Source organism: Pseudomonas oryzihabitans, assembly GCF_032027545.1.
Classification (GTDB): domain Bacteria; phylum Pseudomonadota; class Gammaproteobacteria; order Pseudomonadales; family Pseudomonadaceae; genus Chryseomonas; species Chryseomonas oryzihabitans_F.
Genome location: NZ_JAVSJB010000005.1, coordinates 54,894 through 111,756, shown reverse-complemented (window position 1 = coordinate 111,756; position 56,863 = coordinate 54,894). Strand labels below are relative to the sequence as shown.

General features: G+C 64.4%; 49 protein-coding genes, 1 tRNA gene, 1 other RNA gene and 3 pseudogenes (2 of these 54 only partly in view). 45 read left to right on the top strand and 9 right to left on the bottom strand.

Going from position 1 to position 56,863, the window contains the following annotated elements; genetic code table 11:
• The 6 genes and pseudogenes from fliD to RND78_RS10020 form a co-directional block, all read left to right on the top strand.
• Positions 1-1,052 carry the 3' portion of a flagellar filament capping protein FliD gene (gene fliD, locus RND78_RS10045; protein ID WP_312728314.1) on the top strand. 445 nt of this gene lie to the left of the window's left edge, so 1,052 of the gene's 1,497 nt are visible here — the last part of the coding sequence; its start codon lies beyond the left edge, outside the window; it ends in the stop codon at positions 1,050-1,052.
• A 96-nt stretch (positions 1,053-1,148) separates the two neighbouring features.
• Positions 1,149-1,532, top strand: coding sequence for a flagellar export chaperone FliS (gene fliS / locus RND78_RS10040; RefSeq protein WP_312728311.1), 384 nt, complete (start codon positions 1,149-1,151; stop codon positions 1,530-1,532).
• A gap of 17 nt (positions 1,533-1,549) precedes the next feature.
• Positions 1,550-1,846, top strand: a complete 297-nt coding sequence (locus RND78_RS10035) for a flagellar protein FliT (protein ID WP_312728310.1) — start codon at positions 1,550-1,552, stop codon at positions 1,844-1,846.
• Positions 1,847-2,009: 163 nt separating this feature from the next.
• Positions 2,010-3,488: a sigma-54 dependent transcriptional regulator gene (locus RND78_RS10030; RefSeq protein ID WP_312728309.1), complete on the top strand. Its 1,479-nt coding sequence runs from the start codon at positions 2,010-2,012 to the stop codon at positions 3,486-3,488.
• Positions 3,489-3,583: 95 nt separating this feature from the next.
• A pseudogene (locus RND78_RS10025) lies at positions 3,584-4,394 on the top strand (IS5 family transposase).
• A 153-nt stretch (positions 4,395-4,547) separates the two neighbouring features.
• A non-coding RNA gene (locus RND78_RS10020) (sX9 sRNA) lies at positions 4,548-4,639 on the top strand.
• A 10-nt stretch (positions 4,640-4,649) separates the two neighbouring features.
• Here the strand turns inward: RND78_RS10020 and RND78_RS10015 are convergent.
• A complete protein-coding gene (locus RND78_RS10015; RefSeq protein ID WP_312728308.1) occupies positions 4,650-5,402 on the bottom strand; it encodes a YkgJ family cysteine cluster protein in 753 nt (250 codons plus the stop codon).
• Positions 5,403-5,908: 506 nt separating this feature from the next.
• Here RND78_RS10015 and RND78_RS10010 point away from each other — a divergent pair.
• From RND78_RS10010 to RND78_RS09980, 7 genes are all read left to right on the top strand, one after another.
• Positions 5,909-7,108, top strand: a complete 1,200-nt coding sequence (locus RND78_RS10010; protein WP_409457036.1) for a sensor histidine kinase — start codon at positions 5,909-5,911, stop codon at positions 7,106-7,108.
• Positions 7,105-8,496, top strand: a complete 1,392-nt coding sequence (locus RND78_RS10005) for a sigma-54 dependent transcriptional regulator (protein WP_312728306.1) — start codon at positions 7,105-7,107, stop codon at positions 8,494-8,496. The genes RND78_RS10010 and RND78_RS10005 overlap by 4 nt, the downstream gene beginning before the upstream one ends.
• A gap of 244 nt (positions 8,497-8,740) precedes the next feature.
• Positions 8,741-10,825 carry a transketolase gene (tkt, locus tag RND78_RS10000; protein ID WP_312728305.1) on the top strand — a complete coding sequence of 695 codons (2,085 nt, stop codon included), beginning with the start codon at positions 8,741-8,743 and terminating at the stop codon, positions 10,823-10,825.
• Positions 10,822-13,641: a bifunctional transaldolase/phosoglucose isomerase gene (locus RND78_RS09995; protein WP_312728304.1), complete on the top strand. Its 2,820-nt coding sequence runs from the start codon at positions 10,822-10,824 to the stop codon at positions 13,639-13,641. The genes tkt and RND78_RS09995 overlap by 4 nt, the downstream gene beginning before the upstream one ends.
• Before the next feature lie 18 nt (positions 13,642-13,659).
• Complete coding sequence (gene gnd / locus RND78_RS09990; protein ID WP_312728303.1) at positions 13,660-14,637, top strand: phosphogluconate dehydrogenase (NAD(+)-dependent, decarboxylating); 978 nt, start codon at positions 13,660-13,662, stop codon at positions 14,635-14,637.
• Positions 14,638-14,720: 83 nt separating this feature from the next.
• The gene (gene zwf, locus RND78_RS09985; RefSeq protein ID WP_312728300.1) at positions 14,721-16,277 is read left to right on the top strand and encodes a glucose-6-phosphate dehydrogenase; all 1,557 of its coding nucleotides are present in this window, start codon (positions 14,721-14,723) and stop codon (positions 16,275-16,277) included.
• Complete coding sequence (locus RND78_RS09980; RefSeq protein ID WP_312728299.1) at positions 16,259-17,077, top strand: HAD family hydrolase; 819 nt, start codon at positions 16,259-16,261, stop codon at positions 17,075-17,077. The genes zwf and RND78_RS09980 overlap by 19 nt, the downstream gene beginning before the upstream one ends.
• Before the next feature lie 211 nt (positions 17,078-17,288).
• On the opposite strand, the gene RND78_RS09975 is transcribed toward RND78_RS09980, so the two are convergent.
• Entirely contained in the window at positions 17,289-18,191 is a 903-nt protein-coding gene (locus RND78_RS09975; protein ID WP_312728296.1) for a LysR family transcriptional regulator, read from the bottom strand.
• Between the two features lie 105 nt (positions 18,192-18,296).
• On the opposite strand from RND78_RS09975, the gene RND78_RS09970 reads away from it, so the two are divergent.
• Together RND78_RS09970 and RND78_RS09965 are read left to right on the top strand one after the other, a co-directional pair.
• Positions 18,297-19,049, top strand: a complete 753-nt coding sequence (locus RND78_RS09970; protein WP_312728293.1) for an SDR family NAD(P)-dependent oxidoreductase — start codon at positions 18,297-18,299, stop codon at positions 19,047-19,049.
• A 26-nt stretch (positions 19,050-19,075) separates the two neighbouring features.
• Complete coding sequence (locus tag RND78_RS09965) at positions 19,076-19,804, top strand: SDR family oxidoreductase (RefSeq protein WP_312728291.1); 729 nt, start codon at positions 19,076-19,078, stop codon at positions 19,802-19,804.
• Here RND78_RS09965 and RND78_RS09960 read toward each other — a convergent pair.
• Positions 19,801-20,721: a LysR family transcriptional regulator gene (locus RND78_RS09960; RefSeq protein ID WP_312728289.1), complete on the bottom strand. Its 921-nt coding sequence runs from the start codon at positions 20,719-20,721 to the stop codon at positions 19,801-19,803. The genes RND78_RS09965 and RND78_RS09960 overlap by 4 nt on opposite strands.
• A 62-nt stretch (positions 20,722-20,783) precedes the next feature.
• On the bottom strand, positions 20,784-21,782 hold the full coding sequence (locus RND78_RS09955; protein ID WP_312728287.1) for an acyltransferase: 999 nt from the start codon (positions 21,780-21,782) through the stop codon (positions 20,784-20,786).
• A 555-nt stretch (positions 21,783-22,337) separates the two neighbouring features.
• On the opposite strand from RND78_RS09955, the gene RND78_RS09950 reads away from it, so the two are divergent.
• The 4 genes from RND78_RS09950 (at position 22,338) to RND78_RS09935 (ending at position 27,301) form a co-directional block, all read left to right on the top strand.
• On the top strand, positions 22,338-23,684 hold the full coding sequence (locus RND78_RS09950) for an aspartate aminotransferase family protein (protein ID WP_312728286.1): 1,347 nt from the start codon (positions 22,338-22,340) through the stop codon (positions 23,682-23,684).
• 55 nt (positions 23,685-23,739) lie between these two features.
• Complete coding sequence (locus RND78_RS09945) at positions 23,740-25,233, top strand: CoA-acylating methylmalonate-semialdehyde dehydrogenase (RefSeq protein ID WP_312728283.1); 1,494 nt, start codon at positions 23,740-23,742, stop codon at positions 25,231-25,233.
• A gap of 225 nt (positions 25,234-25,458) precedes the next feature.
• Entirely contained in the window at positions 25,459-26,196 is a 738-nt protein-coding gene (locus RND78_RS09940) for a hypothetical protein (RefSeq protein WP_312728280.1), read from the top strand.
• Positions 26,197-26,260: 64 nt separating this feature from the next.
• Positions 26,261-27,301: a Gfo/Idh/MocA family oxidoreductase gene (locus tag RND78_RS09935; RefSeq protein WP_312728278.1), complete on the top strand. Its 1,041-nt coding sequence runs from the start codon at positions 26,261-26,263 to the stop codon at positions 27,299-27,301.
• Positions 27,302-27,324: 23 nt separating this feature from the next.
• Here RND78_RS09935 and RND78_RS09930 read toward each other — a convergent pair whose 3' ends face one another.
• The 3 genes from RND78_RS09930 to RND78_RS09920 all read right to left on the bottom strand — a co-directional run bounded on the left by RND78_RS09930 (position 27,325) and on the right by RND78_RS09920 (position 29,292).
• Positions 27,325-27,867, bottom strand: a complete 543-nt coding sequence (locus RND78_RS09930; RefSeq protein ID WP_312728277.1) for an invasion associated locus B family protein — start codon at positions 27,865-27,867, stop codon at positions 27,325-27,327.
• 74 nt (positions 27,868-27,941) lie between these two features.
• A complete protein-coding gene (locus RND78_RS09925; RefSeq protein WP_312728274.1) occupies positions 27,942-28,280 on the bottom strand; it encodes a zinc ribbon domain-containing protein YjdM in 339 nt (112 codons plus the stop codon).
• A gap of 76 nt (positions 28,281-28,356) precedes the next feature.
• On the bottom strand, positions 28,357-29,292 hold the full coding sequence (locus RND78_RS09920; RefSeq protein ID WP_312728272.1) for a histidine kinase dimerization/phosphoacceptor domain -containing protein: 936 nt from the start codon (positions 29,290-29,292) through the stop codon (positions 28,357-28,359).
• Between the two features lie 339 nt (positions 29,293-29,631).
• On the opposite strand from RND78_RS09920, the gene RND78_RS09915 reads away from it, so the two are divergent.
• Complete coding sequence (locus tag RND78_RS09915) at positions 29,632-30,006, top strand: response regulator (RefSeq protein ID WP_312728271.1); 375 nt, start codon at positions 29,632-29,634, stop codon at positions 30,004-30,006.
• An 86-nt stretch (positions 30,007-30,092) separates the two neighbouring features.
• Here the strand turns inward: RND78_RS09915 and RND78_RS09910 are convergent.
• Positions 30,093-30,168 (bottom strand) — tRNA-Asn (locus tag RND78_RS09910).
• 83 nt (positions 30,169-30,251) lie between these two features.
• Positions 30,252-31,454, bottom strand: a complete 1,203-nt coding sequence (locus tag RND78_RS09905) for an amino acid aminotransferase (protein ID WP_312728270.1) — start codon at positions 31,452-31,454, stop codon at positions 30,252-30,254.
• Between the two features lie 247 nt (positions 31,455-31,701).
• Between RND78_RS09905 and uvrB the strand changes: the two genes are divergently transcribed.
• From uvrB to RND78_RS09780, 25 genes and pseudogenes are all read left to right on the top strand, one after another.
• A complete protein-coding gene (uvrB, locus tag RND78_RS09900) occupies positions 31,702-33,711 on the top strand; it encodes an excinuclease ABC subunit UvrB (protein ID WP_312728268.1) in 2,010 nt (669 codons plus the stop codon).
• A 237-nt stretch (positions 33,712-33,948) separates the two neighbouring features.
• Entirely contained in the window at positions 33,949-35,430 is a 1,482-nt protein-coding gene (gene gltX, locus RND78_RS09895) for a glutamate--tRNA ligase (RefSeq protein WP_312728267.1), read from the top strand.
• Between the two features lie 63 nt (positions 35,431-35,493).
• A complete protein-coding gene (locus tag RND78_RS09890; protein ID WP_312728265.1) occupies positions 35,494-36,105 on the top strand; it encodes a YitT family protein in 612 nt (203 codons plus the stop codon).
• 114 nt (positions 36,106-36,219) lie between these two features.
• The gene (hisC, locus tag RND78_RS09885) at positions 36,220-37,332 is read left to right on the top strand and encodes a histidinol-phosphate transaminase (protein ID WP_312728263.1); all 1,113 of its coding nucleotides are present in this window, start codon (positions 36,220-36,222) and stop codon (positions 37,330-37,332) included.
• A pseudogene (locus tag RND78_RS09880) lies at positions 37,325-38,242 on the top strand (prephenate dehydrogenase/arogenate dehydrogenase family protein); the annotation flags it as partial. The gene hisC and the pseudogene RND78_RS09880, both read left to right, overlap by 8 nt.
• A gap of 26 nt (positions 38,243-38,268) precedes the next feature.
• Positions 38,269-38,955, top strand: coding sequence for a (d)CMP kinase (gene cmk, locus RND78_RS09875; RefSeq protein ID WP_312728261.1), 687 nt, complete (start codon positions 38,269-38,271; stop codon positions 38,953-38,955).
• A gap of 140 nt (positions 38,956-39,095) precedes the next feature.
• Entirely contained in the window at positions 39,096-40,775 is a 1,680-nt protein-coding gene (rpsA, locus tag RND78_RS09870) for a 30S ribosomal protein S1 (protein WP_058761299.1), read from the top strand.
• Positions 40,776-40,961: 186 nt separating this feature from the next.
• A complete protein-coding gene (gene ihfB, locus RND78_RS09865; RefSeq protein ID WP_059226840.1) occupies positions 40,962-41,249 on the top strand; it encodes an integration host factor subunit beta in 288 nt (95 codons plus the stop codon).
• Between the two features lie 244 nt (positions 41,250-41,493).
• Positions 41,494-41,700: a hypothetical protein gene (locus RND78_RS09860; protein ID WP_059226841.1), complete on the top strand. Its 207-nt coding sequence runs from the start codon at positions 41,494-41,496 to the stop codon at positions 41,698-41,700.
• 137 nt (positions 41,701-41,837) lie between these two features.
• On the top strand, positions 41,838-42,809 hold the full coding sequence (locus RND78_RS09855) for an NAD-dependent epimerase/dehydratase family protein (protein ID WP_312728251.1): 972 nt from the start codon (positions 41,838-41,840) through the stop codon (positions 42,807-42,809).
• Positions 42,803-43,852, top strand: a complete 1,050-nt coding sequence (locus RND78_RS09850; protein WP_312728249.1) for a glycosyltransferase family 4 protein — start codon at positions 42,803-42,805, stop codon at positions 43,850-43,852. The genes RND78_RS09855 and RND78_RS09850 overlap by 7 nt, the downstream gene beginning before the upstream one ends.
• A 10-nt stretch (positions 43,853-43,862) precedes the next feature.
• Positions 43,863-45,850, top strand: a pseudogene (locus RND78_RS09845) (polysaccharide biosynthesis protein).
• A 219-nt stretch (positions 45,851-46,069) separates the two neighbouring features.
• Positions 46,070-47,134, top strand: a complete 1,065-nt coding sequence (rfbB, locus tag RND78_RS09840) for a dTDP-glucose 4,6-dehydratase (RefSeq protein ID WP_312728246.1) — start codon at positions 46,070-46,072, stop codon at positions 47,132-47,134.
• Between the two features lie 72 nt (positions 47,135-47,206).
• Positions 47,207-48,088: a glucose-1-phosphate thymidylyltransferase RfbA gene (rfbA, locus tag RND78_RS09835; RefSeq protein WP_007160390.1), complete on the top strand. Its 882-nt coding sequence runs from the start codon at positions 47,207-47,209 to the stop codon at positions 48,086-48,088.
• The gene (gene rfbC, locus RND78_RS09830; RefSeq protein ID WP_312728244.1) at positions 48,088-48,624 is read left to right on the top strand and encodes a dTDP-4-dehydrorhamnose 3,5-epimerase; all 537 of its coding nucleotides are present in this window, start codon (positions 48,088-48,090) and stop codon (positions 48,622-48,624) included. The genes rfbA and rfbC overlap by 1 nt, the downstream gene beginning before the upstream one ends.
• Positions 48,621-49,535, top strand: a complete 915-nt coding sequence (gene rfbD, locus RND78_RS09825; protein WP_312728241.1) for a dTDP-4-dehydrorhamnose reductase — start codon at positions 48,621-48,623, stop codon at positions 49,533-49,535. Before rfbC ends, rfbD begins: the two co-directional genes overlap by 4 nt.
• Positions 49,536-49,594: 59 nt before the next feature.
• Positions 49,595-49,897 carry a ComEA family DNA-binding protein gene (locus RND78_RS09820; RefSeq protein WP_312728239.1) on the top strand — a complete coding sequence of 101 codons (303 nt, stop codon included), beginning with the start codon at positions 49,595-49,597 and terminating at the stop codon, positions 49,895-49,897.
• Positions 49,898-50,041: 144 nt separating this feature from the next.
• Positions 50,042-50,380, top strand: coding sequence for a flagellar hook-basal body complex protein FliE (gene fliE / locus RND78_RS09815; protein WP_312728237.1), 339 nt, complete (start codon positions 50,042-50,044; stop codon positions 50,378-50,380).
• Positions 50,381-50,394: 14 nt separating this feature from the next.
• Complete coding sequence (gene fliF / locus RND78_RS09810) at positions 50,395-52,206, top strand: flagellar basal-body MS-ring/collar protein FliF (RefSeq protein WP_312728234.1); 1,812 nt, start codon at positions 50,395-50,397, stop codon at positions 52,204-52,206.
• The gene (gene fliG / locus RND78_RS09805) at positions 52,193-53,203 is read left to right on the top strand and encodes a flagellar motor switch protein FliG (RefSeq protein ID WP_312728233.1); all 1,011 of its coding nucleotides are present in this window, start codon (positions 52,193-52,195) and stop codon (positions 53,201-53,203) included. Before fliF ends, fliG begins: the two co-directional genes overlap by 14 nt.
• A gap of 271 nt (positions 53,204-53,474) precedes the next feature.
• A complete protein-coding gene (gene fliH / locus RND78_RS09800) occupies positions 53,475-54,251 on the top strand; it encodes a flagellar assembly protein FliH (RefSeq protein ID WP_312728232.1) in 777 nt (258 codons plus the stop codon).
• Positions 54,241-55,587: a flagellar protein export ATPase FliI gene (gene fliI, locus RND78_RS09795; protein ID WP_312728231.1), complete on the top strand. Its 1,347-nt coding sequence runs from the start codon at positions 54,241-54,243 to the stop codon at positions 55,585-55,587. The genes fliH and fliI overlap by 11 nt, the downstream gene beginning before the upstream one ends.
• Before the next feature lie 6 nt (positions 55,588-55,593).
• Positions 55,594-56,037 (top strand): flagellar export protein FliJ, encoded by a 444-nt coding sequence (gene fliJ, locus RND78_RS09790; protein WP_295460623.1) that lies wholly within the window; start codon positions 55,594-55,596, stop codon positions 56,035-56,037.
• Positions 56,038-56,081: 44 nt separating this feature from the next.
• Entirely contained in the window at positions 56,082-56,438 is a 357-nt protein-coding gene (locus RND78_RS09785) for an Hpt domain-containing protein (RefSeq protein WP_312728230.1), read from the top strand.
• Positions 56,439-56,515: 77 nt separating this feature from the next.
• Positions 56,516-56,863 carry the start of a flagellar hook-length control protein FliK gene (locus RND78_RS09780; RefSeq protein WP_312728229.1) on the top strand. Its footprint extends 1,062 nt past the window's final position, so 348 of the gene's 1,410 nt are visible here — the first part of the coding sequence; it begins with the start codon at positions 56,516-56,518; its stop codon lies beyond the right edge, outside the window.

Here is a 56,863-nt window from a genome sequence, read left to right as displayed (position 1 = left end):
TTTCATCTGGCACCACCTTCGGCTCCGGTAGCCTGACGCTGAGCCAGAATGGCAAGAGCTACAACATCAGTGTGAGCGATGGCGCCAGCCTGTCCAACATCCGCGACAGCATCAACAAGCAAAGCTCCACCTCTGGCATCTCGGCCAACGTCGTCACCGATTCGACGGGCTCGCGTTTGGTTTTGAGCTCCACCACCACGGGGGCCAACTCGACGATCAGTGTTTCCTCCACCGGCAGCAGTTCCCTGTCGTCTTTAGCTATCGATGGCACCAAGGCCTATTCGACTTCCGGTGGCGGCTATCTGGTGCAGGGTGCTGACGCCCAGTACACCCTGGATGGTCTGAGCATGACCAGCTCCAGCAATACCCTGGATACCGCGGTCACCGGCGTGACCTTCACGCTAGCCGCGACGGGGCAGACCAATGTCACCGTGGGTGCCAATACCACCGGACTGCAGACCAACATCCAGACGTTCGTCGACGCCTATAATACCCTGGTCAACACCATTGGCACCCTGACCAAGGTCAGTACCACGACGGGAGAGGATGGATCGTCCAGTACCACCTCCGGAGCCTTGACCAGTGATGCCATGACCCGCACGCTGACGAGAAGCCTGCAGAGTGCGGTGTTCGGCACGTCCACCAGCAGCGGCAACCTGAAGAACCTGACCCAGCTGGGTATTTCCATGAACAACTCGGGAAACCTAACGCTGAATACCTCGACCTTGTCCACCGCCCTCGCGACCAATGCCGGCGATGTGCAGAACTTCTTCTCCGCCAAGTCTGGCCTGCTGAACAACATGAACAAGCTGGTCAATACCTATACCCAGAGTGGTACAGGCCTGATTGCCCAGGAAAAGTCGACGATCCAGTCCAGCCTGACGGATCTGAAGACTCAACAGAGTACGCTCACCGCACGCCAAGCCAAGCTCACCGATATCCTCACCGCCAAATACAACGCCATGGACAGCCTGGTAGCCAAGTTGAACAGCACCAGCAGCAGTGTGCTGACCACCCTGAACGTACTGAACAAGAACTCGTCGTCGAGTTGATCCTGGCCGTTGATTACGGCTAAAGATTGTAGGGCGCGCGCCGATAGCTTGGATATCCAACACAGCATCACCTGTTGAATTCAAGGTAGCGAAATCATGTACGCACAATCTGCAGCGCTGCGCCAATATCAGAATATTGGTGTTCAATCCGGGGTCTTCGAAGCGTCGCCGCATCGCCTGATCCAGATGTTGCTGGAGGGTGGCTTGAGCCGCATCGCCCAGGCCAAGGGTGCGATGCAGAATCAGAAATACCTGTTGAAAGGCCAACTGATCGGCAAGGCACTGGGTATCATCGCCGGACTGCGCGACGCCCTGAACTTCGAAGCGGGCGAACTGGCCTATCGGCTCGATGCCCTGTACGGTTACATGGCTACCCGTTTGGCCGAGGCCAACCGGACCAACGATACGCGCATTCTCGACGAGGTCGCTCAGCTGCTGCGTAATATCAAAGAAGGCTGGGATGGCATAACGGCTGCCTGACCTGGAGGACGATAGCCATGGCTACCATCGTTGTTCGTATCAATCAGCTGCGCGGTCAGCTGGAGCAGGCCCTCGTCGAGCAGGACTGGGAGGCCATCGGCCGTCTCGATCTGGATTGCCGCCTGGCGGTCGATGTCGCCATGCAAGAAGCGCCGGTTGGCGAGACCGAGCTGACGTTCGCCTTGCAGAATCTGCTCAAGACCTACAAGACCCTGATCGCCGCCACCACGGCCGAGCGCTCTGCCATTGCGGTCGAGCTGACCCAGGCGCAACGCGCCGACAAGGCCGCCAAGGTCTACCAGCTGTTCGGTTGATCGTCGTCCGCCAGACGGTAGTTCAAAGTTTCTACAATCCACCGCCATAAAATTGACCCCGCGTCGCATTTTGTCTTAACTTGCGCAAGATGCCGACCAGTTGGCACTTGGATGCAGGCGACACCTGCGCGTAGCGAACCGACTAGCCGGATGGGGCAGGGACATGTGGCGTGAAACCAAGATCCTTCTGATCGACGATGAAACCGAGCGGTGCAAGGCCGTCTCCATCATCCTCGATTTTCTCGGCGAAACTCATCTCGCCTGTAGCAGTGCCACCTGGCAAGCCTCCCTCGAAGCTCTCGATAGCAGCCGGCAGATCAGCTGCGTGCTGGTCGGGCGCGTCGATAGCCGCGGCAACAGCGTCGAGCTGCTCAAGCAGGTCGTGGCCTGGGACGAGATGGTGCCCTTGTTGTTGCTGGGCGAGACGGCCCAGCCGGAGTGGCCGGACGATGTACGTCGTCGCGTGCTGGTCTCCCTTGAATACCCGCTGGCCTATAACAAGCTGTTGGATTCCCTACATCGGGCCCAGGTCTATCGCGAGATGTACGACCAGGCTCGAGATCGGGGTCGCCAGCGCGAACCCGAGCTGTTCCGCAGCCTGGTCGGTACCAGCCGGGCCATCCAGGGCGTGCGCAAGATGATGCAGCAGGTGGCCGATACCGAGGCCACGGTGCTCATCCTCGGCGAGTCCGGGACCGGCAAGGAAGTGGTGGCGCGTAACCTGCACTTTCACTCCAAGCGGCGCGAAGCGCCCTTCGTACCGGTCAATTGCGGTGCCATCCCGGCCGAGCTGCTGGAGAGCGAGCTGTTCGGCCACGAGAAAGGTGCCTTCACCGGTGCCATCACCAGTCGCGCCGGGCGTTTCGAGCTGGCCAACACCGGCACCCTGTTCCTCGACGAGATCGGCGACATGCCGCTGCCCATGCAGGTCAAGCTGCTGCGGGTGCTGCAGGAGCGGACCTACGAGCGGGTGGGTAGCAACAAGACCCAGAGCGTGGACGTACGCATCATCGCCGCGACCCACAAGAACCTCGAGCAGATGATCGCCGCGGGCACCTTCCGCGAGGATCTCTACTACCGCCTCAACGTCTTCCCCATCGACATGGCGCCTTTGCGCGAGCGGGGCGAAGACATCCCGCTGCTGATCAACGAACTGATCGCCCGGATGGAACACGAGAAGCGTGGCTCCATTCGCTTCAACTCGGCGGCCATCATGTCGCTATGTCGCCACGAATGGCCGGGCAACGTGCGGGAGCTGGCCAACCTGGTGGAGCGCATGGCGATCATGCATCCCTATGGCGTCATCGGCGTAGCCGAGTTGCCGCTCAAGTTCCGCTATGTGGAAGACGAAGCCGATCCCATGGTGGAGTCCCTGCGCGAGGAGTTGCAGGAGCGCGAAGCCATGGCCGGGATCGGAACCGTTGAGGTCTCGTCCTCGGCTTTACTGCCCAGCGAAGGCCTGGATCTCAAGGACTATCTGGCCAATCTGGAAAAGAGCTTTATCCAGCAGGCACTGGACGATGCCGGTGGCGTCGTGGCGCGTGCTGCCGAGCGGTTGCGCATCCGCCGGACCACCTTGGTCGAGAAGATGCGCAAGTACGGCATGGGCCGTCGCGACGACGAGTTCGACGAAGAGATCTAGAGTCTGTCTGAAAGTCGTACTTGTTAGTCTGAGTCTGTGATAACCGCGGAGGCAAGCATGGCGGGCGTTACGACCTTTCGAATAAGTGCTGGGCGTTGATCGAAGAGATCGTTTCCTCACCCAGGAGAGGGGACGCCTATGCCGTGAGGGTCGGCAGATGCTCCATAGCATCTTCTGGATCCTATGCCTGGGCGCCAGATGGCGTGGTCTACTCGAGCGCGATGGCCTTTGGATGGCGGTACCGCCGGTACTTCGAGCAATGGCGCGATGACGGTACCTTCGAGCGCCTCCTGGCGCATCTGCATCTGAAGCTACGTCAGGATTGCTATCTGGATCTGGGCACCTGGATGATTCCAGTACGATACGTGCCACACGGGCTGCCTCGGGGGCAAAAAAAGAGACCCGGACGAACCGCGAGATCATGCGTTGGGCTGTAGCCGTTACGGACTAGGTACCAAGCTCCATCTGCTCTGTGTGATGTCCAATGGTGTCCGCTGACCTTCAGGTTATTGCCGGGCAGCAGGCGCTGGCTCGCAGCGCTTCATTCCCCTGCTCGAACAGGTGCGGCCGCGAGGTGCCAAAGGTAGGCCACCCAAACGCTGCCAGCGTATTGTGGCCGATAAGGGATATGACAGCGAAGTGTTCCGGCATCATTGCGACCGCGTCGGTATTCAACCTGTCATTGCCCGACGCAGGATGCGTCGTAATCCGCGTCCAGGCTCGCCTCGGCTTTTCGATCAATCCACGTACTACCAGCGCAATGCGCTCGAACGCCTATTCAACTGGCTTGAGGAAAAACGCCGCCTCTGAACTCGGTTTGACAAGCGGGCCAGCAGCTTCGAGGCAATGGTCACTCTGGTCGGTATGGACCGCTGTTCGCGCGTCGACTTTTCAAACAAAGCCTAGGCGCTTTGAATCAAGCATCAACTTAACGTGGTACCTGACAAGAGCTAGTTCAGAATCGAAGTCTCACCTACTCCGGGGATCGGCGAGACTCAGAGCGGCTAACAAAACTACTGCGCGTCCGCCATGCGGGCGCGTGCAGTGCTCGGAATCCTCGTGTACCGCTCGTACACTCGCGCGCGAGCCCGGTGCCGTTCCTGCGCGCCGCGCGCGCCCATCTGACAATCGCTCGCTACGTTTTGCCAGCCCCTCTTAGGCTCATGCCGCGCTCAACGCGATGAATCCATAGTCCGTTTGCGTCAAGGCCGAAGCGATCAGCGCGCCGGTCGCCTCGAGCTGCTCCGCTAATTCGCGGTGCGATACGTGAAGCGCCCAGCCTGTGGCCGCATCCATCGGCGGGCTGGTCATCACCTGCTCAGTCGCCGCCAAGAAGTCTGGACCGGAAGGTCGGTAGGCGGTGAAGCCATCGCCTTTGAGTGCCGATGTGCGAATGCCCAAGGCCGTGCAGATCGCCGCCTTTCGACCTATTTCATCGCGATCCGCCTGTCGTGACCGCTCGATGAGCGCGATCAGCTCCTGGTCCTGCAAACGCCCACCATGAATCAACTCCGGCCCCTGTTCCCAGGCGTGCGGCGGGCAATCTTTCATATGGGGTCGTAGGGGAAGATGCGGATTGATCTCCATGGGATAGATACGGCAGACCAAGGGCCGCTCGTCATAGATCGAGCAGCGGTTGTCGGCATCCAGTCGCATACAACGCCCGACGTTATAGGCGGCGAAGGTAATGGCGACATAGGCACGCGTCTCCCCGCACCACACCGGCAAGGAGCGCTGCTCGGCATGCTCGCGCTGCACCTGCGAGATGCCTTGACCGTCCTCGAGAAAGGCTTCGACCAGGACGATCAACTCACCCTGCTGTTGAACCCAGTGGATCGCCTCGCTCAACGTTAGCGGGATATGGTGCGAGGTACAGCATTTGCCGCATCCTACGCAGGAAAAATGAGTGGACATGGGCATAGCCTCTAGTCTGCAGGGAAACTAACGAACGGCTGAAAAATGTCGCCATCGGTCTGGAATAAGATCCATAGCAAGTCTTGCGCCAGCTATGCCCGGCGCGAAGGTAACGTGTGGGTTTGCTGACTAACACATACTACTTTTCAGACAAATCCTAGTGCGGTGTTTCAGAAGTTCGCGCAAGAATTGGCGAGTGATTTTTGGGCGGTTCGGCGTTCCGACTGGCTAGGCGCCGCGACGAGCCATAGCAGAGCTATGGCGAAGAGTGGCAACGTTACCAGCGCCGACTTTTTCTGTCGGGCTTCGATGATAGAAGGCTCTCAGCCCAAGCTGCGCCTGGCAACTCCCTACCGGACCGATGACGGCACAACCCGTCCGCTTCTATTTTTGTGGCGCTCCAAAAAAGGCTGTACCGATTCCAGGCTCCGGTGCCTTAGTGCCAGGCCGGCATGGGTCTTGCTCCACCTCGGATAATGTCAATTGTCCGTCGCGAGCCGAAGCCTATGCCTGCTCAAGCACTAGCCCCCTCCGTTGCCGCCGAAGCGCCTGCGGACGCCTCCGCCTCGGCGCAGGCCCGTGAGGCCCTGGGGCAGATGTCGCGCCAGCTGAGCGAATCCTTCCAGTTGCTGGAAGCACGGATGAATTCGCTACAGGGCGAGCTGGAGTGGGTGTCTGCCCAACGTCTGCAGGAGCTGGCCGAAAAGGAGCGCCTGGCCAGTCGGCTGCAGAATCTCCTGGACGTGATGCCGGCCGGCATCGTGGTGGTGGATGGCGGCGGCCGGGTACGGGATGTCAATCCAGTGGCTAGCGCCTTGCTGGGCGGGCCGCTGGTGGGAGAGCTGTGGCGTACGGTGATTGCCCGGGCTTTCGCCCCACGCCATGACGATGGCCACGAGGTATCCCTGCGCGATGGCCGCCGGGTCTCTATCGCTACCCGCTCGCTCGACGGCGAGCCGGGTCAACTGGTGCTGCTCAACGACCTCACCGAAACCCGTCATTTGCAGGGCGAGCTGGCACGGCATGAGCGGCTGTCCGCGCTGGGGCGCACCATGGCGTCCCTGGCCCACCAGATCCGCACGCCGCTGACCGCTGCCTTGCTCTATGCCAGTCATCTGGAGGAGGGCGGTCTGGCGGTGGAGCAGCAACAGCGCTTCGCCGGTCGGCTGAAGGAACGGCTGCACGAACTGGAGAACCAGGTCCGTGACATGCTGGTGTTCGCCCGTGGCGAGCTGCCGTTGCAGGACCGCCTGACGCCGGCGGCGCTGTTCGCGGCCTTGCGCGAGGCGGCGGCGCCCCATCTGGGGAGTTGCCTGGTGCGCTGGCAGGACGATGCCGCTGCCGGTCTGCTCGCCTGCAACCGCGACATGCTGGTGGGCGCGGTGCTCAACCTGATCCACAACGCCCTGCAGGCCCTGGCCGGCAGTGGTCGTCCGGGACGGCTCAAGGTGCATCTCTATCGCCGCGACGCCGAGTTGCGCCTGAGCATCAGCGATACCGGCCCCGGTATTCCCCCGGCCGTGCAGCAGCGCCTGGGCGAACCCTTCCTCAGTACCAAGACCACCGGCACCGGCCTCGGACTACCCGTTGCCCTGGCGATGGCCAAGGCCCATGGCGGTCGGCTGGTGGTGCGCTCCCGGCTGGGTCGCGGCACGGTGGTGACCTTCAGCCTGCCGCTGTTATCGACCCTGGAGACCCCGGCATGACCCTGCCCATCCTCTTGGTGGAAGACGATCGCGCCCTGCGCGAGGCCTTGGCCGATACCCTCGAGATCGGCGGCTATGCCTATCGTGCCGTGGACAGCGGTGAAGCCGCCTTGCTGGCCCTGGCAGAGCAGCCCTTCGCCCTGGTGGTCAGCGACGTCAACATGCCGGGCATCGACGGTCATCAGTTGCTGGCCAGCATTCGCCTGCGCGATCCGAGCTTACCGGTATTGTTGATGACCGCCTTCGGCAGCATCGAGCGCGCCGTGGCGGCCATGCGTGGCGGCGCGGCGGACTACCTGGTCAAGCCCTTCGAACCGCGGCTGCTGTTGGAGGCGCTGGCGCGCTTCGCCCCCCAGGGGCGGCGGCAGCCCGATGCCCGCCAGCCGGTCGCCGTCGATCCCCAGAGCCGCCAACTGCTGGAGCTGGCCCGCCGCGTGGCCCAGAGCGAGGCCACGGTGCTGATCACCGGCGAGTCCGGTACCGGCAAGGAGGTACTGGCGCGCTTCATCCACGACGAGTCGGCGCGGGCGGACGGCCCCTTCGTGGCGGTCAATTGCGCGGCCATTCCCGATCACCTGCTCGAAGCCATCCTCTTCGGTCACGAGAAGGGTGCCTTCACCGGTGCCATCGCCGCCCAGCCCGGCAAGTTCGAGCTGGCCCAGGGCGGCACGCTGCTCTTGGACGAGATTTCCGAGATGCCGCTGGGCCTGCAGGCCAAGCTGCTGCGGGTATTGCAGGAGCGCGAGGTGGAGCGGGTCGGCGCGCGCAAGCCGCTGGCCTTGGACATCCGCGTGGTGGCTACCAGCAACCGCAAGCTGGCGGAGGAAGTGGCCGCCGGGCGTTTCCGCGAAGACCTCTTCTATCGGCTGTCGGTGTTTCCCCTGGCCTGGCTCCCGCTGCGCGACCGGCCGGCCGACATCGCGCCCCTCGCCGAGCGCCTGCTGGCGGTACAGGCCGCGCGGATGAATCGACCCGTGCCGACCCTGAGCGCCGCCGCGCGCCAGGCCCTGGCCGAGCACCCCTGGCCGGGCAACGTGCGGGAATTGGACAATGCCGTGCAGCGGGCGCTGATCCTGCAAGCGGGGCACGAGGTGCAGCCCGAGGATTTCGGCCTGCAATGGCTGGCGATGGGCCTTTCGCTTGCGCCTGCTGCAACCACTACGGCGTCCACCCTGGCGCAGCCGACGAACCTCGAAGCGCCGCGCCCCTTGGACGCCGATCTGCGTGACCGGGAGTTCCAGGTGATCCTCGACACCCTGAAGGCCGAGCGCGGTCGCCGCAAGGAGACCGCCGAACGCCTGGGCATCAGCGCCCGCACCCTGAGATACAAGCTGGCGCAGATGCGTGATGCCGGGCTGGACGTGGAGCAGGAATTGCTCGCCGGTTGATGAGTGCGCAAGTCGATAGCCGGCTATCTACCCAGAGGGAACCAACCGTCTAAGGCGCTGTTCTAGAGAAAGGATCGCGACTGCTGCGTGGGGTCGCAGAGGAAGCTCGCCCCCGCCGCCCCGGACTCGCTCCGGCCGCTTTGCCTTCTTCTCTTGGGCGTTGCCTCAGTTGAAAACGGTTTCACGGACGGTGCATTCCGTTTTCGTCGCGGGTGGCGCTCCTGCCAGCACGAGGATGCTTGCCATGGGTTCCACCGCACCTTCCAGCTCCAACGCCGATCAACTGACCATCGATACCATCCGCACCCTGTCCATGGACGCGGTGCAGAAGGCCAATTCGGGCCATCCCGGCACCCCGATGGCCCTGGCTCCGGTCGGCCATACGCTGTGGAGCCGCTTCCTGCGCTATCACCCGGAGCACCCGGACTGGCCCAACCGCGACCGCTTCGTGCTGTCGGTCGGCCACGCCTCCATGCTGCTCTATTCGCTGCTGCACCTGGCGGGGGTGAAGGAAATCGACGAGCACGGCACCGCCACCGGCAAGGAGGCGGTCAGCCTCGAGGACATCAAGCAGTTCCGCCAGCTGGATTCCAAGACCCCCGGTCACCCCGAGTACCGCATGACCACCGGCGTCGAGACCACCACTGGGCCCCTGGGGCAGGGCTGCGGCAACAGCGTGGGCATGGCGCTGGCGCAGAAGTGGCTGGCGGCGCGCTTCAATCGCCCCGACGTGACCCTGTTCGACTATGACGTCTACGTCCTCTGCGGCGATGGCGACATGATGGAGGGCGTGTCCGGTGAGGCCGCTTCCGTGGCCGGTCACCTGGGCCTGGACAACCTCTGCTGGATCTACGACAACAACACCATCAGCATCGAGGGCCACACCGAGCTGGCCTTCAGCGAAGACGTGGCCGAGCGCTTCCGTGGCTATGGCTGGCACACCCTGCACGTCAAGGATGCCAACGATGCCGAGGCGCTGGCCGCGGCCCTGCATCGCTTCAAGGGCAACACCGGCAAGCCGACGCTGATCGTGGTCGACAGCCTCATCGGCTATGGTGCGCCCAACAAGCAGAACACCGCCGCCGCCCATGGCGAGCCCCTGGGCGCCGACGAGATCAAGCTGGCGAAGAAGGCCTATGGCTGGTCCGAGGACGCCGACTTCCTGGTGCCGGACGCAGCCCGTCATCACCTGCGCGATGCCCTGCTGGAACGCGCGAGCGGTCTCTACGAAAGCTGGAATCGCGCCTTCGAGCGCCTGCGCCAAGACGATCCGACCCGTGCCGACGAACTCCAGCGCATGCGCGCCGGCGAGATGCCGGATGGTTGGGACGCCAAGCTGCCGAGCTTCGAGCCCGACGCCAAGGGCGTGGCCTCCCGTGAATCCGGGGGCAAGGCGCTCAATGCCTTCGCCCAGCAGATTCCCTGGCTGATCGGCGGTGCGGCGGACCTGGCGCCGTCCACCAAGACCAATCTCAAGTTCGACGGCGCGGGCAGCTTCTCGGCGCGTGAGCCATCCGGGCGCAATATGCACTTCGGCATTCGCGAGCACGCCATGGGCTCCATCGCCAACGGCATGGCGCTCTGCTACCTACGCAGCTTCACCGCCACCTTCCTGGTGTTCAGCGACTACATGAAGCCGCCGATCCGCCTGGCCTCGATCATGGAGCTGCCGGTGGTGTTCGTCTTCACCCACGACTCCATCGGTGTCGGCGAGGACGGCCCCACCCACCAGCCCATCGAGCACCTGGCGCAACTGCGCGCTACGCCGGGTCTGCTGACCCTAAGGCCGGGCGATGCCAATGAAGCCGTGCAGGCCTGGAAGATCGCCCTGCAGCAGACCAACAGACCCTCCTGCATGGTGCTGTCCCGGCAGCCGTTGCCGACCCTGGATCGCTCGAAGTACGGGAGTGCCGAAGGGGTCGCCCAGGGTGCCTACGTGGTGGCCGACGCCGAAGGTGGCAAGCCCCAGGTTATCCTCATGGCCACCGGCAGCGAGCTGGGCCTGGCGATGCAGGCCTATGAGCAGCTGCAGGGCGAAGGGGTGAAGGCGCGGGTCGTCTCCATGCCGTGCTGGGAGCTGTTCGAGGAGCAGGACGAGGCCTACAAGCAGTCCGTGCTGCCCGACGAGGTCCTGGGCCGCGTTGCCATCGAGCAGGCCGGTCCCCTGGGCTGGGAACGCTACATAGGTCGCAAGGGCGCCTCGGTGACCATGAGTACCTTTGGCGCCTCCGCTCCCATCGGCAAGCTGCAGGCCAAATACGGCTACACCGTGGAGAACGTCGTCAAACTGGCCAAGGAGCAGGCACAACGCTCCGGGAGCGCCGCATGAGCAATCCCCTCAAACAGCTGACGGAACAGGGCCAGGCGGTCTGGCTCGACTTCGTCAGCCGTGAATTCCTCGCCAAGGGCGAATTGCAGACGCTGATCGAGCGTGATGGCCTGACCGGCGTTACCTCCAACCCCTCGATCTTCGAGAAGGCCATGGGCCACGGCAGTGACTACGATGCCAGCCTCGAGGCCTTTCTCGAAAAAGCCGATGCCGAGCCCGTGGACGTCTATGAATACCTGGCTATCGAGGACATCCAGCAGGCGGCCGACATCCTGCGACCGGTCTATGACCGCCTCGAAGGGCGTGACGGCTACGTGAGCCTGGAAGTCTCGCCCTATCTGGCCCTGGATACCCGTGCCACCCTGGAGGAGGCGCGCCGCCTCTGGCAGGCGGTGGATCGGCCCAACCTGATGGTCAAGGTACCCGGTACGCCCGAAGGCGCCGCGGCCATCCGCACGCTGATCGAGGAGGGGATCAACGTCAACGTGACCCTGCTGTTCGATCGCGACGCCTACATGGCGGTGGCGGAGGCCTATATCTCCGGTCTGGAGGCGCGGTTGCACCAGGGCCAGGACATCGGCCGCCTGGCCAGCGTGGCCAGCTTCTTCATCAGCCGGGTCGACGGCGTGCTGGACAAGCGCATCGACGAGCGTAAGGGTAGCGACAGCGCGCTGGCCCAGCTGCGCGGCAAGATCGCCATCGCCAATGCCAAGCTGGCCTATCAGGACTATCGGCGGCTGATCGAGTCGCCGCGCTGGAAGGTGCTGGAAGCCAAGGGTGCCCGTCCGCAGCGGCTGCTGTGGGCATCGACTGGCTCCAAGGACCCGGCCTATCCCGATACCCTCTATGTGGATCAATTGATCGGGGCTGAGACCGTCAACACCATGCCGCCCAAGACGATGGACGCCTTCCGTGAACATGGCACCGTGGCGTCTTCGTTGGACATGGGGATCGAGGCGGCGCAGCAGGTGATCGATCAGGCCGCGCGGTTCGGTCTGGATCTGGCGGGCGTGGCCAAGCAACTGGTCAAGGATGGCGCCCGGCAGTTCGAGGATGCCGCCGATGCCTTGCTGGGCGCGGTGGGACAGAAGCGTCTCGATTTCCTCGGGGAGCGGCTGAATACCGCTGAGTATCGTTTGCCCGCGGCGTTGAGCGAGGCGGTGGAGACACGCCTCGACGAAGCCCGTCGTGAAGGCTGGTCACGCCGCCTGTGGCAGGGCGACGCCTCGCTCTGGACCGGTCGTGACGAAGACCAGTGGGTCGGTTGGCTGGCCGCGGCTCAGGGGCGCCAGGCCGATCCCGCGGCGCTCGAAGCCCTGGCCGAAGCCGTTCGCCAGGAAGGCTTGGATACCGTGGTGCTGCTGGGCATGGGCGGTTCGAGTCTGGGGCCGGAGGTGCTGGCCAATACCCTGGGGACTACCGCCACCGGCCTGACCCTCAAGGTACTCGATTCCACCGATCCGGCACAGATCGCCGCGTTGGCAGACCAGTTGGACCTCGCCAAGACGCTGTTCCTGGTCTCCAGCAAATCCGGCTCCACCCTGGAGCCAGAGATCCTGCGCGCCTATTTCCACCAGGCCGCGGAGCGGGCGCTGGGCGCAGACGAGGCGCAGCGGCGCTTCGTCGCCATCACCGACCCCGGCTCCAAGCTCGAGGCCAGTGCCACCACCGAGGGCTACCGTGCGATTTTCCAGGGCGACCCCCATATCGGCGGGCGCTACTCGGTACTGTCGGTGTTCGGCATGGTGCCCCTGGCGCTGCTCGGCCATTCGGTGGCCGACTTCTTCAAGCTGACCCAGCCCATGGTGCTGGCCTGCAGCTCCAGTGCACCGCCGGCCATCAACCCTGGCATTCGACTAGGCGTAGTGCTCGGCGAGGCGGTTCGCGCAGGGCGTGACAAGGTCACCCTGATCGCCTCGCCGGGGGTGGCGAGCCTCGGTGCCTGGCTGGAACAGCTGCTGGCGGAGAGCACCGGCAAGCAGGGCAAGGGCATCATCCCGGTGGACCTGGAGCCGCTTGGCGACCCTGCTGTCTATGGCGCGGATCGTGTCTTTGTCAGCCTGGTACTGGCCGGCGAGGAAGATGCCGAGCGCGACGCTCGCCTGCAGGCCCTGGCCGCGGCCGGACACCCAGTGGTGGGCATCCGCCTCGCCCGTGCCGAGCTGATCGGCCAGGAATTCTTCCGTTGGGAGGTGGCCACCGAGGTGGCCGGCGCCGTCATCGGCATCAACCCCTTCGACCAGCCGGATGTGGAGGCCAGCAAGGTCAAGACCCGCGCCCTCACCGATGGCTACGAGCGCGAAGGCCGGCTGGCCGGGGACGAGCCGCTGCTGGAGGAGGGTGATCTCGCCCTGTTCGGCGATGCCGACCTGCAGGGGCAGGACACCGCCCGCGCGGCGCTCAAGGCGCACCTGGCGCGGTTGCAGCCCGGCGATTACCTGGCGGTGCTGGCCTATCTCGAGCGCAATGCCGTGCACGAGGAGGCCTTGGGCGCCATGCGTGATAGCATTCGCGACAGCAAGCGCGTAGCGACCGTCGGCGGCTTCGGCCCCCGCTTTCTGCACTCCACCGGGCAGGCCTACAAGGGCGGCCCCAACTCGGGTGTGTTCATTCAGATTACCGCCGATGCCCAGAACGACCTGGAGATTCCAGGGCGCAGCCTGAGCTTTGGTGTCGTCGAGGCCGCCCAGGCCAAGGGCGACCTCGAGGTGCTGGCCGAACGGGGACGGCGCTACCTGCGCGTGCATATCAAGGGCGGCGACATCGATGCCGGCCTGCAACAAATCGTCGAACTGGTCGAGGCGGCGGTCGCCTGACCTCAAGGAGTCATCAGCATGCAATTGGGAATCATCGGACTGGGCCGCATGGGCGGCAACATCGCACGGCGTTTGATGAAGCATGGGCATGAAGTCGCGGTCTACGACCGCAGTGCCGAAACCGTGGCCGGCCTCGGCCAGGAAGGCGCCATCGCCACCGACGGCCTGGACGGCGTCATCGCCGCCCTGGCGCAGCCCCGTGCCATCTGGGTCATGCTGCCCGCGGGCGAGCCGACCGAGCAGACCATCGCCGAGCTGGCCGACCGCCTGGCTCCGGGCGACGTCATCATCGATGGCGGCAACAGCTACTACAAGGACGACATCCGGCGCGCCAAGACCCTGGCCGAAAAGGGCATCGACTATGTCGACGTCGGAACCTCCGGCGGTGTCTGGGGCCTGGAGCGCGGCTACTGCATGATGATCGGTGGCAAGTCCGCCGCCGTCGAACGCCTGGAGCCCATCTTCGAAGCCCTGGCTCCCGGCTATGGCAGCATCGAGCGCACCAAGGGTCGCAACGCCCCGGACGAGCGGGCCGAGCGGGGCTACATCTTCACCGGCCCGGCCGGTTCCGGTCACTTCGTCAAGATGGTGCACAACGGCATCGAGTACGGGCTGATGCAGGCCTATGCCGAAGGCTTCGACATCCTCAAGATGAAGAACAGCGACAAGCTGCCGGAAGACGAGCGCTTCGACCTGGACCTCGCCGACATCGCCGAGGTGTGGCGTCGTGGCAGCGTGGTGTCCTCCTGGCTGCTGGACCTGACCGCCCAGGCCCTGGCCGGCGACGTCGCCCTGGAGAAATTCTCCGGCTCGGTGGCCGACAGCGGCGAAGGTCGCTGGACCATCGAAGCGGCCATCGAGGAGGCGGTGCCGGTCAATGTCCTGTCCGCCGCCCTCTATGCGCGCTTCCGTTCCCGCCAGCAAGCCACCTATGCCGACAAGCTCTTGTCGGCCATGAGATTCGGCTTTGGCGGTCACGTCGAAATCCCGCAATAAACCCCCGGCCGTTCCCCTGTGGAGCGGCCACGGGCCGCGTCTCGGGGGACGGTATCAGCCGCCCTCGTGGCTAAGGCCCTGTCATGACCGACTCTCCTGCCGTCACTCCCAGTACCGCTCCCCAGGAACGACGTTCCTGCACGAAAGCCCCCACCGCACCGCCGGCCACGCTCTTCCTGTTCGGGGCCAATGGCGATCTGGTGAAGCGGTTGCTGATCCCCTCGCTATACAACCTCCTGCGCGATGGGCTGCTCGACGATCGCACCCAGATCATCGGCGTCGACCATAATCCCAACACCGACGAAGGCTTCGCCGACCGGTTGGAGACCTTCATCCGCGACCAGGCCGAGGCCAAGGGCAAGTCCCGCGACGAGGCCCTGGATGCCGATCTCTGGGGACAACTACGCAGCCGTATCCACTACCTGCAGGGTGACTTCCTCGAAGACGCCACCTACCAGGCGGTAGGCGAGCGCATCGCCCGGGCGGGGACCGACAATGCCGTCTTCTACCTGGCCACCGCCGCGCGCTTCTTCGGTGACGTAGCCGAGCGCCTCGGCCGGGCCGGGTTGCTCGAGGAAGGCGAGGACGCCTATCGCCGGCTGGTGGTGGAAAAGCCCTTCGGCGCCGACCTGGCCAGTGCCCAGGCGCTCAACCAGCGGCTGCTGGCGAACATGGAGGAAAAGCAGATCTATCGGATCGACCACTACCTGGGCAAGGAGACGGTCCAGAACATCCTGGTCAGCCGGTTCTCCAACGCCCTGTTCGAGTCGTTCTGGAACAACCACTACATCGATCACGTGCAGATCACCGCGGCCGAGACCGTGGGCGTGGAGTCGCGGGGCGACTTCTACGAGAAGACCGGCACCCTGAGGGACATGGTGCCCAACCACCTGTTCCAGCTCTTGGCCATGGTCGCCATGGAGCCGCCGGCTTCCTTCAACGCCACCTCGGTGCGCGATGAAAAGGCCAAGGTGGTCGGCGCCATCCGCCCCCAGACCACCGAGGAAGCCCTGGCCAACTCGGTACGCGGCCAATACGCCGCCGGCACCCTGAACGGCAAGCCGGTGCCGGGCTATCGCGAGGAGGAGCGGGTCGATCCCGAGAGCCAGACCGAAACCTACGTGGCGCTCAAGCTGTTCGTCGACAACTGGCGCTGGGCCGGCGTGCCCTTCTACCTGCGCACCGGCAAGCGCCTGACCGCGCGCGACACCGAGATCGCCATCTGCTTCAAGCACGCGCCCTATGCCCAGTTCCGCGACACCAAGATCGACCGGATGAGACCCAACTACCTGATCATCCAGATCCAGCCCGACGAAGGCATGTGGTTCGACTTCCACGCCAAGCGCCCCGGGCCGCTGGTGGAACTGGAGAACATCCGCATGGGCTTCGCCTACGGCGATTTCTTCGAGATGCAGCCGTCCACTGGCTACGAAACCCTGATCTATGATTCCCTGATCGGCGACCAGACCCTGTTCCAGCGTGCCGACAACATCGAGAACGGCTGGCGCGCCGTGCAACCCTTCCTCGACGCCTGGAAACAGGGTGGCGCGGTGGAAAGCTACGCCGCGGGCAGCGCTGGTCCTGCCGGTGCCGATGAACTGCTGCAGAAGGACGGCCGCTCATGGCATCCGCTGACCTGATCCCCATCGACCTGCTGGTGTCGGACATCGACGGCACCCTGGTGCGTGACGACAAGAGCCTGAGCGAGGCGGTGATCGCTGCCGTTGGCCGCCTGCAGGCAGCCGGCAAGGCCATCACCCTGGTCAGCAGCCGCCCGCCGCGGGCGCTGCTGCCGCTGGTGCAACGGCTCGGTATCCGCCAGCCGGTGGCCGGCTTCAACGGTGGCAACCTGGTGGAGGCGGACGGGACGCTGATCCGCGCCCACCGCCTGGCCGAGCAGGTGACGCGCCAGGTGCTGGAAAGACTGGAGCGCGAAGCCTTCGAGGTCTGGCTGTTCGCCGATGACCTCTGGCTGACCCGCGATCCCCAGGGACCCTATGTGCCACGGGAAACCCGGGCGCTGGGTTATGGGCCGACGGTGGTGGAATCCTTCGACCCCTACCTGGATCGGGTCGACAAGATCGTCGCCGCTGGCAGCGACCACGCGGGCCTCGAAGCCCTGGAAGGCGAGCTGGCCGAGCGACTGGGGGAGGGCGCCACGGTGCTGCGTTCGCAGCTCTACTACCTGGACATCACCCATCCCAAGGCCAACAAGGGCGACGCCCTGCTCGAGCTGGCCCAGGCCGCGGGCGTACCCGTAGCCCGCACGGCGGCCATCGGTGATGGCAGCAACGACGTTCCCATGTTCCGCCAGGCCGGCCTCGCCATCGCCATGGGGCAGGCCGCTGCGGCGGTTCGCGAAGCCGCCGACCAGGTCACCGCCAGCAACCAGCAAGACGGTGTTGCGGTAGCCATCGACCGGTGGATTTTGGGGAGCTGAGGGGCCTTGCCTGTTGGGCTTCGCTGCGCTCAGCCCAAGCTACAGGACACGTAGGTTGGGCTGAGGCGGCTCCATCACCGAAGCCCAACATCGCCTGCCTTCTCATCAGGTGGAAAAGGCTTCGCCGTTTTCCACTCTACGCCTCAACTCATACGGTGTGTCCCCTCTCCTTCCGGGAGAGGGCCGGGGTGAGGGCCGCCCAAACTCCGGCCTACCCCTCGTTCTCCTCTCGATACCCCCGCACATGCTCCACCAGCGCCCGCAGCTTGGGCGCCAGGTTGTGCCGGCTCGGATAATAGAGATAGAAGCCGGGGAAGGGTGGCAGATAGTCCTCCAGTACCTGCTCAAGCTCGCCGCGTTCCAGATAGGGCCGGAAGGTGTCTTCCATGCCGAAGGTGATACCGCCACCGGCTAGCGCCGTACGGATCATCAGCAGCATGTCGTTGGTGGTGATCCGTGGCGAAACCGCCACGTCGAAGGCCCGACCTGCCTCGCTGAACTCCCAGCGCCAGGGCGCCACCTCCGGTGCTGGGCGCCAGCCGATGCAGCGGTGCTCGGCCAGTTCGCGGGGATGGGTCGGTCGGCCGTGACGGGCGAAGTAGGCCGGGGTCGCCACCGCCACTTCGCGCTGTGGACCGGTCACCGGGATGGCGACCATGTCCTGCTCGATCACCTCGCCCAGCCGTACCCCGGCATCGAAGCCCCGCTCGACGATATCGAATTCCTCGTCGGTGACGGTGATGTCGAGGGTCACCTCGGGATAGGCCTCGACGAAGCGTGCCAGCAGCGGGCCATCGAGAAAGCGTTCGGCGATGGAGGTGACCGCGACCCGCAAGAGACCACGGGGCGGCCCGGCGGGACTGGCGTCTTCCAGGGCCCCGAGTAGACCGCCCAGGGGCCCGGCGACCTGGCGATGCAGGCGTTCACCGGCCTCGGTGAGGCGCACGCTGCGCGTGGTGCGTTGGACCAGCGAACTGCCCAGCTCGTCTTCCAGGCGGCGGATCGCCTGGCTCACCGCCGAGCGACTGACGCCCAGGCGATCGGCCGCTACGCGAAAGTTCGCCGCCGTGGCGACCACCACGAAGACCTTGAGCAGATTCAAATCGGTTGGCATTGGTAAGGCTGGCTAACCATGGCGGTCAGAAGTGGGGGAATTATCACGACAATGGACGTTCGCTAAGGTGGTGGCAAGTCTTATCGCCACCTGCAGGAGCCTGTCATGAGCCCTTTCGCCACCTCCTACGACCTCTCCGGCAAGGTCGCCTTGGTCACCGGTGCCGCCCGCGGCATCGGCCTCGCCACCGCCGAGCTGCTGCGCAGTCGCGGCGCCTGCATCGTTGCCAGTGATCTGTCCGAGTTGGTGCTGCAACTGGCTGACGACGACGTCCTGGCCCTGGCGGGCGATGTCGCCGACGAGGCCTTCGCCGAGCGCTCGGTGGCGGCGGCCCTGGAGCGTTTCGGCCGGCTCGACATCCTGGTGACCAACGCCGGCCGTACTCTCAACCAATCGTTGGACGCCACCGCGCTCGCCGATTACGAGCGCATTCAGCAGAGCAATGCCCGTGGTGTCTTTCTCGCCGCCCGGGCGGCCCTGGCGCCAATGCGTGAGGCCGGCGGTGGGGCCATGGTCGCGGTGTCCTCGGTATCGGCGCGGGTCGGCTTCGCCACCCAGGCCGCCTATGCCGCCTCCAAGGCCGCTGCCGCCCAGCTCATGCGGGTGGTCGCGGTGGAACAGGGGCGTCATGGCATCCGGGCCAACGCCGTGCTGCCCGGGGTGATCGACACCGACATCCTGGACGGCGTGGCCGACGACGGCCGGGCCCTGCTGCGCAGCTATGGCCCGGCACATCCCCTCGGGCGCATCGGCCAACCGGAGGAGGTGGCCGAGGTCATCGCCTTTCTCGTCTCGCCCGCGGCGAGCTTCATCACCGGCGCCGAGGTGCTGGTGGACGGCGGCTACACCGCCCAGTAATCCCAACCCTGCAAGAGGAATATTTCATGGCTATCGACAAGGTCGTACTTATCACCGGTGCCTCCAGTGGCATAGGCGCGGGCATCGCCCGCGAACTGGGCGCGGCCGGCTGCAAGCTGTTGCTCGGCGCCCGTCGTAGTGAGCGGCTGGAGGCCCTGGCGGCCGAGATCAACGCCGCGGGTGGCGAGGCCGCCTGCCGCCGGCTGGACGTCACCGACAGCGCCGACGTGGCTGCCTTTGCCCAGGCGGCTCGGGAGCGTTGGGGCCGGGTGGATGTCATCGTCAACAATGCCGGCATCATGCCGCTGTCGCCCCTGGCGTCGCTCAAGACCGAAGAATGGATGCAGATGGTCGACGTCAACATCAAGGGCGTGCTCAACGGCATCGCCGCGGTGCTACCGGAATTCACCGCCCGTGGCGCCGGCCACGTCATCAACCTGGGCTCCATCGGCGCCCTGTCGGTGGTGCCCACGGCGGCGGTCTACTGCGCCACCAAGCATGCGGTGCGGGCGATCTCCGAAGGCCTGCGCCAGGAGCGGGACGATCTAAGGGTCACCTGCATCCATCCGGGCGTGGTGGAAAGCGAGTTGGCTTCCACCATCACCGATCCGGCGGCGCGGGCGATGATGGACGACTATCGCGCCATCGCCCTGCAACCCGACGCCATCGGCCGCGCGGTGCGCTATGCCATCGAGCAGCCGGACGACGTGGACATCAACGAGATCGTCGTCCGTCCGACCCGCAGCGCCAACTAGACGGTTTCCGCCAGGGCTTCGAGAAAGCGCTCCAGCACCAGGTTCGGTCGCCGGCCCTTGCGGGTGACGGCGGCGAGGGTGGTGTCGAAGTGGAAGCGCTCGGGATGCAGAGCGCGTAGCTGGCCCTGCGCTACCCAGGGCTGGGCGACGTGGTCGGGCAGGTAGCCGATGTAGCAGCCGGTGAGGATGAGAAAGGCCACGCCCTCACGATCCGAGGCGCGCGCCGTGCAATTCAGCGCGGCATGGCGGTCATGACCGTCCTGGTTGAGCAGGTGGTTGGGGCCGACGGCGTCCTGGGCGGCTAGGACGCTCTCGTCCAGCGCGGCATCGGCAATCTCGAACAGCGGATGGGCGCGGCTGCAATAGAGCAGGGCGCGCTCTTCGTAGAGCGGCAGGTATTCCAGACCGGCCAGGGCATTGATCAGCGGCAGCACGCCCAGGTGCAGGTGGCCGTCCAGCACCCCGGTCTCGATCTCGCCGGGCAAGGTCATGCCGATGTTGACCACTACCCCCGGCGCGGCGCGCTTGAGTGCGGCCAGGGCATGGGTGATGCGCATGCGCGTCTGGGTCACCAGGTTGTTGATGATGCCCAGGTTCAGTTCGCCACGCAGGTGCTGGTGCAGCTGATTGACCTCGCTGCGAAAGCCTTCCAAGGCGGCGAACAACGACTGGCTGGCCTTGAGCACCTCGCGGCCTTCGTCGGTCAGGGAGAAGCCGGCGCGCCCGCGCTGGCAGAGGCGCATGCCCAGGCGCTTCTCCAAGTCATTCATGTGCAGGCTGATGGCCGAGCGGGTAATGCCCAGTCGGCCTTCGGCGGCGGTGAAGCTGCCGCATTCCACCACCGTCTTGAACAACCGCAACAGACGGATCTCGAAGTCGCCGACCTGGGCGAGCAGAGCCTTGCGCGTCGCTTTCATGGATGGCACCGCAAATGCGGGACAGCATAAGGCGCCGCTTGGCACGGCGCCAGCGACCGCTTTCAGGCGCCGATCAACACCCGGCTGCGCTGATGGGTGACCTGCTTGACCAGCCAGACCGCGGCGACGCAGCAGAGCAGGGTGATCAGCGTCAGGCACAGGCGGGTGCCCAGGTACTGGGCGAAGTTCTGCTCACCCAGCAATCTGCCCAGTACCCGATAGGCGCCGGCGAGATAGCCGTGCAGGAAGTAGATGGCGAAGCTGTAGGCGCCCAGCAGGGCCATGCCCCTGGCCAAGCGGCCGTTGGCGCGCCCCGGCATCTTGACCTGCTGGCTGAAGACGGCGAAGAGCAGCAGGCACAGCGCCAGTTTCTGCAGCCCGTAGAAGGCGCTGTCGAGCACTGCCGCGCCACTCAGCAGCAGCAGGGCCGCCAGCAGCCAGTAACGCGCCTGGGGCCGTTGCAGCCGCTCGCGCTGTTCGCAGGCCAGCATGCCGCAGAGGTAGATCGGCAGGAAGTGCAGGGCCGCCAGCAGCGGATCGGCGTCATTGATCGGGCGATCGGACACCAGGAAATACAGCAGGCCGACCAGGGTCGCCGCCGGCAGCAGGCCACGCTTGACGATCCACTCCAGGGCCGGCGCGAGCAGGAAGATCAGCGTCAGCGCCGGAATGAACCACAGCGGACCCAAGTGGGCGCCAGTGGCCAGCAGCAGGGCGGTCTGGGCAAAGGGCGGCCAGTCATGGAAGGCGTTCATGTCGATCCACTCGTGCTCCTGCTTGAGCCCGGAGACATAGAGCAGCACGGCCGGGATCGAGATCAGCAGATAGGGCAGGATGACGTTCTGCAGCTTCTTGCCCAGATAGACCTGGTAGCTGTACTTGCCGAGGTTGTAGCGAAAGAAGAAGCCGGAAAGGGCGACGAAGATACAGGTGGTTTCCAGCGACAGCAGATTCAGGGCGATCTGCTGGTGCTCGGTGGTCTGGTAGCTGCCCACGGTCATGTGGTGGAAAACGATGAGAACGGCCGCCAGGCCGCGGATCCAGTTGAGCTGAATCAGCATGGGGAGGTTTCCTTTGAGGAATAGGTAAACCGCGCGCTCTGCCTCGGGAGAGGGGCACGGGTTAGCGAAAGTGGACAGGTTTGGATTCGCGGTAGAGACGGCGGACAGGCTACCGCGCCCGGCAGGACTACGTGCCGGGAGGAGAGATGAGGCAGGGGTGCCTCGGCGCCACGGGACTACGGTGGCCGGCGGCTAGCTTAAGATGTTTCAGGCAAGTCATTGATTAGTAATCATATTTATTCATTTCAGTATGTTTCGGTGGTGCGCTGGCCGGCTCTGGGCCGGACCTTTGGCGTCTGTCCGCCTGGCTGCCCGGTTGGTGTTGTCGGGCGAAGGGAGCACTGTGGGCGTTCGTTGGCTGCTCGTGGCTCCGGATCAGGGTGTTCATGAAGTCGACAGGACCTGGGTCCGCTCGCTGCCGATCGCCTTTGGCCGTGCGCCAGCAGGTTGGAGATAGTTGAGTTTTTAAAAACATAGGTGCAAGAAAAAACCTATTTAACTCACGCAAGACTCGGCGCACTCTGCAGGTTCAACGTCCCCGCCCGAGACCCCGTCATGAACCAGCCGCTGACCGTTTCCCCACCCGCCGCCGCCCAGCTCAACCTGCGTGCCCACTGGATGCCCTTCACCGCCAATCGCGCCTTCCAGAAGGATCCGCGTATCGTGGTGGCCGCCGAAGGCAGCTGGCTGATCGACGACCAGGGGCGGCGCATCTATGACAGCCTCTCCGGACTCTGGACCTGCGGCGCCGGTCACTCGCGCAAGGAAATACAGGAGGCCGTGGCGCGCCAACTGGGCACCCTCGACTATTCGCCGGGCTTCCAGTACGGCCATCCGCTGTCCTTCCAGCTGGCCGAAAAGATGGCCGAGCTGACCCCGGCTGGTCTCGACCACGTCTTCTTCACCGGCTCGGGCTCCGAGAGCGCCGACACCTCGGTCAAGCTGGCGCGGGCCTACTGGCGCATCAAGGGCCAGCCGGCCAAGACCAAGCTGATCGGCCGGGCGCGCGGCTACCACGGCGTCAACATCGCCGGCACCAGCCTGGGCGGCATCGGCGGCAACCGGAAGCTGTACGGCTCCTTCATGGACGTCGACCACCTGCCGCACACCTTGCAGCCTGGCCTGGCCTTCACCAAGGGCATGGCCGAGACCGGCGGGGTGGAACTGGCCAACGAACTGCTCAAGCTGATCGAGCTGCACGATGCTTCCAACATCGCTGCCGTCATCGTCGAACCCATGTCCGGTTCGGCCGGGGTGATCGTGCCGCCGGTAGGCTATCTCCAGCGCCTGCGCGAGATCTGCACCCAGCATGACATCCTCTTGATCTTCGACGAGGTCATCACCGCCTTCGGCCGCATGGGTCGCCACACCGGCGCCGAATACTTCGGCGTGACGCCGGACCTCATGAACGTGGCCAAGCAGGTCACCAACGGCGCCGTACCCCTGGGCGCGGTGATCGCCAGCAGCGCCATCTACGACACCTTCATGAACCAGGCCACGCCGGAGCACATGGTGGAGTTTCCCCATGGCTACACCTACTCGGCCCACCCGGTGGCCTGCGCCGCGGGCCTCGCCGCGCTGGAGCTGCTGGAGCGAGAAAATCTGGTGCAGCAGGCCGCCGAGCTGGCACCCAGGTTCGAAGCCGCGCTGCATGGCCTCAAGGGCGCCAAACACGTAGTGGACATCCGCAACTGCGGCCTGGCCGGCGCCCTCCAGCTCGCCCCGCGCGACGGCGATGCGGTGATTCGCCCCTTCGAGGCCGGCATCGCCCTGTGGAAGGCTGGCTTCTATGTCCGCTTCGGCGGCGACACCCTGCAATTCGGGCCCACCTTCAACGCCAGGATCGAAGACCTGGACCGCGTTTTCGCCGCGGTCGGCGACGTCCTCAACCGCCTCGATTGATCCCCTTCGGCGCTCCCTTGCGGAGCGCCTGTCTCTCGTACAAGGAGTCCCTTTCATGAGTCTCAAGCATCTCATCGGCGGCCAACTGGTCGATGGTGGCAGCCGTCGTGCGCCGGTCTTCAACCCCTCCACCGGCGCGGTGATCCGCGAAGTGCCCCTCGCCGATGCCGCCACCCTGCAGCAGGCCCTCGATGCTGCCCAAGCCGCCTTTCCGGCCTGGCGCAACACCCCGCCGGCCAAGCGTGCCCAGGTGCTGTTCCGCTTCAAGCAACTGCTGGAAAGCAACGAAGAGCGCCTGGTCCAGCTGATCAGCGAAGAGCATGGCAAGACCCTGGAAGACGCCGCTGGTGAACTGCGCCGTGGTATCGAGAACGTCGAATACGCCACCGCCGCGCCCGAGTTGCTCAAGGGCGATTACAACCGCAACGCCGGTCCGAGCATCGATACCTGGTCCGACTTCCAGCCCCTGGGCGTGGTTGCCGGCATCACCCCCTTCAACTTCCCGGCCATGGTGCCGCTGTGGATGTATCCGCTGGCCATCGCCTGCGGCAACACCTTCATCCTCAAGCCAAGCGAGCGCGATCCCAGCTCCACCCTGGCCATCGCCCAGCTGTTCGAGGAAGCCGGCCTGCCCAAGGGCGTGCTCAACGTGGTGCATGGCGACAAGGAAGCCGTGGACGGCCTGCTCGACGCCCCCGAGGTCAAGGCGCTGAGCTTCGTCGGCTCCACCCCCATCGCCGAGTACATCTATGCTCGCGGCACCGCCAAGGGCAAGCGCGTCCAGGCCCTGGGTGGCGCCAAGAACCATGCGGTGGTCATGCCCGACGCCGACCTCGGCAACACCGTCAATGCCCTGATGGGCGCCGCCTACGGCTCTTGCGGCGAGCGCTGCATGGCCATCTCGGTGGCGGTCTGTGTCGGTGACCAGGTCGCCGATGCCTTGATCGCCCGGCTGGTGCCGGAGATCGAGAAACTGAAGGTCGGCCCGGGCACCCAGTGCGGCCTGGACATGGGCCCGCTGGTTACCGGCGCGCACCTGGACAAGGTCACCGGCTATGTGGCCGACGGTGTGGCCGCCGGCGCCAAACTGGTGGTGGACGGCCGCAGCCTCAAGGTCGCCGACCACGCAGAGGGCTTCTTCCTCGGCGGCTGCCTGTTCGACCAGGTCACCCCGGAGATGCGCATCTACAAGGAGGAGATCTTCGGTCCGGTGCTCTGCGTGGTGCGCGTCAAGAGCCTGGAAGAAGGGATCGCCCTGATCAACGCCCACGAATACGGCAATGGCACCTGCATCTTCACCCGCGACGGTGAAGCGGCGCGGCTGTTCGCCGATCAGATCGAGGTGGGCATGGTCGGCATCAACGTGCCCCTGCCGGTGCCGGTGGCCTACCACAGCTTCGGCGGCTGGAAACGCTCGCTGTTCGGCGACCTCCATGCCTACGGCCCCGACGGCGTGCGCTTCTACACCCGCCGCAAGACCATCACCCAGCGCTGGCCGCAGCGCGAGGCCCAGGAGGCTTCGCAGTTTGCCTTCCCCAGCAACGGCTGAGCCTGTTCAAAAGCTGCTACGCGTCGGCCAAACGGCGTTGAAAATGGCTTCGGAATGCTCATTTACTACTTGTAAACTCCGCTTCCTCAGCCATTTTCGCCTTGTTTGTCGCTAGCTCGCGAGCCTTTGAATAGGCTCGAAAAGGTCCATTCCTTGGCCTGCCGCACAGCAGGCCGGCCAGGGAAGGCCTTACCCTTCGGCTGCCCCCAACCGCCGAAGCCCCCAATGCCTGCCTCCACCTTCACAGCCGTCGCCCGTCTCGGGTGTGTGATTGGCCTACTGCTGGCGAGCCTGACCGGCTGCACCAGTCAGTCCGCCCAGGACATCGCCCGCCAATTCGGCAAGACCCGCCCCAGCGAATTCCTGCAGACCAGCTCCGACCGCCTGGCCACCCTCGCCATGCAGGCCAATCTGCAGAGTCTCTATCTGCTGATGAACAAGCTCTACCTGCGCAACCCGGCCGAATGGAAGAAGACCGGGCTACCGGATGCCGCCAGTGCTGAGCGCGAGATTCGCACGGCCATCGAGCAGAGACGCAGCCTGCCGGCGCTGGGTGGACGCAAGGACGTGGCGGCCCTGAGCTATGTGCTGGGCGACGACTATCACGGCGACCGGGTCGGTGCCTTCATCTACGCCATCGGCAGCATGATCATCGCCGCCCATGGCAATCGCACCGAGTTCTACATCACCGACGTGGTCGATGCGCGCTTCGTCAACAATGCCGCGCGCAACATCGAGAAGGCCACCTGGCTGCTCAACCAGCGCAAGAACGCCGCGGGCGAGCCGCTGCTGTTCGCCAACGAGATCTCGGAGGAGGGTAGCAACCTCAGTTTCGCCACCGAGTTCGGCAAGATCGTTGCCCGGCTGGACCTGCTCGCCCAGTTGCTCGACGAGCGCTACCGGCGCATCGGCGTCAACTACGCCCAGAGCCTGCTGTTCATCAATTTCCTGCCGGTGCAGTAGCGCCTTCGGTCGCGTGCGCTTTAGAGTCGAGGGACCTCGATAACCACAACAAGGGGGTTCTTCCATGGTCGCTGCCTTGCGCATCGCTCTCATCGGTGCCGGCAACATGGGTCGCCAGCACCTGCACCACCTGCAGCACGTCTCCAGCGCCCAGCTGTGCGGCCTGGCCGATCCCGATCCGGCAGCGGCCGAGTTGGCCGCGCAATGGGCTGTGCCGTATTTCAGCGATCATCGCCAACTGCTCGAAAGGGTGCGCCCCGACGCGGTGATCGTCGCCAATCCCAACGCCCTGCACGTCGCGACCGCGCTCGATTGCCTGGCCCTTGGCATCCCGTTGCTGCTGGAAAAGCCCGTGGGGACCACGCCGGCAGAGGTGGCTCAGTTGCTGCAGGCCCAGCGTAACCTGCGGGTACCCCTGCTGGTAGGTCACCATCGTCGCCACAATCCGCTGATCGCGCGGACCCGCGAGCTGCTGCGCCAGGGCGCCATCGGCCGCCTGGTGACCGTCACCGCGCTCTGGCAACTGCAGAAGCCGGAGAGCTACTTCGAGAGTGCCTGGCGCCGCGAAGCCGGGGCTGGGATGCTGCTCACCAACCTGATCCATGACCTCGACCTGCTCCGCCATCTTTGCGGCGAGGTGCGCCAGGTGCAGGCCTTCACCGACAACGCCCTGCGCGGCTATGCCAATGCCGACAGCGCCGTGATCAATCTGCAATTCGAGAATGGCGCCCTGGGCAGCCTGACCGCCAGCGACGGTGCGGCGGCGCCCTGGAGCTGGGAACTCACCAGTGGCGAGAATCCGGTCTATCCCCACCAGCCGGACCAGCCGTGCTACCTGTTCGCCGGTAGCGAGGGCGCCCTGAGCGTGCCGCAGCTCCGCCTCTGGCGCTATGCCGAACGCGGCGCTGGCTGGCACCAACCCCTCGCTGCCCAAGTCCAGGCGTCGACCAGGGACGAGGCCCTGCGGCTGCAACTGGAGCATTTCGTGCGCGTCGCGCGCGGGGAGGAGACGCCACTGGTAGGCGCGGAGGATGCGGCCCGTACCCTGGCGCTGGTGGCCGCCGTGGAGCGGGCCGCCGAAAGCGGCACGGTGCAGCGACCGTAAGCACCCTGGCTGGGCTAGAAGGCTTACAGCGGCTTGGTCAGTTCCTTGGCGCGGTCGTAGGCCTTGGAAAAGCCCTTGAGCGACAGGCTCTCGCTGGCGGTCTCACCGTTGGCGACCGGAGTGGTCACGGTCAGGCGGCTGCCGCGCTGCATCTGCTTGAAGGCGTCGCCGACGAACTCCACCGGCACCACGCAGCCCTGGGGAATGCAGGTGTGGAAAGGACGACTTTCCAGGCTGCGCTTGTCCACCTGCAGGGAGATCGGCTTGGTCACCGCCACGCCGAAGGGCAGGACCAGGATGCCGTCCACGCCTTCGCGATTGGGCCGCAGCTCGGTGACCAGCATGCGCTGGCCCTTGGTGCTGTCTTTCTGCTGGGTGATGGAGCACAGCTGTGCCGAGCGCTCCCCATTACGGGCGATGCGGCAGATCACCTGCCAGTCGCCGTACTTTTCCGTGACCGAGGGCTGCGGCTCCTGCTGCGCGGGCGGCGCCGACTGGGCGAAGGCCTGGCCGGCGAGCAGTAGGGGCGCGAGAAACAGGGCCGGGCGGAGGAACCGATGAGACATGGAAAGTCCTTGGCGGGAGGGAAAGACGCCAAGGGTAGGCCATAGCTCCGCGAGGGAACACCCCGCCACGACGATCAGACCTTCTTGACGAACTCGGATTTGAGCTTCATCGCACCTATGCCATCGATCTTGCAATCGATGTCGTGATCGCCGTCGACCAGGCGGATGTTCTTCACCTTGGTGCCCACCTTGACCACCAGGGACGAGCCCTTGACCTTGAGGTCCTTGATCACGCTGACGGTGTCGCCATCCTGCAGGGTATTGCCGACGGCATCGCGGATCACCTTCGCCTCGTCGGCGGCGCCCGCTTCACCCGGCGTCCACTCATGGGCGCATTCCGGGCAGATCAGCTGGCTACCGTCCGCATAGGTGTATTCGGAAGCGCATTGGGGGCAGGGGGGCAGAGCGGTCATGAGGATGCACCTGGCTGGAAAAGCCGCGCATTGTATAGGGTTTTAGCCCGGGCGGGTGAGCCTCGCCAGCAACGCCCTAGGCGGCGAACTCCACCTCGATCACCGTGCCATTGTCGTTGCTGTAGAGCGCCTCGCCGCCGAGCTGCTCCGCCAGGCCATTGATGATCTTGAAACCCAGGCGCTGGCTGGTCCGCGGATTGAAATGCCGCGGCATGCCCTTGCCGTTGTCGGTGATGCGCAGCAACAGCCGCTGGGCATCGAGACGCTGCAAGCTGATGCTGATCAAGCCGCGCTGGTCGCCCTCGAAGGCGTGCTTGAGCGAATTGGTCACCACCTCGGCGACCAGCATCGACAGGGTCGTCAGGCGCGACAGATCGAAGTTCAGCGGTTCGGCACTGATGGTGCAAGACACCTGTCTGAGCCCCGTTGCGTCCAGCAGGTCGCTGGTCAGCAGGTGCAGGTGATGGGCCACCGGCTGGTCGGCGTCGGCTGGATCGTGCAGGCGGCGATGGATGCGCGAAATGCTCTCCAGCCGAGAGCGGGCCTCTTCCAGCGCCCGGGAGGCCTCGCTGTCGTCGGGCAGCTTGAGTTGCTGCAGCATCAACAGCGAAGCGATGAACTGGATGTTGTTGGCGACCCGGTGCTGCAGTTCCTGGAACATGGTGTTCTGCTGGCTGTAGAGACCATGGATCACCTGCTGCTCGGCGCGCAGCCGGGCGCTCGCCGTGTGCATGTAGTGGATCAGGGCGATGTCCACGCCGACGATGACCACGTAGAAGGCCAGCGCCAGCACCCCCTGACCATTGATCACGAAGGACCATTGGTCGGGGATGAAGAAGTACCAGGCGGCCAGCCCGGAAAGCGAGGCGCAGAGAATGCCGGCGCCGGTACCGCAGAAGAAGGCGGTGAGAATGACGGCGGGAAAGAAGGTGAGATAGGGAAAGCCCCGGGCCAGGATATCCACCAGGGCGAACCGAGCCGCCAGCGCCAGCGCGAACGCCAGGATGGCCAATCCGTACGCGAGCGTCTTCCGGGCTCTGATCGCACTGCTCAAATCGCTGATCCAGGCACGGCTAGGCGACGGCTTCAAGGCTCTAACCTGCAAGATAGAAGGCCGCCGGAGTCTAGCGTAAGGCCGTTCCGCTGGCGCTGGCTGGAGGGCCAGTGGCATCTTTATCGGAGCCGACGGCGGCGAACTGTACAACCATTGGACTCAACCAGCCGAGCGCCGCCCGCAACCGCCCTGGTCCGCGCATTTCTTGTACAAAGGGGACGCTTCGTCGTACAGGATGGGAGGGCGCGGCGGCGGTACGGTCGAAACTGTGCCTTCACCTAGACAGGACCTGCCCCAATGAATCGCCCGCGTGTGCTGGTCGCCGAAGACGAGCCTGTCCTACTGGGACTGTTGCAGGAATTGTTCGAAGATTGGGGCTGCGAGGTGTACGCCTTCCAGAGCGCCGATTCGGCCTGCAGCTTCATGCGCGACGCACGACCGCACCTGGATCTGCTCTTCACCGATGTCAGGATGCCCGGCGTGCTCAGCGGCATCGATCTGGCACTGCAGGCGCGCCGTTGGCAGGCGGGCTTGCCCATCGTCATCACCTCTGGCTATTACGACGAGCAACCGTCATCCGCCATTCAGGCCGTGTTCCTGCCCAAGCCCTGGGACCTGCAGACCCTGCTGGAGCGCTGTCCCGTGCCGGTCGGACAGCGGCGCTACGCCTGAGGGGCGAGCCGCTTTCTGAAAGAAACCTTCGGCGATACAAAGCAAAAAGCCCGTAGCAGGAGACCCGCTACGGGCTTTTCAGATTTTGGCTCCGCGACCTGGACTCGAACCAGGGACCCAATGATTAACAGTCATTTGCTCTACCGACTGAGCTATCGCGGAACAACGGAGCGCATCTTACTGATAACTAACAGGAAGTCAACCCTCGGCGGCACTGGAAAAAGGCGCCGCCGAGGAGGGCGCCGTCAGCCCTTGAGGACCGCTGCGATGGCCTGGATGGTCGGCTGCAGGTTGTGGCCGTTCAGGGCCGCCACGCAGATACGACCGGTGCTCACGGCGTAGATGCCGAAGTCGGTCTTCAAGCGCTCCACCTGCTCGGCGGTCAGGCCCGAGTAGGAGAACATGCCGCGTTGGGCGTTGACGAAGGCGAAGTCGCGGGTAGCGCCAGCCGCTGCCAGGCCTTCCACCAGGGCGTTGCGCATGGTACGGATGCGCTGGCGCATCTCGCCCAGTTCCGCTTCCCAGAGGGCGCGCAGTTCGGGATTGCCCAGCACGGTGGCGACGATGGTGGCGCCATGGGTCGGTGGGTTGGAATAGTTGGTGCGGATCACCCGCTTGACCTGCGACAGCACCCGCGCACTCTCCTCGCGGCTCTCGCTGACCAGGGTCAGGGCACCGACTCGCTCGCCATACAGCGAGAAGGACTTGGAGAAGGAGCTGGAGACCAGGAAGGTCAGGCCGGAATCAGCGAACAGGCGCACGGCCTGGGCGTCCTCGTCGATGCCATCGCCGAAGCCCTGGTAGGCGATGTCGAGGAAGGGCACCAGGTTGCGCGCCTTGACCACCTCCAGTACGGCCTGCCAATCGGCCGGCTGCAGGTCCACCCCGGTGGGGTTGTGGCAGCAGGCATGCAGCACCACCACCGAACGCTCCGGCAGCGCCTGGAGATCAGCCAGGAAGCCTTCGCGATTCAGGCCATTGCTGGCAGCGTCGTAGTAGCGGTAGGTCTGCACGGGAAAGCCGGCACCCTCGAACAGGGCGCGGTGGTTTTCCCAGCTCGGATCGCTGATGGCGACTACCGCCTCCGGCAGCAGGCGCTTGAGGAAGTCGGCACCGATCTTCAGGGCACCGGTGCCACCGACGGCCTGGACGGTGATGGCGCGGCCTTCGCGGACCAGGCTCGACTCGGTACCGAACAGCAGGTGTTGCACGGCCTGGTCGTAGGCGGCGATGCCCTCGATGGGCAGGTAGCCACGCGGCGCCTGGGCGGCTACGCGCTGCTTCTCGGCCTCGGCCACGGCGCGCAACAGCGGGATGCGGCCCTGCTCGTCGTAGTAGACCCCCACGCCCAGATTGACCTTGTGCGGACGGGCATCGGCGTTGTAGGCCTCGTTCAGGCCAAGGATGGGGTCGCGGGGTGCCATTTCGACGGCGGAGAACAAACTCATGGGGCAGGGGCTCGAATGAGGAGTGAAGGGAAGGGCGGAACGCCTGGAGCCAGGAGTATAGCCCCCTGCAACCGCCATCGCGACCCGACCTCAGTCGAGGATTTCCTGACGTGTGGCAGTGGCGGAAGATTGCAAAGAGAGGCTTGCGGCCTCATCTAGGGCGTTCCAGCATTTCCCTCGCTCGCTTTGCCTCGACGCCCACGTCGCGGCGATGACGTTCCTGCATTCCCGTGCTACTGAGGCAGCCATGTCCGCATTCCAGCTCTCCACCCGCTATACCCCGGCCGGCGACCAGCCCGAAGCCATTCGCCAGATGGTGGAAGGCCTGGAAGCGGGCCTGTCGCACCAGACCCTGCTCGGCGTGACCGGCTCGGGCAAGACCTTCAGCATCGCCAACGTCATCGCCCAGGTGCAGCGCCCGACCATGGTGCTGGCGCCGAACAAGACCCTGGCCGCCCAGCTCTACGGCGAATTCAAGGCCTTCTTCCCGAACAATTCGGTGGAGTACTTCGTCTCCTACTACGACTATTACCAGCCGGAAGCCTATGTGCCCTCGTCGGACACCTTCATCGAGAAGGACTCGTCCATCAACGACCACATCGAGCAGATGCGCCTGTCCGCCACCAAGGCGCTGCTGGAGCGCAAGGACGCCATCATCGTCGCCTCGGTGTCCTCGATCTACGGCCTGGGTAGTCCCGAAGCCTACTTGAAGATGGTCCTGCACCTGGATCGTGGTGAACGGATCGATCAGCGCACCATCCTGCGTCGGCTGGCCGAGTTGCAGTACAGCCGCAACGACATGGAATTCGCCCGCGCCACCTTCCGGGTGCGCGGCGATGTCATCGACGTCTTCCCGGCGGAATCCGACCTGGAGGCGGTGCGCATCGAGCTGTTCGACGACGAGGTGGAAAGCCTGTCGGCCTTCGATCCCCTCACCGGCGAGGTGATTCGCAAGCTGCCGCGCTTCACCTTCTATCCCAAGACCCACTACGCCACGCCGCGCGAGACCCTGCTGGGCGCCATCGAGAACATCAAGCTGGAACTCGCCGAACGCCTCGAATGGTTGCGCAGCCAGAATCGCCTGCTCGAAGCCCAGCGCCTGGAACAGCGTACCCGCTTCGACCTGGAGATGATCCTCGAACTGGGCTACTGCAACGGCATCGAGAACTACAGCCGCTACCTGTCCGGGCGCGGTCCGGGCGAGCCGCCACCCACGCTTTACGACTATCTGCCGAGCAACGCCCTGTTAGTGATCGACGAATCCCACGTCACCGTTCCGCAGATCGGCGCCATGTTCAAGGGCGACCGTTCGCGCAAGGAAACCCTGGTGGAATACGGCTTCCGTCTACCCTCGGCGCTGGACAACCGGCCGCTCAAGTTCGAGGAGTGGGAGGCCGGTGCGCCCCAGACCATCTTCGTCTCGGCCACCCCGGGCCCCTACGAGGAAGAGCACGCCGGTCGTGTGATCGAGCAGGTGGTACGACCCACCGGCCTGGTCGACCCGATCATCGAGATCCGTCCGGCCACCACCCAGGTGGACGACCTGCTCTCCGAGATCCGCCTACGGGTGGCCCAGGAAGAGCGAGTGCTCTGCACCACCCTGACCAAGCGCATGGCCGAGGACCTCACCGACTACCTGGCCGATCACGACGTGCGGGTGCGTTACCTGCACTCGGACATCGACACCGTGGAGCGGGTGGAGATCATCCGTGACCTGCGCCTGGGCACCTTCGACGTCCTGGTGGGCATCAACCTGCTGCGTGAGGGCTTGGACATGCCCGAGGTGTCCCTGGTGGCGGTGCTCGACGCCGACAAGGAAGGCTTTCTGCGCTCCGAGCGCTCGCTGATCCAGACCATCGGCCGGGCGGCGCGCAACCTCAACGGCAAGGCCATCCTCTATGCCGACAACATGACCGGTTCCATGCAGCGCGCCATCGACGAGACCGAACGGCGGCGCAACAAGCAGCTGGCGTTCAACGAAGAACACGGCATCGTCCCCCAGGGCATCAAGAAGGACATCCGCGACATCATGGAAGGCGCCGCGGCCCCTGGTGCCAAGGGCAAGCGCCGCGCTGCCAAGGTCGCCGAGGACCAGGGCGAATACGCCGCCGAGCTGCGCTCACCCAGCGAGATCGGCAAGCGCATCCGCCAGCTCGAAGAGAAGATGCTGCAACTGGCGCGCGATCTGCAGTTCGAGTCCGCTGCCCAGTTGCGTGACGAGATCCAGGCCTTGCGCGAGCGCCTGGTCCAGGTCTGAGAGCCTGTACACGTTCTGCTGCGCGTCGGCCAAGCTGCGTTGAAAATAGCCTGGGTCGCCAGCCCGGTCGGAATGCTCATTTACCACTCGTAAACTCCGCTTCCTCAGCTATTTTCGCCTTGCTTTGCTCTAGCTCGCGAGAACGTGAACAGGCTCTACCGACCCGTCAACTGGCAGCGCCAGGGCTGGCGCTGCTACCATTCCGCCTTTGTCCCTTCGCGTTTCTCGAGAAAGCCGATGACCACCGTTCGCACGCGCATCGCGCCGTCGCCCACTGGCGACCCGCATGTCGGTACCGCCTATATCGCCCTGTTCAACCTCTGCTTCGCCCGTCAGCACGGCGGTCAGTTCATCCTGCGCATCGAGGATACCGACCAGGTCCGCTCTACCCGCGAATCCGAACAGCAGATCTACGATGCCCTGCGCTGGCTGGGTATCGAGTGGGACGAGGGGCCGGACGTCGGTGGTCCCCATGGTCCCTACCGGCAGAGCGAGCGCGGCGAGATCTACTGGAAGTACGCTCGCGAACTGGTGGAGAAGGGCCATGCCTTCTACTGCTTTGCCACCCCGGAAGAACTCGACCAGATGCGCGCCGAACAGCAGGCGCGCGGCGAGACCCCGCGCTACGATGGTCGCGGCCTGCGCCTGACTCCGGAAGAGGTGCAGCAGCGCCTGGACGCTGGGCAGCCCTACGTTATCCGCATGAAGGTACCGGAGGAGGGCGTCTGCGTCGTCCCCGACCTGTTGCGCGGCGATGTCGAGATCCCCTGGGATCGCATGGACATGCAGGTGCTGATGAAGGCCGACGGCCTGCCCACCTATTTTCTGGCCAACGTGGTCGACGACCACCTGATGGGCATCACCCACGTCCTGCGTGGCGAGGAGTGGCTGCCCTCGGCGCCCAAGCTGATCAAGCTCTACGAGTACTTCGGCTGGGAGCAGCCCCAGCTCTGCTACATGCCGCTGCTGCGCAACCCCGACAAGAGCAAGCTCTCCAAGCGCAAGAATCCCACCTCGGTGACCTTCTACCAGCGTATGGGCTACCTGCCCGAGGCCATGCTCAACTATCTCGGTCGCATGGGCTGGTCCATGCCCGACGAGCGCGAGAAGTTCACCCTGGCCGAGATGATCGAGCATTTCGACCTGCAGCGCGTCTCCCTCGGGGGGCCCATCTTCGACGTCGAGAAACTGTCCTGGCTCAATGGCCAGTGGCTGCGCGAGCTGAGCCCGGAGCGCTTCGCCGCCGAGGTGCAGCAGTGGGCGCTCAATCCCGAGTACCTGCTCAAGATCGCCCCCCTGGTGCAGCAGCGCGTCGAGACCTTCAGCCAGATCGCCCCGCTGGCCGGTTTCTTCTTCAGCGGCGCCCTCAACCTGGATCCGGCGCTGTTCCAGCACAAGAAGCTGTCCGCCGACCAGGTCCGGCTGGTCATGCAACTGCTGCTGTGGAAGCTCGAAGCCCTGCGGACGTGGGACAAGGAGCGCATCACCGCGGTGATCCAGACGGTCGCCGAGCACCAGCAACTCAAGCTGCGTGATGTCATGCCGCTGCTTTTCGCCGCCATCACCGGCCAGGCCAGCTCGGTCTCGGTGCTGGATGCCATGGAGATCCTCGGTCCGGACCTCACTCGCTTCCGTCTGCGCCAGGCGGTCGAACTGCTGGGGGCGCCCTCCAAGAAAGAGACCAAGGAGTGGGAGAAGCTGCTGGCCGAGCTCGGCTGACAGAACCTTCCCGGCCGGCCCCGTCCCTGGGGCCGGCTCCCTTTCTCGCGCCAGGATGGCCGCATGACCTCCGTGACTCCCCAACGGCACAATCTGCTCGAAGATGTGCTGGCCCTGCTCAGCGCTACCTTGATGATCGCCCTGGCGGTCAACCTCTATCGCCACGCTGGCCTGCTCACCGGCGGTACCGCCGGGCTGGCCTTTCTCGCCCAGTACGGCACGCGGCTGTCCTTCGGCCAGGCGTTCTTCCTCATCAATCTACCCTTCTACTGGCTGGCCGTGCGGCGCATGGGCTGGGCCTTCACCCTACGCACCCTGGCGGCAGTGACCCTGGTCTCGCTGCTCACCGAGCTGACGCCGCGCTTCATCGGCTTCACCGCACTGCAGCCGCTCTACGCGGCGGTGCTCGGCGGCGTGCTGATGGGCGTGGGCCTGTTGATCCTGTTCCGCCACCAGGCCAGTCTCGGCGGCATCAACATCGCCGTGCTCTATCTGCAGCATCGCTACGGCTGGCGTGCGGGCAAGGTGCAGATGGGCATCGATTGCCTGATCGTCCTGCTGGCGCTGTTCGTCGTCGCGCCGGGCGCCATCCTCACCTCCATCCTCGGTGCCGTCATCCTCAATCTGACCCTGGCGATCAACCATCGCCCCGGTCGCTACAGCGCCATCAGCTAGAGGCTTTCCGTCGCGCCAGCGCAACTTCGATTGGTCCGCGACGCGCCTTGGCTTTAAGATGGCGCCCATTTTCGACGGCCACGGCTGTCGTCATCGCAAGTTGAAGAGGTTTCCATGAGCTGCGATTTCCTGGCACAAGCCCTTCCCGGCGTACAGAAACTCTCGCCCTACGTGCCCGGCAAGCCCGTCGATGAACTGGCCCGCGAACTGGGTATCGCACCAGCGAGCATCGTCAAGCTCGCCAGCAACGAGAACCCCCTCGGCCCCAGCACCAAGGCGCTCGAGGCCATCCGCGCCGAGCTGGCCGAGCTGACTCGCTACCCCGACGGCAACGCTTTCGACCTCAAGCAGGCCCTCAGCCAGCGGTTCGGCGTGGCGCCCAGCAGCATTACCCTGGGCAATGGCTCCAACGACATCCTCGAACTGGTCGCCCGCGCCTACCTGGCGCCCGGCTACAACGCCGTGTTCAGCGAGCATGCCTTCGCCGTCTACCCGCTGGTGACCCTGGCCATCGGCGCCGAGGGCCGCAGCGTCCCGGCCAAGGACTACGGTCATGACCTCGACGCCATGCTCGCCGCCATTGATGCCGACACCCGCGTGGTCTTCGTCGCCAACCCCAACAACCCCACCGGCACCTGGTTCGACAGCGACGCCCTGGCGCGCTTCCTCGCCCGCGTCCCCGAGCAGGTGCTGGTGGTGCTGGACGAGGCTTACATCGAATACGCCGAGGGCGATGAGCTGCCGGACGGCCTGGCCTTCCTCGTGCAGTACCCGAACCTGATCGTGTCGCGGACCTTCTCCAAAGCCTATGGCCTGGCCGCCCTGCGGGTGGGCTACGCCTTCTCCTCGCCGACCGTGGCCGATGTGCTCAACCGGGTGCGCCAGCCGTTCAACGTCAACAGCCTGGCCCAGGCCGCCGCGTGCGCCGCCCTGGCCGACAGTGACTACCTGGCCCGCAGCCGCGCCCTCAACGACGCCGGCATGGCCCAACTGGAAGCCGGTTTCCGCGAACTGGACCTGCACTGGATTCCCTCGCGCGGTAATTTCATCGCCGTCGACCTGGGCCGCGATGCGGCGCCGATCAACCAGGGACTGCTGCAGGAAGGTGTCATCGTCCGTCCCGTCGCCGGTTACGGCATGCCGACCTTCCTGCGCGTCTCCATCGGCACCGAGGTGGAGAACGCCCGCTTCCTGGCGGCGCTGACCAAGGTCCTGGGTCGTGGCTGAGGTGGGCGCCCCGCTGATCGAGCGCCTCGTCGTCGTCGGCCTGGGGCTGATCGGCGGCTCCTTCGCCAAGGGTGCCCGCGCCAGTGGCCTCTGCCGTGAAGTGGTCGGAGTCGATCGCGATCCAGAGACCCGCCGCCTGGCGGTCGAGCTGGGCGTGGTCGACCGTTGCGTCGCCGAGTTGGCCGACGCCTGTCCGGGCGCCGACGTCATCCAACTGGCCGTGCCCATCCTGGCCATGGAGCGGGTGCTCGCCGAGCTGGCAGCGCTGCCCCTCGGCACGGCCATCCTCACTGACGTTGGCAGCGCCAAGGGCAACGTGGTGCGGGCCGCGCGCCAGGCCTTCGCCGGCCAGTCGCTGCGTTTCGTGCCGGGTCATCCCATTGCCGGTTCCGAGCGCAGTGGCGTCACGGCGGCCAACGCGGCCTTGTTCAATCGCCACAAGGTCATCCTCACGCCGCTGGACGAAACCCTGCCGGCCGACCTGGACAAGGTCGACCGCCTCTGGCGCGCCATGGGTGCCGACGTCGAGCACATGACCGTCGAGCATCACGACCAGGTCCTCGCCGCCACCAGCCACCTGCCGCACCTGCTGGCGTTCAACCTCGTGGACTCCCTGGCCAAGCGCAGCGAGAACCGCGAGATCTTCCACTACGCCGCCGGTGGTTTCCGCGACTTCACCCGCATCGCTGGCAGTGATCCGACCATGTGGCACGACATCTTCATCGCCAATCGCGAAGCCGTGCTGCAGGCGCTGGACACCTACCGCGCCGATCTCGACGAGCTGCGTGGCGCCATCCAGGCCGGCGATGGTCAGTTCCTCATGGAGGTGCTGACCCATGCGCGCGGCGCGCGCGAGTATTTCGGTCGCATCCTTGCCAGCCGTACCCAGGCCGGCGCCCAGGTCGCCGCCAATCATCCCATCACGGAGGGGCACTCATGAGCAGTACCGCACCCGTCATCACCCTCGACGGCCCAGGCGGTTCGGGGAAGGGCACCATCGCGGCGCTGGTCGCCCGTCAGCTCGGCTGGAATCTGCTGGATTCCGGGGCACTCTATCGCCTGCTGGCCTTCGCCGCCCGCAACCACGGCGTCGACTACACCAACGAGGAATCGCTCAAGCTCCTGGCGGCCCACCTGGACGTCCAGTTCCTCGCCGGCCATGAGCACGGTCAGCGCATCATCCTCGAGGGCGAAGACGTCACCGACGTCATCCGCACCGAGGAAGTCGGTGCCGGCGCCTCCCAGGTCGCCACCCTGCCAGTCGTGCGCGATGCGCTGTTGCAGCGCCAGCAGGCCTTCCGCGAGGCCCCTGGCCTGGTAGCCGATGGGCGTGACATGGGCACCGTGGTGTTTCCGGACGCCGAACTGAAGATCTTTCTGACCGCCGGTGCCGAGGAACGGGCACAGAGACGCTATCTTCAGTTGAAGCAGAAGGGCGAAAATGTTAGCTTGCCTGCCCTCCTGGAAGAGATCCGTGAGCGGGACGCCCGCGATAGTCAGCGTAGCGTTGCTCCGCTCAAGCCCGCCGACGATGCCGTCGAGCTGGATTCCACGCATCTCTCCATACAACAGGTATTGGAACGCATCCTGACCCTGGCCGCCGAGCGCGACCTGGCGGGATGAAGGCCGAGGCTCATCCGAGTCGTCGGTGAAAGCTGCCGGGAACCAGTCGCATCCCGGTAGCCGGATGGTAACCACTCACCCCGCATGGGCTGGTCATGCGGTAGCCGGATACATCGGGTATCCATACAACAGGTATAAACATGAGCGAAAGCTTCGCAGAACTCTTTGAAGAAAGTCTGAAATCCCTCGACATGCAACCGGGTGCCATCATCACGGGTACCGTGGTGTCCATCGATGGTGACTGGGTTGTGGTCGACACCGGCCTGAAATCCGAAGGCCTGGTTCCGCTCGAGCAGTTCTACAACGAACAAGGCGAGCTGACCATCAACGTGGGCGACGAAGTCCACGTGGCCCTGGATGCCGTTGAAGACGGTTTCGGCGAAACCAAAGTGTCTCGCGAAAAGGCCAAGCGCGCCGAGTCCTGGCTGGTCCTGGAAGCCGCGTTCAGCGCCGACGAAGTGGTCAAGGGCGTTATCAACGGCAAGGTCAAGGGCGGTTTCACCGTCGACGTCAGCGGCATCCGCGCGTTCCTGCCGGGCTCCCTGGTCGATGTCCGTCCGGTGCGTGACACCACCCACCTGGAAGGCAAGGAACTCGAGTTCAAGGTCATCAAGCTGGACCAGAAGCGCAACAACGTTGTCGTTTCCCGTCGTAGCGTCCTGGAAGCCGAGAACAGTGCCGAGCGCGAAGCCCTGCTGGAATCCCTGCAGGAAGGCCAGCAAGTCAAGGGTATCGTCAAGAACCTCACCGACTACGGTGCGTTCGTCGACCTGGGCGGCGTGGACGGCCTGCTGCACATCACCGACATGGCCTGGAAGCGCATCAAGCATCCGTCGGAAATCGTCAACGTCGGCGACGAGATCGACGTCAAGGTGCTGAAGTTCGACCGCGAGCGCAACCGCGTCTCCCTGGGTCTGAAGCAGCTGGGCGAAGATCCGTGGGTCGCCATTAAGGCCCGTTACCCGGAAGGCACCCGCGTTCAGGCGCGCGTCACCAACCTCACCGACTACGGCTGCTTCGCCGAGCTGGAAGAGGGCGTGGAAGGCCTGGTGCACGTGTCCGAAATGGACTGGACCAACAAGAACATCCACCCGTCCAAGGTCGTTCAGGTCGGCGACGAAGTGGAAGTCATGGTCCTGGATATCGACGAAGAGCGTCGTCGTATCTCCCTGGGCATCAAGCAGTGCCGTGCCAACCCGTGGGAAGAGTTCTCGGGTCAGTTCAACAAGGGCGACCGCATCTCCGGCACCATCAAGTCGATCACCGATTTCGGTATCTTCATTGGTCTGGAAGGCGGCATCGACGGCCTGGTACACCTGTCCGACATCTCCTGGAACGAAACCGGCGAAGAAGCCGTGCGTCGCTTCAAGAAGGGTGACGAGCTGGACACCGTGATCCTGTCCGTCGACCCCGAGCGCGAGCGCATCTCCCTGGGTATCAAGCAGCTGGAAGACGATCCGTTCTCCAACTACGCCTCCCTGAACGAGAAAGGCACCATCGTGCGCGGTACCGTCAAGGAAGTCGATGCCAAGGGCGCTGTCATCAGCCTGGGCAACGAGATCGAAGGCGTCCTGAAGGCGTCCGAAATCAGCCGTGACCGCGTCGAAGACGCTCGCAACGTGCTGAAGGAAGGCGACGAAGTCGAAGCCAAGATCATCAGCATCGATCGCAAGAGCCGCGTGATCAGCCTCTCCGTCAAGTCCAAGGACGTCGACGACGAGAAGGAAGCCATGAGCTCCCTGCGTAGCAAGCAAGAGCCTGCTGCTGGCCCCACCACCATCGGTGACCTGATCAAGGCCCAGATGGAGAGCCAGAACTAAGTTCTCGCTTGAATGAAAAGGCGACCTTCGGGTCGCCTTTTTCTTGCCCGGCGAAAAAGAGGCGGGCGGTAGTGGCAAGCAAAAAGCTGAGGGCGGCAAAGCCGGTCGCTTGACTTTTCAAAAATCGGCCAGCGTGCTAAAAGTGCTCGGAGGTGATCTAGCCGCTTGATAACGAAGGAAAAATCCATGACCAAGTCGGAGTTGATCGAGCGTATCGTTGCCTACCAGGGGCAGCTGTCGTCCAAGGACGTCGAGCTGGCGATCAAAACCATGCTGGAGCAGATGGCGCAGGCCCTTTCCACCGGTGATCGTATCGAGATCAGGGGATTCGGCAGCTTCTCCTTGCATTACCGTGCACCTCGCACCGGGCGCAATCCCAAGACGGGAGAGTCGGTCCTGCTGGATGGCAAGTTCGTGCCGCATTTCAAGCCCGGCAAGGAGCTGAGGGATCGGGTGAACGAGCTGGAGCCATAAAGTCGACGCTGAATTCAGCTCGTCCTTTCAAAATCCCGCAACTTTTTGATTTATCGATGCTTTTTAAGCTTGGCTGGCTCGTCAAAAAAGCGTTGTTGCTGTAAACGATATCGGTATTTTGACGTTTACAAAAAAAGTCAAGTCTTTTTGATATTTTTGTAGACGGGTTCCGTTTTTTGTATGAGACTTCGCTCACATAAGGTCCTGGTCGACCTAGTAGTCCACTCCGAGTGAGGAAGTTGTCATGCGCCATTATCTTTTCATCTGGATCGGTATCGCCGCCTGCTTCACCAGCATGCAACTCGGACATCCCTTCCTGGCGGTAGCCGCCCTGGCCGGCAGCTGGCTGGTTGCTCTCTTCCTGCAACCTACTCAGCGCGTCGAGACCTTCTCGCGCCACTACGTCGCCCAGCAGGTCGTCAACGTGCCTGTTGCCGCTAAGACGCTCTAAGCCAACTCGTTTTCATGGCCCACCAGGCCTGGCCTGGTGGGCTTTTTTATGGCCGGCGTTTTTGCATCGCTAGGTGCTCGTCGCGCAATGTCTTACCATGGTCGCCGACTTGGCTGGTGGAAGGGCGCTTGGCATCGATGGAACGCGGTATTCTGGTGACGGGGGCGGGAGGGTTCGTGGGTACTTCCCTGGTCCGGCATCTGCTTGACGAGGGTTATCCCGTAGTCGCTGCGCTACGTCAGGCCCCAACGGCCACTCCGAGAAGGAATCTTACCTTCGTGAGCCGGGAGCTCGTGGCCGATACCGATTGGTCGGCGGTGCTGGTGGGTGTCGATACCATCATCCATCTGGCCGCACGCGTCCATCAGCTGGGTGAGCAACCCGGCGCTCTCAGCGATCGGCAATATGACGAGGTGAATCGGGCCGCTACCTTGAAGCTGGCGCGGGATGCCGTCCTGGCGGGCGTCCGCCGTTTCATCTTCGTCAGCAGCATCAAGGTCAATGGCGACTGGACACTGCCGGGACGTCCCTTCCGTGCGGACGATCCGCCCGCTCCCACCGATGCCTACGCCCGCTCCAAGGCCGCCGCCGAGCAGCAGTTGCTGGCGCTCATGGAGGAGACCGGCCTGGAGGTAGTCATCATCCGACCACCACTGGTCTATGGCCCGGGCGTGAAAGCCAATGTCGCCCGCTTGCTGGATGTATTGGCTCGCGGCGTACCGCTGCCCCTGGGTGGGGTAAGGCACAACCGGCGCAGCCTGGTCTACGTAGAAAACCTGGTCGACCTGCTGACGCTGTGCATCTCGGCGCCGCAGGCGGTAGGCGCCACCTTGCTGGTCAGCGACGATGAGGATCTGTCTACCGTTGAATTGCTCGAGCTGCTGAGCGAGGGCTTGGGCAGGAAGGCCAGATTGATCCCGATTCCCAGCGTCTGGCTCGAAAGAGTCGCCCGGCTGCTGGGACGTGGCGAGCTGGCGCAGCGACTCTGTGGCTCGTTGCAGGTGGACATCCAGCCTACCAAGACCCTGCTGGATTGGCAGCCACCCTACTCGGCCCACAGCGCCCTGCGGGCGTTGGGCGCGCAACGGGCGGAGGCGGTGGCATGCTGATTCTGGTATTGATCGCGGCGCTGGTCGGCAGTTGGCTGGGGACGGCGGCGTTGCGCCGCTATGCCCTGTCCGGTGGTCTGCTCGACGAGCCCAATGCGCGTAGCTCGCATCAGGTGGCGACACCCCGCGGGGGCGGTCTGGCTTTCGTGGTGGTGTTCGTGATCGGTTGCCTCGCCTTGCAACTGCTGGGATGGCTCGATACGGCGACCGGCAGCGTCCTGATCGGGGCGGGGCTCCTGGTGGCGGTGCTGGGCTTCATCGACGATCATCGACATGTCGGCGCCGGCTGGCGCTTGCTCGGGCATTTCCTCGCGGCTTTCCTGGCCTTGCTGTGGCTCGGTGGGTATGGGGTGCTGCCCGAAAGCCTGGCGCAGGCGCTGGGTTTGTCGCGCGCGTTGATCCTGGCCCTTGGCGCGCTCTACCTGGTCTGGCTGTTGAATCTCTACAATTTCATGGACGGCATCGACGGCATCGCCGCGGTGGAGGCCTTGAGCGCCTGCCTGGGCATGGCACTGCTCTACGGTGTCGCGGGATATTCGCAGTTGCTGGGAGCCCCCCTGCTGCTGGCGGCGGCGGTCTCGGGATTCCTGCTGTGGAATTTCCCGCCTGCGCGGATCTTCATGGGCGACGTTGGCAGCGGCTTTCTTGGCCTCGTGCTGGGCATGCTGTCGCTGCAGGCGGCCCAGGTCGAGCTGTCGCTGTTCTGGGCCTGGGTGATCCTGCTGGGCGTCTTCATCGTCGACGCCACCTGGACCTTGCTGCGCCGTCTGACACGTGGCAAGAAGCCCTACGAGGCCCACCGTACCCATGCCTACCAGTGGGCCTCGCGGCGCCATCGCAGCCATAGGGCGGTGACCCTGGCGGTGCTCTGCATCAATCTGTTCTGGCTGCTGCCCATCGCTTTGCTGGTAGGCACTGGGCATTTAGCTGCCATACTGGGGCTGTTGCTTGCTTATGGACCTCTGTTGGGTCTGGCCCTTGGATACAATGCTGGGACCGATGAGATAGCCTCGGCTGTGCCGTCCACCGGGTTCAGGGAGTAGGAACACTGCTATGTTGCGTGACCGTCTGGTCAAGCTGAACCGGCGTACCAAGCGAGTCATCCAGGTCGCGGTCGATCTGGTATTGATCTGGATTTCACTGTGGCTCGCCTTCTATCTGCGGCTGGGCTCCACGCAGATGATCGAGCCCTTCAGTGGCCACGCCTGGTTGTTTCTCACCGCGCCGGCCATCGCCATCCCCCTGTTCATCCGCATCGGCATGTACCGCGCAGTCATGCGTTACCTGGGCAACGATGCGCTGATCGCCATCGCCAAGGCGGTGACGCTTTCGACCCTGCTGCTGTCCGTGGTCATCTACTGGTATCGCGACCTGCCGGAGATCGTGCCGCGTTCGATGATCTTCAACTACTGGATCGTCAGCCTGATCCTCATCGGCGGGTTGCGCCTGGCGCTGCGCCAGTACTTCCTGGGCGACTGGTATCGTGCCATCACCGTACCCTTCATCAAGCAGCCGGACGAATTGCCTCGTGTCGCCATCTATGGCGCCGGTTCGGCGGGCAATCAACTGATCGCGGCGCTGCGCATGGGGCGGGCGATGCGGCCGGTGGCCTTCATCGACGATGATAAGAGCATTGCCAATCGCATCATCGCGGGCCTCAAGGTCTACACCCCCAAGCACATCCAGCAGATGATCGAAGAGACCGGGGCCGAGGAAATCCTCCTGGCCATCCCGTCCGCCACCCGTGCCCGGCGCCGGGAGGTCCTGAGTCTGCTCGAGCCCTATCCCTTGCATGTCCGCACCGTCCCGCGGATCAGCGATCTTGCCTGTGGCAAGGTGCAGGTCGACGATCTGCAGGAAGTGGATATCGCCGACCTACTGGGGCGCGATCCGGTAGCGCCGCGGCCCGAACTGTTCAGTCGCTGCATCAGCCAGCAGGTGGTGATGGTGACGGGGGCGGGTGGCTCCATCGGTTCCGAACTGTGCCGGCAGATCATCGGGCAGAGACCGCGGGTGCTGATCCTGCTCGATCATGCCGAATTCAATCTCTACAGCATCCATCGGGAGCTGGACGCCCATATCCAGCGTGAAGCCCTGCCGATCACCCTGGTGCCCGTCCTGGGATCGATTCGCAACGCCGCGCTGCTGCTGCAGGTGATGCGTCACTGGAAGGTGGCGACCCTGTACCATGCGGCAGCCTACAAGCACGTGCCCATGGTCGAGCACAACATCGCCGAGGGATTCGGCAACAATGTGCTGGGTACGTTGAACGCCGCCCAGGCGGCGATCCAGGTCCAGGCGGGCGTCACCAGCTTCGTGCTGATTTCCACCGACAAGGCGGTTCGCCCGACCAACATCATGGGCAGTACCAAGCGCCTGGCCGAGATGGTCCTGCAGGCGCTCAGCCGCGAAGCGGCACCCATACTCCATGGCCAGGCCGAAGGCATTCACCAGGTCAATCGCACCCGCTTCACCATGGTCAGGTTCGGTAATGTCCTGGGGTCGTCCGGCTCGGTCATCCCCCTGTTCCGCGCCCAGATTCGCAAGGGTGGACCGGTTACCGTGACCCATCCCAAGATCACGCGGTTCTTCATGACCATCACCGAGGCGGCGCAACTGGTGATCCAGGCCGGGGCCATGGGTGAGGGGGGGATGTCTTCGTGCTGGACATGGGCGAGCCGGTGCGCATCGTCGAGCTGGCTGAACAGATGATCAAGCTGTCGGGCCTCAGCGTGCGTTCTCCTGCCAATCCCCATGGCGATGTGGCCATCGAATTTACCGGTCTGCGGCCTGGCGAGAAGCTCTACGAGGAATTGCTCATCGGTGATGACGTCAGTCCCACCTCGCATCCCAAGATCATGCGTGCCAGCGAAGACTTCCTTGCCTGGGACATCTTCCGGTCTGCCCTCGTCGAATTGAGTCGCTCGGTCGAGGCCGGCGACTATGTCCGGGTGCGCCAGCTGCTGCGCGACACCGTTGCCGGTTACACACCGGAAGGCGATATCGTTGACTGGTTGCACACCAACCGGTCCATCGATTGACCTTGGGCACTGTCTCAAATCCTGTATTTGAAGCCGAGCACAGAAGCGGCACCCTCTCGTCGCTGAGCTGAACTTTCCTTTTCTGCCACTGTTTAACTCAGGTCTTTGGGCGTGCGGCGTTGGCCGCGGCCCGAGCCAGGGATGGCTGCGCCGTCCTCCGATGTCCTGCGCGCCGGTTCGGGCAGGATGATGTGCAAATCGATATAGGCAGGATTCAGGATGAAGGTACTGGTAACGGGTGGCGCGGGTTTCATTGGTTCCGCCGTAGTACGTTTTCTTATCAACGAAACCCCATGCAAGGTCGCCAACGTCGACAAGCTGACCTACGCCGGTAATGTGGATTCACTGGCAGATGTCTCCGCGTCCGACCGCTATGAGTTTCACCAGGTGGACATCTGCGACTTCGGCGCGCTGCAGAAGGTGTTCGCCACCTTCCAGCCCGATGTGGTGATGCACCTGGCTGCCGAATCCCATGTGGATCGTTCCATCGAGGGGCCTGCCGACTTCATCCAGACCAACGTCGTCGGTACCGGCGTGATGCTGGAGGTCACCCGGGCGTACTGGAACGGCCTGGAGCCCGAGGCCAAGGCGGCCTTCCGCTTTCACCACATCTCCACCGATGAAGTCTATGGCGACCTGCATGGCACCGACGACCTCTTCACCGAGACCACCCCCTATGCGCCGAGCTCGCCCTATTCGGCCAGCAAGGCCGGCAGCGACCACCTGGTGCGCGCCTGGGGCCGGACCTACGGCCTGCCGGTGCTGGTGACCAACTGCTCGAACAACTACGGTCCCTATCACTTCCCCGAGAAGCTGATTCCCCACGTCATTCTCAATGCCATCCACGGCAAGCCGCTGCCGGTCTATGGCGACGGTTCCCAGGTGCGTGACTGGCTGTTCGTCGAAGACCATGCCCGTGCCCTCTACACCGTAGTGACCCAAGGCGAGGTCGGTGAGACCTACAACATCGGCGGTCACAACGAGAAGCGCAACCTGCAGGTCGTCGAGACCATCTGTGACCTGCTCGAAGAGCTGGCCCCGCAGAAGCCCGAGGGCGTCGAGCGCTATCGCGACCTGATCACCTTCGTCAAGGATCGTCCCGGCCACGACATGAGATATGCCATCGACGCCAGCAAGATCGGTCGCGAGCTGGGTTGGACGCCGGAAGAGACGTTCGAGACCGGCATGCGCAAGACTGTCACCTGGTACCTGAACAATCGTGAGTGGTGGCAGCGGGTACTGTCCGGTGCCTATCGCCTCGAGCGTCTCGGCGAAGCCGTCTAACGATCCTATCGCGGACACGCTCCTGAGGGTGTCCGACCGACAGCAACAGTCAATTTTCAGAGGACGATTGCCATGAGCAAATACAAGGGAATCCTGCTGGCCGGTGGATCCGGTACTCGTTTGCACCCCATTACCCTGGGCGTGTCCAAGCAGTCGCTGCCGATCTACGACAAGCCCATGATCTACTATCCGCTGTCCGTGCTGATGCTGGCCGGTATCCAGGAAGTGCTGATCATCTCGACGCCGGCCGATCTGCCGGGCTTCCAGCGCATGCTGGGTGACGGTAGCCACTTCGGCATGCAGCTGAGCTACGCCGAGCAGCCCAGCCCGGACGGCCTGGCCCAGGCCTTCATCATCGGTCGTGAATTCGTCGGCGATGACAACGTCTGCCTGGTGCTGGGCGACAACATCTTCTACGGCCAGCGCTTCAGCGAGACGCTGCTCAAGGCAGCGAGCGTGGAGAAGGGCGCCACCGTCTTCGGCTACTACGTCGCCGACCCCGAGCGTTTCGGCGTGGTCGAGTTCGACGAGCAGGGCAAGGCCCTGAGCATCGAAGAGAAGCCCAAGAAGCCGAAATCCAACTATGCCGTCACTGGTCTGTATTTCTACGACAACGACGTGCTGGACATCGCCGCCAACATCAAGCCGTCGCCCCGTGGCGAGCTGGAAATCACCGACGTCAACAACGAGTACCTGCGCCGCGGCTCGCTGAACGTTTCCTTGCTGGGCCGTGGTTTCGCCTGGCTGGATACCGGTACCCACGATGCCCTGCTGGAAGCCGGCCATTTCGTCCAGACCATCGAGAAGCGCCAAGGGCTGAAGGTTGCTTGTCTCGAAGAGATCGCCTTCCAGAAAGGCTGGATCACCTGCGAGCAGATGGCGTTGCAGGCGGAAGCCCTGAGCAAGACCGGTTATGGCCAGTACCTGGCGCGTCTGTGCAAGGAGCAGGACTGATGCAGGTCTTCGAAACGGCGATCCCGGACGTCAAGCTGATCGAGCCCAAGGTCTTCGGTGACGACCGCGGCTTCTTCCTGGAGTCCTTCCAGGCCGAGCGTTATGCCGAGCAGGCGGGGATCACCCTGCCGTTCGTGCAGGACAACCACTCGCGTTCCGCCCGGAACGTGCTGCGTGGTCTGCACTTCCAGCGCAACAAGCCCCAGGGCAAGCTGGTGCGGGTCGTGCGGGGCGAGGTGCTGGACGTGGCCGTCGACATTCGCCGAGGTTCGCCTACCTTCGGCAACGTGGTGGCCGAGATCCTTTCGGAAGAGAACAAGCGCCAGCTCTGGATACCGCCGGGTCTGGCCCATGGCTTCGTGGTGCTGTCCGAAACCGCTGATTTTGAATACAAGTGCACAGATTATTACGATCCCTCTGATGAAGGATCGTTGATCTGGAATGATCCGGATCTGAATATCGACTGGCGGGTAACGGATCCCATCCTGTCCGCCAAAGATGCACAAGGACTTCGATTGGCGGAGCTGTATAGATGAAGATACTGGTTACCGGAGCGAACGGTCAGGTCGGGCGTTGTCTGACCGACCGCCTTCAGCATTCAGAACTGGCATGGGAGGCCCATGGACGTGCCACTCTGGATATTGCTGACGAAGGTTCGGTAACCAGCCATCTCGCACGTTTTACCCCGGATGTCGTGATCAATGCGGCGGCCTATACGGCGGTGGACAAGGCCGAGCAGGAGCCGGAGATCGCCGCGCGCGGCAACATCGAAGGCCCTGCGGTGCTGGCCCAGGCCTGCGGTGCGGCGGGTATCGCCCTCCTGCACCTGTCTACCGACTACGTATTCGACGGTACGGCGACGGAGCCTTATCGAGTAGAGGATCCGGTCAGTCCCTCCGGGGTCTACGGCATGACCAAGTTGGAAGGCGAGAATCGTATTCTGGCTGCTTGCCCGCGTAGCGTTGTGCTGCGGACGGCCTGGGTGTTCAGTGAGCACTGCAACAACTTCCTCAAGACCATGCTGCGCCTGGCGGCCGATCGTGACGAACTACGGGTGGTGAGCGATCAGGTCGGCTGCCCCACCTACGCAGGGCACATTGCCGACGCCTTGTTAAGCATCGCTGCTCAAGTCCAGGCAAGCCCCGCGGATAAGGCGTACGGACTCTATCACTACGCCGGTGACAGCGGACTGAGCTGGTGCGACTTCGCGCGTTACATCATCGATGTTGGTCAGGAAGTCGGCATGCTGGAACGCGCGCCCCTCATCACCGGGATCGCCACCTCCGAGTTTCCCACCCTGGCCAAGCGACCCGCCTATTCGATGCTGGATTCGAGCGCGCTGCAGAGCGCCTTCGGCATCGCGCCGAGCGACTGGCGTCAAGGCGTGCGGCAGACCCTGGCCGCGCTCAAGACCGAGCGCGAGCGCGCCGGATCGTTGGTCAGTTGACAGCCTGACGGAGCGCGATAAGCTTTTCGCATGTCACGGTGGAACACGGAGGTTCCCCTATGAGATTCGTCTGGATCGTCCTTTTCCTCGTCGCCCTGCAGTCCTGGGTCAATGCCTGCGAACCTGCCGTCGGCACCCGAGCCAGGCCATCCGCCAGTGCCGTGCAGGCACCGCTGAACATCAATGTCGCCGATGTCACCGAGCTGCAGCGCTTGAGTGGTATCGGGGCGGTCAAGGCCCAGGCCATCGTCGATTATCGCCAGATTCACGGCGCCTTCGCTTCGGTTGACGAACTGCTCGAGGTAAAGGGCATCGGCAAGGGCCTTCTGCAACGCAATCGCGCGCTGCTGACCGTCGACTGATTCCTGTCGAACTTTAATCAGGTTTTCTTGGAAAATACTCAACTCCTTGTTTTTGTTAGAATTTTTAGTTCTGGCACAGGCATTGCTCTATCTCTGACACGAGTGGGTACGGCGTCAATTTCCCGTACCGGAGGAGCAGAGCAAATGGTTCAAGGTGTCGAGTTCAATCGGTTAATGCTGGAAATGCGTTCCATGCAGACCGAGGCCATGGCCCGGTCGAAAGCCGTGGTCGCGCCCGCCGGCACCGAACAGGTCCAGGGCCCGAGCTTCGCCGACATGCTCGGCAAGGCCGTGAACTCCGTTGCCGAGACCCAGCAGACCGCCGGCGAGATGGCCAAGGCCTTCGAACTGGGGCAGGGCGGGGTCGACCTCACTCAAGTCATGATCGCTTCGCAGAAGGCCAGCGTTTCCGTGCAGGCCTTGACCCAGGTACGCAACAAGTTCGTGCAGGCGTACCAAGACATCATGCAAATGTCGATTTGAGGACGGTCTAGACCATGGCTGACGCTCTTACCAACGCCCCCGTCCCCACTGCCCAGCCCGCGGCCGAGGACAAATCCAAGAAGCCCCTGCTGGGCCTGAGCTTCCTCGACAACCTGTCCGAGATGCCGCTGCTGCGCCAACTTGGCCTGCTCGTTGGCCTGGCGGCGAGTGTCGCCCTGGGTTTCGCCGTGGTGCTCTGGACCCAGCAGCCGGACTATCGGCCGCTGTACACCAGCATGAACGGCCTGGATGCCAACCAGGTGCTGCAGGCCCTGGGCGCTGCCGACATCGGCTACAAGGTCGACCCGAGCTCCGGTGCCTTGCTGGTCAAGGCCGATGACCTAGGGCGTGCGCGCATGAAGATGGCGGCTGCCGGCATCACCGCTTCCGACGGCAACGTCGGCTTCGAGCTGCTGGACAAGGAGCAGCCGCTGGGCACCAGCCAGTTCATGGAAGCGGCGAACTATCGGCGCAGCCTCGAAGGTGAACTGGCCCGTACCATTTCCAGCCTGAACAACATCAAGGGTGCCCGGGTGCACCTGGCGATTCCGAAAAGCTCCGTGTTCGTCCGTGACGAGCGCAAGCCGAGCGCGTCCGTGCTGGTGGAAATGTACCCCGGCCGTACCCTGGATGCCGGCCAGGTCATGGCCATCATCAACCTGGTCGCCACCAGCGTGCCTGAGCTGGATAAATCCCAGGTCACCATCGTCGACCAGAAAGGCCAGTTGCTGTCCGACCAGCAGAACATGTCCGAGCTGTCCATCGCCGGCAAGCAGTTGGATTACACCCGCAAGATGGAAGGCTCCCTGACCCAGCGCGTGCAGAACATCATGCAGCCGGTGGTAGGCAGCGGTCGCTTCAAGGCGGAAGTGGCGGCAGACGTCGACTTCAACGCGGTCGAGTCGACCTCCGAGCAGTTCAACCCCGACCAGCCGGCGCTGCGCAGCGAGCAGCAGAACAGCGAGCAGCGCCAGACGTCCGGCGGTGGCGCCCAGGGCGTCCCGGGTGCCCTGTCGAACCAGCCGCCCGGACCATCATCGACCCCGGAGAAAGCCGGTGCCCAGGGCGCTGGCGGTGCCAACTACATCGCTCCCGGCCAGCCGCTGCGGGATGCCAACGACCAGTACATCTACGACAGCAAGACCAGCCTTCCGGCCACCCTGCCGTACCCGACCGACAAGCGTGAGCAGAACACCCGCAACTACGAACTGGACCGCAGCATCAGCTACACCCGCCAGCAGCAGGGCCGCCTGCGCCGGCTTTCCGTCGCGGTGGTGCTGGATGACCAAGTCAAGGTCGATGCGGCTGGCAAGCTGACCCATACGCCCTGGTCCACCGAGGATCTGGCCCGCTTCACCCGCCTGGTGCAGGACGCCGTAGGCTTCGATGCCAGCCGCGGCGACAGCGTGAGCGTGATCAATGCGCCCTTCGCGCCGGTGCAGCCGGAAGAGATCGAGAGCATTCCCTTCTACCAGCAGCCGTGGTTCTGGGGTGTGGTGAAGCAGGCGCTGGGTGTGCTGTTCATCCTGGTGCTAGTCTTTGGGGTGCTGCGGCCGGTGCTGAAGAATCTGTCCGGTGGCAACGCCAAGGACGCCGCCGCGCTGGCCGCTGCCGGTGGTGCCGGCGCCCTGGGTGCGGGTGGTCTGGACGGCCTGTCGGACGACCTGGCCGACGACAAGGTGAGCCTGGGTGGCCCGGCACCGCTGCTGCTGCCGAGCCCGAGCGAGGGCTACGACGCCCAACTGACGGCCATCAAGCAACTGGTCAACGATGATCCGGGCCGTGTAGCCCAGGTAGTGAAGGATTGGATCAATGGCGACGAATGACGCGCAACTTTCCAAGGTCGAGAAGGCCGCCATCTTCCTCCTGTCGCTGGGCGAAGCCGATGCGGCGCAGATCCTCCGGCACATGGGGCCCAAGGAAGTGCAGAAGGTCGGCACGGCCATGGCGCAGATGCGCAACGTCAACCGCGAGCAGGTCGAGCGGGTGCTGGGCGACTTCATCGAGGTGGTCGGCGACCAGACCAGCCTGGGCGTCGGCGCCGATGGCTACATCCGCAAGATGCTCACCCAGGCGCTGGGCGAGGACAAGGCCAGCGGCCTGATCGACCGTATCCTGTTGGGCGGCAACACCAGTGGCCTGGACAGCCTCAAGTGGATGGAGCCGCGGGCGGTGGCGGACGTGATCCGCTACGAGCACCCGCAGATCCAGGCCATCGTGGTGGCCTACCTCGATCCCGACCAGGCGGCCGAGGTGCTCAGCCACTTCGACCACAAGGTGCGTCTCGACATCGTGCTGCGCGTCTCTTCGCTGAACACCGTGCAGCCGGCGGCCCTGAAGGAACTGAACCTGATCCTGGAGAAGCAGTTCTCCGGCAGCGCCAGCACCACCCGTACGGCCCTCGGCGGCGTCAAGCGCGCGGCCGATATCATGAACTACCTGGACAGCTCGGTCGAAGGGCCGCTCATGGATGCGATCCGCGATGCGGACCAGGATCTGTCGGGGCAGATCGAGGACCTGATGTTCGTCTTCGACAACCTCTCGGACGTGGACGACCGCGGCATTCAGGCACTGTTGCGCGAGGTATCCTCCGATGTGCTGGTGCTGGCGCTCAAGGGCGCCGACGAGGGCATCAAGGAGAAGTTCTTCCGCAACATGTCCAAGCGCGCGGCCGAGCTGCTGCGCGACGATCTGGAAGCCAAGGGGCCGGTCCGGCTGTCCGAGGTGGAAGGGGCGCAGAAGGAAGTCCTGGCGGCCGCCCGGCGCATGGCCGATGCTGGCGAGATCGTGCTGGGCGGCAAGGGCGGCGAGGAAATGGTCTGACCCTTCTCAGGGCCTTTTCAAAGTCTCGCGAGCTAGAGACAAACAAGGCCTAGGCGGCCCTGCGAAAATAGCTGACTTAAGCGGATCGGACCCGCGCTCGGGTTTACAGGTAGTAAATGAGCATTGCGACGGGGCCGCCCAGGTCGGGCTGGCGACCCAGGCCATTTTCAACGCCGTTTGGCCGACGCGCAGCAGCCTTTGAACAGGCTCTCAGGGGTTGGCCTGTGCTTTGCTAATGCTCTGTCAGTAGCGGTTTTCTGACGGATAGGTGATGAGCAAAGAATCGGCGAGCGAACTGATCAGGGCGCGTGACCTGGAAGCCTTCGACGTCTGGCGACTGCCGGCCTTCGACAGCTTCGACGAGCCTGCGCGGACGCCTGCGCCCGCACCCGAACCGGAGCCCCAGCCGGAGGCCTCGATCGAGGAGGTGCCGGTCGAGGAAGTCCAACCGATCACCCTCGAAGAACTGGAGGCGATCCGTCAGGAGGCCTACAACGAAGGCTTCGTGACCGGCGAGCGCGATGGCTATCACGCCGGTCAGCTCAAGGCGCGTCAGGAAGCCGAGGCCGCTCTGGGGGCCCGGCTGGCCAGTCTGGAGACCCTGATGGGGCATCTGTTCGATCCCATCGGCGAACAAGACCAGGCACTGGAAGCGGGGATGGTCCAGCTGGTACGTCACATCGCCCGCGAAGTCATCCAGCGTGAGCTCAAGCTCGATTCCAGCCAGCTCGCGCAGGTAGTACGGACCTCGCTCAAACTCCTGCCGATGGGTGCCGAGAACATCCGTATCCACGTCAGCCCCCAGGACTTCGAGCTGATGAAGGCCTTGCGGGATCGGCACGAGGAGAAATGGCGCATACTCGAAGACGAGGCGCTCATGCCCGGTGGCTGCCGGATCGAGACCGAGAGCAGTGTCATCGATGCCAGCATCGAGACACGTCTCGCCCAGGCGCTGACACAGTTGGCTGAACAGCAGCGCCAGCAGGCCACGCAGCCTCAAGACCCCGACCTGCACATCGATATCCAGGAGCCGCCCCATGCGTCTTGACCGCTTGAGTTTCGAACGGCGCCTGGGCGGCTATGAAGAAGCCATCCGGGTCGAGCGGCAGCCGGTGATAGAAGGCCGCCTGCTGCGCATGGTCGGCCTGACCCTGGAGGCCGAAGGCCTGCGCGCCGCCGTGGGCAGTCGGTGCCGCCTGATCAATGGCGGCGGCTACCAGCCGGTGGAAGTCGAGGCCGAGGTGATGGGCTTCAATGGCGACAAGACCTTTCTCATGCCGGTGGGCAGCCTGGCGGGCATAGCACCGGGGGCCCGGGTGGTACCCGTACCGGATACCGGGCGCCTGCCGATGGGCATGTCCATGCTCGGCCGCGTGCTGGATGGCCTGGGCAATGCCCTGGACGGCAAGGGCCGCATGCGCGCCGAAGACTGGGTGCCGATGGACGGTCCCACCATCAACCCGCTCAAGCGCGAACCCATTTCCGAGCCGCTGGACGTGGGTATTCGCAGCATCAACGGTTTGTTGACGGTGGGCCGCGGCCAGCGCCTCGGCCTGTTCGCCGGTACCGGCGTCGGCAAGAGCGTGCTACTCGGCATGATGACCCGCCTGACCAAGGCCGAGATCATCGTGGTCGGGCTGATCGGCGAGCGGGGTCGCGAGGTGAAGGAATTCATCGAGCACATCCTCGGCGAGGAGGGCATCAAGCGCGCGGTGGTCGTGGCCTCGCCAGCCGACGATGCGCCGCTGCTGCGCCTGCGGGCGGCCATGTACTGCACCCGGATCGCCGAATACTTTCGCGACAAGGGCAAGAACGTCCTGCTGCTGATGGATTCCCTGACCCGCTATGCCCAGGCCCAGCGCGAGATCGCCCTGGCCATCGGCGAGCCGCCGGCCACCAAGGGTTATCCGCCGTCGGTGTTCGCCAAGCTGCCGCGGCTGGTGGAACGGGCCGGCAATGCAGAAAAGGGTGGGGGTTCGATCACGGCGTTCTATACTGTATTGTCGGAAGGCGACGACCAGCAGGACCCCATCGCCGACTCGGCGCGGGGCGTGCTGGATGGTCACTTCGTGCTGTCGCGGCGGCTGGCCGAAGAGGGCCACTATCCCGCCATTGACATCGAGGCGTCCATCAGCCGGGTAATGCCCCAGGTCGTCAGTCCCGAGCATCTGCGCAATGCCCAGCGCGTCAAGCAGCTCTGGTCGCTCTACCAGCAGACCAAGGACCTGATCAGCGTCGGCGCCTACGTGCCCGGTGGTAATGCCGAAACCGACCTGGCGATCGCCCGCTACGCCCCCATGCAGCAGTTCCTGCGTCAGGGGTTGCGCGAAAGCGAGTCGCTGGAACAGAGCGCCGCCAATCTTCAAGCTGTATTGGGAGGCTGATAGATCATGAAAGGCAGAGCCGAACGCTTGGCACCCGTGGTGGACATGAGCGAGCGCGAGGAGCGCGACGCGGCCCAGCGCCTGGGGCAGTGCCAGCAGCAGCTGGCCCAGGCCGAATTCAAGCTCGGTGAGTTGCAGCGCTACCGCGAGGACTACCAGCAGCGTCTGGTGGTCAACGGCAGCCGCGGCGTCACCGGACAGTGGCTGATCGGCTATCAGCGCTTTCTCAGCCAGCTGGAAGAAGCCATCGGCCAGCAGGAGCGCAATGCCCAGTGGCATCGCGATGTGGTGGCCAAGGCCCGCACCCAGTGGCAGGAACGCTATGCGCGCCTGGAAGGCTTGCGCAAGCTGGTCGAGCGCTATCGGCAGGAGCAGCGGCTGGTGGAAGACAAGCGCGAACAGAAACAGATGGACGAGTACGCTCAACGCGCGCGCTCGGCCTATCTCTAGACGGGGCCGCTCGCGCTCCTCGCCCCCCGCTCAGTGAGACCCTGATGCTTTCCACTCATCTCGATCCGGACACGCTCGACACCTTGCGCGATTGCATGGAGGAGGAGTACGTCGGACTCATCGACACCTTCCTCGTCGATTGCGACGAGCGTATCGCGGCGCTCAAGCGCAGTGTGATCGGTGGCGACGCCGAGCAGGTTCGCCAGCTGGCCCACAGCTTCAAGGGCAGCGCTGGCAACATGGGCGCCGGGCCCCTGGCGCAACTGTGCAAGGACGTGGAGGAGGGCGCTCGCCGCCGTGCCCCGACGGCCGAGCTGGCCATGGGGCTGGCGGCGATCGAGCGCGAGTTCGCCATCGTGCGCATCCTCTTCAAGGTCGAGCGTCAGCGCTACGCGACCTGAGCCTCGTCAAAGCGCTGGCGTTTGCAGCTGGCGCGTAACTTGCAAAGTATCGGAAAACCCGTCATTCGGAGCATTCCATGGCCGTCGTGCCCGATTTTCTACTGAATACCGCGACTTCCTCCGCCACCTCCGGCAGGCCCGCGGTCAAGACTCCCCCTGTCCAGGATCGCCCCGTGGCGTCGGAGCGTTTTGCCGACGTCTTTGCCCAGGAACAGCCGCGTGAAGCGGCTCGCACTGAGAAGCCGCGCGATACCAACGACACCAAGTCCACCAGCCAGGCACGCAAGAACGAGCCGGCGCGGGCGCGTGAGGGGGATGATCGGGCGAAGCGCTCCGCCGACGATGACCGGACCGCCGATGCCAAGTCGACGGACCCGGCGGCAAAGACCGACGACCAGCCGGCAACCGCTGCCGACGGCGACGGC

Bases quoted from the DNA above. Each gene is read 5' to 3' on its own strand.
- cmk (WP_312728261.1), top strand. From the start codon at position 38,269: ATGAGCAGTACCGCACCCGTCATCACCCTCGACGGCCCAGGCGGTTCG.
- RND78_RS10035 (WP_312728310.1), top strand. From the start codon at position 1,550: ATGGCTACCATCGTTGTTCGTATCAATCAGCTGCGCGGTCAGCTGGAG.
- RND78_RS09965 (WP_312728291.1), top strand. From the start codon at position 19,076: ATGGCTATCGACAAGGTCGTACTTATCACCGGTGCCTCCAGTGGCATA.
- RND78_RS09905 (WP_312728270.1), bottom strand. From the start codon at position 31,454: ATGAGTTTGTTCTCCGCCGTCGAAATGGCACCCCGCGACCCCATCCTT.
- fliI (WP_312728231.1), top strand. From the start codon at position 54,241: ATGCGTCTTGACCGCTTGAGTTTCGAACGGCGCCTGGGCGGCTATGAA.
- RND78_RS10010 (WP_409457036.1), top strand. From the start codon at position 5,909: ATGCCTGCTCAAGCACTAGCCCCCTCCGTTGCCGCCGAAGCGCCTGCG.
- uvrB (WP_312728268.1), top strand. From the start codon at position 31,702: ATGTCCGCATTCCAGCTCTCCACCCGCTATACCCCGGCCGGCGACCAG.
- fliF (WP_312728234.1), top strand. From the start codon at position 50,395: ATGGCTGACGCTCTTACCAACGCCCCCGTCCCCACTGCCCAGCCCGCG.
- RND78_RS10015 (WP_312728308.1), bottom strand. From the start codon at position 5,402: ATGTCCACTCATTTTTCCTGCGTAGGATGCGGCAAATGCTGTACCTCG.
- RND78_RS10030 (WP_312728309.1), top strand. From the start codon at position 2,010: ATGTGGCGTGAAACCAAGATCCTTCTGATCGACGATGAAACCGAGCGG.
- fliH (WP_312728232.1), top strand. From the start codon at position 53,475: ATGAGCAAAGAATCGGCGAGCGAACTGATCAGGGCGCGTGACCTGGAA.
- RND78_RS09980 (WP_312728299.1), top strand. From the start codon at position 16,259: ATGGCATCCGCTGACCTGATCCCCATCGACCTGCTGGTGTCGGACATC.
- RND78_RS09970 (WP_312728293.1), top strand. From the start codon at position 18,297: ATGAGCCCTTTCGCCACCTCCTACGACCTCTCCGGCAAGGTCGCCTTG.
- RND78_RS09890 (WP_312728265.1), top strand. From the start codon at position 35,494: ATGACCTCCGTGACTCCCCAACGGCACAATCTGCTCGAAGATGTGCTG.
- ihfB (WP_059226840.1), top strand. From the start codon at position 40,962: ATGACCAAGTCGGAGTTGATCGAGCGTATCGTTGCCTACCAGGGGCAG.
- RND78_RS09935 (WP_312728278.1), top strand. From the start codon at position 26,261: ATGGTCGCTGCCTTGCGCATCGCTCTCATCGGTGCCGGCAACATGGGT.
- RND78_RS09850 (WP_312728249.1), top strand. From the start codon at position 42,803: ATGCTGATTCTGGTATTGATCGCGGCGCTGGTCGGCAGTTGGCTGGGG.
- fliE (WP_312728237.1), top strand. From the start codon at position 50,042: ATGGTTCAAGGTGTCGAGTTCAATCGGTTAATGCTGGAAATGCGTTCC.
- rpsA (WP_058761299.1), top strand. From the start codon at position 39,096: ATGAGCGAAAGCTTCGCAGAACTCTTTGAAGAAAGTCTGAAATCCCTC.
- RND78_RS09960 (WP_312728289.1), bottom strand. From the start codon at position 20,721: ATGAAAGCGACGCGCAAGGCTCTGCTCGCCCAGGTCGGCGACTTCGAG.
- gltX (WP_312728267.1), top strand. From the start codon at position 33,949: ATGACCACCGTTCGCACGCGCATCGCGCCGTCGCCCACTGGCGACCCG.
- RND78_RS09950 (WP_312728286.1), top strand. From the start codon at position 22,338: ATGAACCAGCCGCTGACCGTTTCCCCACCCGCCGCCGCCCAGCTCAAC.
- rfbD (WP_312728241.1), top strand. From the start codon at position 48,621: ATGAAGATACTGGTTACCGGAGCGAACGGTCAGGTCGGGCGTTGTCTG.
- RND78_RS09945 (WP_312728283.1), top strand. From the start codon at position 23,740: ATGAGTCTCAAGCATCTCATCGGCGGCCAACTGGTCGATGGTGGCAGC.
- fliG (WP_312728233.1), top strand. From the start codon at position 52,193: ATGGCGACGAATGACGCGCAACTTTCCAAGGTCGAGAAGGCCGCCATC.
- RND78_RS09785 (WP_312728230.1), top strand. From the start codon at position 56,082: ATGCTTTCCACTCATCTCGATCCGGACACGCTCGACACCTTGCGCGAT.
- RND78_RS09855 (WP_312728251.1), top strand. From the start codon at position 41,838: ATGGAACGCGGTATTCTGGTGACGGGGGCGGGAGGGTTCGTGGGTACT.
- fliS (WP_312728311.1), top strand. From the start codon at position 1,149: ATGTACGCACAATCTGCAGCGCTGCGCCAATATCAGAATATTGGTGTT.
- RND78_RS09820 (WP_312728239.1), top strand. From the start codon at position 49,595: ATGAGATTCGTCTGGATCGTCCTTTTCCTCGTCGCCCTGCAGTCCTGG.
- RND78_RS09940 (WP_312728280.1), top strand. From the start codon at position 25,459: ATGCCTGCCTCCACCTTCACAGCCGTCGCCCGTCTCGGGTGTGTGATT.
- hisC (WP_312728263.1), top strand. From the start codon at position 36,220: ATGAGCTGCGATTTCCTGGCACAAGCCCTTCCCGGCGTACAGAAACTC.
- zwf (WP_312728300.1), top strand. From the start codon at position 14,721: ATGACCGACTCTCCTGCCGTCACTCCCAGTACCGCTCCCCAGGAACGA.
- RND78_RS09930 (WP_312728277.1), bottom strand. From the start codon at position 27,867: ATGTCTCATCGGTTCCTCCGCCCGGCCCTGTTTCTCGCGCCCCTACTG.
- RND78_RS10005 (WP_312728306.1), top strand. From the start codon at position 7,105: ATGACCCTGCCCATCCTCTTGGTGGAAGACGATCGCGCCCTGCGCGAG.
- gnd (WP_312728303.1), top strand. From the start codon at position 13,660: ATGCAATTGGGAATCATCGGACTGGGCCGCATGGGCGGCAACATCGCA.
- RND78_RS09975 (WP_312728296.1), bottom strand. From the start codon at position 18,191: ATGCCAACCGATTTGAATCTGCTCAAGGTCTTCGTGGTGGTCGCCACG.
- RND78_RS09925 (WP_312728274.1), bottom strand. From the start codon at position 28,280: ATGACCGCTCTGCCCCCCTGCCCCCAATGCGCTTCCGAATACACCTAT.
- fliJ (WP_295460623.1), top strand. From the start codon at position 55,594: ATGAAAGGCAGAGCCGAACGCTTGGCACCCGTGGTGGACATGAGCGAG.
- rfbA (WP_007160390.1), top strand. From the start codon at position 47,207: ATGAGCAAATACAAGGGAATCCTGCTGGCCGGTGGATCCGGTACTCGT.
- rfbC (WP_312728244.1), top strand. From the start codon at position 48,088: ATGCAGGTCTTCGAAACGGCGATCCCGGACGTCAAGCTGATCGAGCCC.
- RND78_RS09995 (WP_312728304.1), top strand. From the start codon at position 10,822: ATGAGCAATCCCCTCAAACAGCTGACGGAACAGGGCCAGGCGGTCTGG.
- RND78_RS09860 (WP_059226841.1), top strand. From the start codon at position 41,494: ATGCGCCATTATCTTTTCATCTGGATCGGTATCGCCGCCTGCTTCACC.
- RND78_RS09955 (WP_312728287.1), bottom strand. From the start codon at position 21,782: ATGCTGATTCAGCTCAACTGGATCCGCGGCCTGGCGGCCGTTCTCATC.
- rfbB (WP_312728246.1), top strand. From the start codon at position 46,070: ATGAAGGTACTGGTAACGGGTGGCGCGGGTTTCATTGGTTCCGCCGTA.
- tkt (WP_312728305.1), top strand. From the start codon at position 8,741: ATGGGTTCCACCGCACCTTCCAGCTCCAACGCCGATCAACTGACCATC.
- RND78_RS09915 (WP_312728271.1), top strand. From the start codon at position 29,632: ATGAATCGCCCGCGTGTGCTGGTCGCCGAAGACGAGCCTGTCCTACTG.